62 protein-coding genes, 1 tRNA gene, 1 riboswitch and 1 other annotated feature (2 of these 65 only partly in view) are annotated in these 57,671 nt (G+C 39.2%); of the genes, 55 read left to right on the top strand and 8 right to left on the bottom strand.

Annotated features, from left to right (window positions below; all coding sequences use genetic code 11):
• The 11 genes from QM810_RS02520 to QM810_RS02470 form a co-directional block, all read left to right on the top strand.
• On the top strand, positions 1 to 386 hold the 3' end of the coding sequence (locus QM810_RS02520; protein WP_414253747.1) for a ComEC/Rec2 family competence protein. It extends 1,822 nt beyond the left edge of the window; the window shows 386 of its 2,208 coding nt (coding positions 1,823-2,208); its start codon lies off the left edge, out of view; it ends in the stop codon at positions 384 to 386.
• A gap of 123 nt (positions 387 to 509) precedes the next feature.
• On the top strand, positions 510 to 1,796 hold the full coding sequence (locus QM810_RS02515; RefSeq protein ID WP_263393479.1) for a peptidase U32 family protein: 1,287 nt from the start codon (positions 510 to 512) through the stop codon (positions 1,794 to 1,796).
• Between the two features lie 14 nt (positions 1,797 to 1,810).
• Complete coding sequence (locus QM810_RS02510; RefSeq protein WP_414253746.1) at positions 1,811 to 2,122, top strand: CHY zinc finger protein; 312 nt, start codon at positions 1,811 to 1,813, stop codon at positions 2,120 to 2,122.
• A 240-nt stretch (positions 2,123 to 2,362) separates the two neighbouring features.
• Positions 2,363 to 2,563, top strand: a complete 201-nt coding sequence (locus tag QM810_RS02505) for a F0F1 ATP synthase subunit C (protein ID WP_001054551.1) — start codon at positions 2,363 to 2,365, stop codon at positions 2,561 to 2,563.
• 32 nt (positions 2,564 to 2,595) lie between these two features.
• Entirely contained in the window at positions 2,596 to 3,312 is a 717-nt protein-coding gene (gene atpB / locus QM810_RS02500) for a F0F1 ATP synthase subunit A (RefSeq protein WP_178894902.1), read from the top strand.
• Between the two features lie 18 nt (positions 3,313 to 3,330).
• Entirely contained in the window at positions 3,331 to 3,825 is a 495-nt protein-coding gene (atpF, locus tag QM810_RS02495; RefSeq protein WP_214261795.1) for a F0F1 ATP synthase subunit B, read from the top strand.
• A complete protein-coding gene (locus QM810_RS02490) occupies positions 3,825 to 4,361 on the top strand; it encodes a F0F1 ATP synthase subunit delta (protein WP_263393481.1) in 537 nt (178 codons plus the stop codon). The genes atpF and QM810_RS02490 overlap by 1 nt, the downstream gene beginning before the upstream one ends.
• A gap of 14 nt (positions 4,362 to 4,375) precedes the next feature.
• Positions 4,376 to 5,881: a F0F1 ATP synthase subunit alpha gene (atpA, locus tag QM810_RS02485; RefSeq protein ID WP_414253745.1), complete on the top strand. Its 1,506-nt coding sequence runs from the start codon at positions 4,376 to 4,378 to the stop codon at positions 5,879 to 5,881.
• Positions 5,882 to 5,896: 15 nt separating this feature from the next.
• Positions 5,897 to 6,775 carry a F0F1 ATP synthase subunit gamma gene (locus tag QM810_RS02480; RefSeq protein WP_070677221.1) on the top strand — a complete coding sequence of 293 codons (879 nt, stop codon included), beginning with the start codon at positions 5,897 to 5,899 and terminating at the stop codon, positions 6,773 to 6,775.
• Between the two features lie 81 nt (positions 6,776 to 6,856).
• A complete protein-coding gene (atpD, locus tag QM810_RS02475) occupies positions 6,857 to 8,263 on the top strand; it encodes a F0F1 ATP synthase subunit beta (RefSeq protein WP_036757320.1) in 1,407 nt (468 codons plus the stop codon).
• 10 nt (positions 8,264 to 8,273) lie between these two features.
• Positions 8,274 to 8,693, top strand: a complete 420-nt coding sequence (locus tag QM810_RS02470) for a F0F1 ATP synthase subunit epsilon (RefSeq protein WP_006148659.1) — start codon at positions 8,274 to 8,276, stop codon at positions 8,691 to 8,693.
• Between the two features lie 52 nt (positions 8,694 to 8,745).
• Here the strand turns inward: QM810_RS02470 and QM810_RS02465 are convergent, their stop codons facing one another.
• Positions 8,746 to 9,759, bottom strand: a complete 1,014-nt coding sequence (locus tag QM810_RS02465) for a lactonase family protein (protein ID WP_414253744.1) — start codon at positions 9,757 to 9,759, stop codon at positions 8,746 to 8,748.
• A 188-nt stretch (positions 9,760 to 9,947) separates the two neighbouring features.
• Here QM810_RS02465 and QM810_RS02460 point away from each other — a divergent pair, with 188 nt between their 5' ends.
• The 4 genes from QM810_RS02460 (at position 9,948) to QM810_RS02445 (ending at position 13,723) form a co-directional block, all read left to right on the top strand.
• The gene (locus QM810_RS02460) at positions 9,948 to 11,111 is read left to right on the top strand and encodes an AI-2E family transporter (RefSeq protein WP_414253743.1); all 1,164 of its coding nucleotides are present in this window, start codon (positions 9,948 to 9,950) and stop codon (positions 11,109 to 11,111) included.
• On the top strand, positions 11,101 to 12,333 hold the full coding sequence (locus QM810_RS02455; RefSeq protein WP_414253742.1) for a tetratricopeptide repeat protein: 1,233 nt from the start codon (positions 11,101 to 11,103) through the stop codon (positions 12,331 to 12,333). Before QM810_RS02460 ends, QM810_RS02455 begins: the two co-directional genes overlap by 11 nt.
• Positions 12,334 to 12,503: 170 nt before the next feature.
• Positions 12,504 to 13,340 (top strand): DegV family protein, encoded by an 837-nt coding sequence (locus QM810_RS02450; RefSeq protein WP_414253741.1) that lies wholly within the window; start codon positions 12,504 to 12,506, stop codon positions 13,338 to 13,340.
• A gap of 107 nt (positions 13,341 to 13,447) precedes the next feature.
• Positions 13,448 to 13,723, top strand: coding sequence for an HU family DNA-binding protein (locus tag QM810_RS02445; protein ID WP_004253345.1), 276 nt, complete (start codon positions 13,448 to 13,450; stop codon positions 13,721 to 13,723).
• A 212-nt stretch (positions 13,724 to 13,935) separates the two neighbouring features.
• Here QM810_RS02445 and QM810_RS02440 read toward each other — a convergent pair whose 3' ends face one another.
• Both QM810_RS02440 and QM810_RS02435 read right to left on the bottom strand, forming a co-directional pair.
• Entirely contained in the window at positions 13,936 to 14,178 is a 243-nt protein-coding gene (locus QM810_RS02440) for a type B 50S ribosomal protein L31 (RefSeq protein ID WP_004253349.1), read from the bottom strand.
• A gap of 92 nt (positions 14,179 to 14,270) precedes the next feature.
• Complete coding sequence (locus tag QM810_RS02435) at positions 14,271 to 15,209, bottom strand: DHH family phosphoesterase (protein WP_254804111.1); 939 nt, start codon at positions 15,207 to 15,209, stop codon at positions 14,271 to 14,273.
• A 103-nt stretch (positions 15,210 to 15,312) separates the two neighbouring features.
• Here QM810_RS02435 and QM810_RS02430 point away from each other — a divergent pair, with 103 nt between their 5' ends.
• From QM810_RS02430 to QM810_RS02395, 8 genes are all read left to right on the top strand, one after another.
• The gene (locus QM810_RS02430; protein WP_004253355.1) at positions 15,313 to 15,756 is read left to right on the top strand and encodes a flavodoxin; all 444 of its coding nucleotides are present in this window, start codon (positions 15,313 to 15,315) and stop codon (positions 15,754 to 15,756) included.
• 114 nt (positions 15,757 to 15,870) lie between these two features.
• Positions 15,871 to 16,137 (top strand): chorismate mutase, encoded by a 267-nt coding sequence (locus tag QM810_RS02425; protein WP_414253740.1) that lies wholly within the window; start codon positions 15,871 to 15,873, stop codon positions 16,135 to 16,137.
• Positions 16,134 to 16,508 (top strand): fluoride efflux transporter CrcB, encoded by a 375-nt coding sequence (gene crcB, locus QM810_RS02420; RefSeq protein ID WP_414253739.1) that lies wholly within the window; start codon positions 16,134 to 16,136, stop codon positions 16,506 to 16,508. Before QM810_RS02425 ends, crcB (QM810_RS02420) begins: the two co-directional genes overlap by 4 nt.
• Positions 16,502 to 16,831: a fluoride efflux transporter CrcB gene (crcB, locus tag QM810_RS02415; RefSeq protein WP_414253738.1), complete on the top strand. Its 330-nt coding sequence runs from the start codon at positions 16,502 to 16,504 to the stop codon at positions 16,829 to 16,831. Before crcB (QM810_RS02420) ends, crcB (QM810_RS02415) begins: the two co-directional genes overlap by 7 nt.
• Before the next feature lie 118 nt (positions 16,832 to 16,949).
• Positions 16,950 to 17,297: a 50S ribosomal protein L19 gene (gene rplS / locus QM810_RS02410; protein ID WP_001068669.1), complete on the top strand. Its 348-nt coding sequence runs from the start codon at positions 16,950 to 16,952 to the stop codon at positions 17,295 to 17,297.
• Positions 17,298 to 17,341: 44 nt separating this feature from the next.
• Positions 17,342 to 17,413 (top strand) — tRNA-Arg (locus QM810_RS02405).
• A gap of 114 nt (positions 17,414 to 17,527) precedes the next feature.
• Positions 17,528 to 18,400 carry a hypothetical protein gene (locus QM810_RS02400; protein WP_414253737.1) on the top strand — a complete coding sequence of 291 codons (873 nt, stop codon included), beginning with the start codon at positions 17,528 to 17,530 and terminating at the stop codon, positions 18,398 to 18,400.
• 103 nt (positions 18,401 to 18,503) lie between these two features.
• Positions 18,504 to 18,830, top strand: coding sequence for a 50S ribosomal protein L7/L12 (locus QM810_RS02395; protein WP_414253736.1), 327 nt, complete (start codon positions 18,504 to 18,506; stop codon positions 18,828 to 18,830).
• 75 nt (positions 18,831 to 18,905) lie between these two features.
• On the opposite strand, the gene yidA is transcribed toward QM810_RS02395, so the two are convergent.
• Positions 18,906 to 19,712: a sugar-phosphatase gene (gene yidA / locus QM810_RS02390; protein ID WP_414253735.1), complete on the bottom strand. Its 807-nt coding sequence runs from the start codon at positions 19,710 to 19,712 to the stop codon at positions 18,906 to 18,908.
• 12 nt (positions 19,713 to 19,724) lie between these two features.
• Complete coding sequence (locus QM810_RS02385) at positions 19,725 to 21,029, bottom strand: HD domain-containing protein (RefSeq protein WP_414253734.1); 1,305 nt, start codon at positions 21,027 to 21,029, stop codon at positions 19,725 to 19,727.
• 72 nt (positions 21,030 to 21,101) lie between these two features.
• Between QM810_RS02385 and QM810_RS02380 the strand changes: the two genes are divergently transcribed.
• Positions 21,102 to 21,479: a DUF1934 domain-containing protein gene (locus QM810_RS02380; protein ID WP_414253733.1), complete on the top strand. Its 378-nt coding sequence runs from the start codon at positions 21,102 to 21,104 to the stop codon at positions 21,477 to 21,479.
• Positions 21,480 to 21,775: 296 nt separating this feature from the next.
• On the opposite strand, the gene QM810_RS02375 is transcribed toward QM810_RS02380, so the two are convergent.
• Both QM810_RS02375 and QM810_RS02370 read right to left on the bottom strand, forming a co-directional pair.
• On the bottom strand, positions 21,776 to 22,858 hold the full coding sequence (locus tag QM810_RS02375) for a DEAD/DEAH box helicase (RefSeq protein WP_414253732.1): 1,083 nt from the start codon (positions 22,856 to 22,858) through the stop codon (positions 21,776 to 21,778).
• Positions 22,855 to 23,832, bottom strand: a complete 978-nt coding sequence (locus QM810_RS02370; RefSeq protein WP_414253731.1) for a Gfo/Idh/MocA family protein — start codon at positions 23,830 to 23,832, stop codon at positions 22,855 to 22,857. Before QM810_RS02370 ends, QM810_RS02375 begins: the two co-directional genes overlap by 4 nt.
• 147 nt (positions 23,833 to 23,979) lie before the next feature.
• Between QM810_RS02370 and QM810_RS02365 the strand changes: the two genes are divergently transcribed.
• From QM810_RS02365 to sdbB, 10 genes are all read left to right on the top strand, one after another.
• Positions 23,980 to 24,675: a YoaK family protein gene (locus QM810_RS02365; protein WP_414253730.1), complete on the top strand. Its 696-nt coding sequence runs from the start codon at positions 23,980 to 23,982 to the stop codon at positions 24,673 to 24,675.
• 54 nt (positions 24,676 to 24,729) lie between these two features.
• Positions 24,730 to 24,816: a sequence feature (ribosomal protein L21 leader region), on the top strand.
• Positions 24,817 to 24,851: 35 nt separating this feature from the next.
• Positions 24,852 to 25,166: a 50S ribosomal protein L21 gene (gene rplU / locus QM810_RS02360; protein WP_003002830.1), complete on the top strand. Its 315-nt coding sequence runs from the start codon at positions 24,852 to 24,854 to the stop codon at positions 25,164 to 25,166.
• A 15-nt stretch (positions 25,167 to 25,181) separates the two neighbouring features.
• The gene (locus QM810_RS02355; protein ID WP_006149980.1) at positions 25,182 to 25,526 is read left to right on the top strand and encodes a ribosomal-processing cysteine protease Prp; all 345 of its coding nucleotides are present in this window, start codon (positions 25,182 to 25,184) and stop codon (positions 25,524 to 25,526) included.
• 16 nt (positions 25,527 to 25,542) lie between these two features.
• Complete coding sequence (rpmA, locus tag QM810_RS02350) at positions 25,543 to 25,836, top strand: 50S ribosomal protein L27 (protein ID WP_006149998.1); 294 nt, start codon at positions 25,543 to 25,545, stop codon at positions 25,834 to 25,836.
• Positions 25,837 to 26,049: 213 nt separating this feature from the next.
• Entirely contained in the window at positions 26,050 to 27,309 is a 1,260-nt protein-coding gene (locus QM810_RS02345) for a UDP-N-acetylglucosamine 1-carboxyvinyltransferase (RefSeq protein ID WP_178894926.1), read from the top strand.
• A gap of 16 nt (positions 27,310 to 27,325) precedes the next feature.
• The gene (locus tag QM810_RS02340; protein WP_414253729.1) at positions 27,326 to 27,877 is read left to right on the top strand and encodes a GNAT family N-acetyltransferase; all 552 of its coding nucleotides are present in this window, start codon (positions 27,326 to 27,328) and stop codon (positions 27,875 to 27,877) included.
• Positions 27,870 to 29,147, top strand: coding sequence for a CBS-HotDog domain-containing transcription factor SpxR (spxR, locus tag QM810_RS02335; RefSeq protein WP_414253728.1), 1,278 nt, complete (start codon positions 27,870 to 27,872; stop codon positions 29,145 to 29,147). The genes QM810_RS02340 and spxR overlap by 8 nt, the downstream gene beginning before the upstream one ends.
• Positions 29,148 to 29,162: 15 nt before the next feature.
• Positions 29,163 to 30,023, top strand: a complete 861-nt coding sequence (locus QM810_RS02330; RefSeq protein WP_414253727.1) for a methionyl aminopeptidase — start codon at positions 29,163 to 29,165, stop codon at positions 30,021 to 30,023.
• 127 nt (positions 30,024 to 30,150) lie between these two features.
• Entirely contained in the window at positions 30,151 to 30,858 is a 708-nt protein-coding gene (gene ccdA2 / locus QM810_RS02325; RefSeq protein ID WP_414253726.1) for a thiol-disulfide oxidoreductase-associated membrane protein CcdA2, read from the top strand.
• Between the two features lie 12 nt (positions 30,859 to 30,870).
• Entirely contained in the window at positions 30,871 to 31,434 is a 564-nt protein-coding gene (gene sdbB / locus QM810_RS02320) for a thiol-disulfide oxidoreductase-associated lipoprotein SdbB (protein WP_414253725.1), read from the top strand.
• A gap of 58 nt (positions 31,435 to 31,492) precedes the next feature.
• On the opposite strand, the gene QM810_RS02315 is transcribed toward sdbB, so the two are convergent.
• Complete coding sequence (locus QM810_RS02315) at positions 31,493 to 32,479, bottom strand: L-lactate dehydrogenase (RefSeq protein ID WP_045614994.1); 987 nt, start codon at positions 32,477 to 32,479, stop codon at positions 31,493 to 31,495.
• Positions 32,480 to 32,674: 195 nt separating this feature from the next.
• Here QM810_RS02315 and gyrA point away from each other — a divergent pair, with 195 nt between their 5' ends.
• The 21 genes from gyrA to QM810_RS02210 form a co-directional block, all read left to right on the top strand.
• Positions 32,675 to 35,143, top strand: a complete 2,469-nt coding sequence (gyrA, locus tag QM810_RS02310; protein ID WP_414253724.1) for a DNA gyrase subunit A — start codon at positions 32,675 to 32,677, stop codon at positions 35,141 to 35,143.
• Positions 35,143 to 35,892 (top strand): class A sortase, encoded by a 750-nt coding sequence (locus tag QM810_RS02305; protein ID WP_414253723.1) that lies wholly within the window; start codon positions 35,143 to 35,145, stop codon positions 35,890 to 35,892. Before gyrA ends, QM810_RS02305 begins: the two co-directional genes overlap by 1 nt.
• 287 nt (positions 35,893 to 36,179) lie before the next feature.
• Positions 36,180 to 37,256, top strand: coding sequence for an aspartate-semialdehyde dehydrogenase (locus QM810_RS02300; protein ID WP_414253722.1), 1,077 nt, complete (start codon positions 36,180 to 36,182; stop codon positions 37,254 to 37,256).
• A gap of 137 nt (positions 37,257 to 37,393) precedes the next feature.
• Positions 37,394 to 38,329 carry a 4-hydroxy-tetrahydrodipicolinate synthase gene (dapA, locus tag QM810_RS02295; protein WP_414253721.1) on the top strand — a complete coding sequence of 312 codons (936 nt, stop codon included), beginning with the start codon at positions 37,394 to 37,396 and terminating at the stop codon, positions 38,327 to 38,329.
• A gap of 106 nt (positions 38,330 to 38,435) precedes the next feature.
• The gene (dprA, locus tag QM810_RS02290) at positions 38,436 to 39,293 is read left to right on the top strand and encodes a DNA-processing protein DprA (protein ID WP_368407196.1); all 858 of its coding nucleotides are present in this window, start codon (positions 38,436 to 38,438) and stop codon (positions 39,291 to 39,293) included.
• A 119-nt stretch (positions 39,294 to 39,412) separates the two neighbouring features.
• A complete protein-coding gene (topA, locus tag QM810_RS02285) occupies positions 39,413 to 41,500 on the top strand; it encodes a type I DNA topoisomerase (protein WP_414253720.1) in 2,088 nt (695 codons plus the stop codon).
• A 108-nt stretch (positions 41,501 to 41,608) separates the two neighbouring features.
• Complete coding sequence (locus QM810_RS02280) at positions 41,609 to 41,968, top strand: YbaN family protein (protein ID WP_045614983.1); 360 nt, start codon at positions 41,609 to 41,611, stop codon at positions 41,966 to 41,968.
• 92 nt (positions 41,969 to 42,060) lie between these two features.
• Positions 42,061 to 42,693: a copper homeostasis protein CutC gene (locus QM810_RS02275; RefSeq protein ID WP_178894938.1), complete on the top strand. Its 633-nt coding sequence runs from the start codon at positions 42,061 to 42,063 to the stop codon at positions 42,691 to 42,693.
• A 43-nt stretch (positions 42,694 to 42,736) separates the two neighbouring features.
• On the top strand, positions 42,737 to 43,393 hold the full coding sequence (locus QM810_RS02270) for an MmcQ/YjbR family DNA-binding protein (RefSeq protein WP_414253719.1): 657 nt from the start codon (positions 42,737 to 42,739) through the stop codon (positions 43,391 to 43,393).
• A 314-nt stretch (positions 43,394 to 43,707) separates the two neighbouring features.
• Positions 43,708 to 45,270 carry a 2-isopropylmalate synthase gene (locus QM810_RS02265; RefSeq protein WP_414253718.1) on the top strand — a complete coding sequence of 521 codons (1,563 nt, stop codon included), beginning with the start codon at positions 43,708 to 43,710 and terminating at the stop codon, positions 45,268 to 45,270.
• 11 nt (positions 45,271 to 45,281) lie between these two features.
• A complete protein-coding gene (gene leuB / locus QM810_RS02260) occupies positions 45,282 to 46,319 on the top strand; it encodes a 3-isopropylmalate dehydrogenase (RefSeq protein WP_414253717.1) in 1,038 nt (345 codons plus the stop codon).
• The gene (locus QM810_RS02255) at positions 46,316 to 46,585 is read left to right on the top strand and encodes a DUF1294 domain-containing protein (protein ID WP_414253716.1); all 270 of its coding nucleotides are present in this window, start codon (positions 46,316 to 46,318) and stop codon (positions 46,583 to 46,585) included. The genes leuB and QM810_RS02255 overlap by 4 nt, the downstream gene beginning before the upstream one ends.
• Before the next feature lie 3 nt (positions 46,586 to 46,588).
• Positions 46,589 to 47,971 carry a 3-isopropylmalate dehydratase large subunit gene (leuC, locus tag QM810_RS02250; RefSeq protein ID WP_414253715.1) on the top strand — a complete coding sequence of 461 codons (1,383 nt, stop codon included), beginning with the start codon at positions 46,589 to 46,591 and terminating at the stop codon, positions 47,969 to 47,971.
• A 9-nt stretch (positions 47,972 to 47,980) separates the two neighbouring features.
• On the top strand, positions 47,981 to 48,574 hold the full coding sequence (gene leuD / locus QM810_RS02245; RefSeq protein WP_254725801.1) for a 3-isopropylmalate dehydratase small subunit: 594 nt from the start codon (positions 47,981 to 47,983) through the stop codon (positions 48,572 to 48,574).
• A gap of 23 nt (positions 48,575 to 48,597) precedes the next feature.
• Positions 48,598 to 49,377, top strand: coding sequence for an L-threonylcarbamoyladenylate synthase (locus QM810_RS02240; RefSeq protein ID WP_414253714.1), 780 nt, complete (start codon positions 48,598 to 48,600; stop codon positions 49,375 to 49,377).
• Positions 49,378 to 49,576: 199 nt separating this feature from the next.
• Positions 49,577 to 50,560 (top strand): GMP reductase, encoded by a 984-nt coding sequence (gene guaC, locus QM810_RS02235; RefSeq protein WP_254724131.1) that lies wholly within the window; start codon positions 49,577 to 49,579, stop codon positions 50,558 to 50,560.
• Positions 50,554 to 50,650: riboswitch (purine riboswitch) on the top strand. Its footprint overlaps the gene before it by 7 nt.
• 76 nt (positions 50,651 to 50,726) lie before the next feature.
• Positions 50,727 to 51,308, top strand: a complete 582-nt coding sequence (locus QM810_RS02230) for a xanthine phosphoribosyltransferase (RefSeq protein ID WP_414253713.1) — start codon at positions 50,727 to 50,729, stop codon at positions 51,306 to 51,308.
• On the top strand, positions 51,308 to 52,567 hold the full coding sequence (locus QM810_RS02225) for a nucleobase:cation symporter-2 family protein (RefSeq protein WP_214261842.1): 1,260 nt from the start codon (positions 51,308 to 51,310) through the stop codon (positions 52,565 to 52,567). Before QM810_RS02230 ends, QM810_RS02225 begins: the two co-directional genes overlap by 1 nt.
• Before the next feature lie 93 nt (positions 52,568 to 52,660).
• Entirely contained in the window at positions 52,661 to 54,619 is a 1,959-nt protein-coding gene (gene ligA / locus QM810_RS02220; protein WP_414253712.1) for an NAD-dependent DNA ligase LigA, read from the top strand.
• A gap of 106 nt (positions 54,620 to 54,725) precedes the next feature.
• Positions 54,726 to 57,008, top strand: a complete 2,283-nt coding sequence (pulA, locus tag QM810_RS02215) for a type I pullulanase (RefSeq protein WP_414253711.1) — start codon at positions 54,726 to 54,728, stop codon at positions 57,006 to 57,008.
• A gap of 286 nt (positions 57,009 to 57,294) precedes the next feature.
• Positions 57,295 to 57,671, top strand: the 5' portion of a protein-coding gene (locus tag QM810_RS02210) for a DMP19 family protein (RefSeq protein ID WP_414253710.1). The gene runs 664 nt beyond the window's last position; the window shows 377 of its 1,041 coding nt (coding positions 1-377); it begins with the start codon at positions 57,295 to 57,297; its stop codon lies off the right edge, out of view.

Genomic DNA, 57,671 nt, shown 5'->3' with positions numbered 1-57,671 from the left:
AGTTATTTGTTTTTGGGAGTCATTTGGAAGTAATTGCAACTCAAGACAAGGATAAAAAAGACTCAATAGTCATGTATGGAAAACTACTACATCAAACCTTTCTAATTACTGGAAATATAGAGGAGAATTCCTTAACGATCTATGATCCCAAGCTCCAAGCAGATGTAGTGCTAACTCATCAGCAAGCATCGAAGAAAAAGAGTGATGTGGAGGTCTTCAAAACTTTACAACCTAAAACGACTGTCATGTCGGTAGACAAGAAGAAAAAATTTAAAGTAATTAACCAAGAAGATAAAGAAGTTGAGAATGCAATCTACAAAACGGATAAAAAAGGAGCCATTCGTTTCAAAGGCTGGAGTTCTTGGAAACTGGAAACAGTTCGATGAATTTGAACTTTAGAAGAAAATTAAAATTGTCTAAACAATCAATCAAAACTTGATTTTAAAACTTTTTTGCTATAAAATGGTAAAGATTAGTGTCAAACTTTTATATTGCAAATAGGAGAAAACATGACAAAAACTTTGAAACGTCCTGAGGTTCTATCACCTGCAGGAACACTAGAAAAACTGAAAGTAGCTGTTCAATACGGAGCAGATGCTGTCTTTATCGGTGGTCAGGCCTATGGTCTTCGTAGCCGTGCGGGAAACTTCACTTTCGAACAGATGGAAGAAGGAGTTAAATTTGCGGCTAAATATGGAGCTAAAGTGTATGTAGCAGCCAATATGGTTATGCACGAAGGAAATGAGGAAGGCGCTGGAGAATGGTTCCGTAAACTACGTGACATCGGTATTGCAGCGGTTATCGTGTCTGATCCAGCCTTGATCATGATTGCAGCAACGGAAGCACCAGGACTTGAAATCCACCTGTCAACACAAGCTAGTGCAACCAACTATGAAACACTAGAATTTTGGAAAGAACTTGGTTTGACTCGTGTCGTTTTGGCGCGTGAGGTCTCCATGGAAGAGTTGGCAGAAATTCGCAAACGTACAGACGTGGAGATTGAGGCCTTTGTCCACGGAGCTATGTGTATCTCTTACTCTGGTCGTTGTACCCTTTCTAACCACATGAGTATGCGCGATGCCAACCGTGGTGGATGTTCACAATCTTGTCGTTGGAAATACGATCTTTACGACATGCCATTCGGTAAGGAACGTAAGAGTCTCAAGGGAGAAATTCCTGAAGAATTCTCCATGTCAGCTGTTGATATGTCGATGATTGACCATATTCCAGATATGATTGAAAATGGCGTGGACAGTCTTAAGATTGAAGGTCGTATGAAGTCCATCCACTATGTTTCAACAGTAACAAACTGCTACAAGGCTGCCGTTGATGCTTACCTTGAGAGCCCTGAAAAGTTTGAGGCTATCAAGCAAGACCTGATTGATGAAATGTGGAAGGTAGCCCAACGTGAATTGGCTACAGGATTCTACTATGGAACTCCATCTGAAAACGAACAACTGTTTGGTGCTCGTCGTAAGATTCCAGAATATAAGTTTGTAGCGGAAGTAGTAGATTATGATGATGCTACACAAACAGCAACTATTCGTCAACGGAATGTTATCAATGAAGGTGACCAAGTTGAATTCTATGGTCCAGGTTTCCGTCATTTTGAAACTTATATTGAAGACCTTCATGATGCTAAAGGAAATAAAATCGACCGTGCACCAAACCCAATGGAACTTTTGACCATCAAGGTTCCTCAACCAGTACAAGCTGGCGATATGGTACGTGCTTTGAAAGAAGGTCTGATTAATCTATACAAAGAAGATGGGACAAGCGTCACAGTTCGTGCCTAGAAAAGGATTAGATAATGATTCAAGCTCAGGGCTTACTAGTTGATGATGAAAGCAGATGTGTTCATTACCATAGTGACAAAGATATCGTAGCACTTCAGTGCTATGATTGTAAGAAATACTACGCCTGTTATCAGTGTCACAATGCTATAGAAGCACATACATTTTGTCCTTATCCTTTAAATCTGAAAGAGGATAGACCCATCTTATGTGGATCCTGCGGGAATACACTAACGTATGTCGAGTATACCGAGAAGGGAACTTGTCCATTTTGTAAAGCTGCATTTAATCCAGCTTGTCAAAATCATCACTCAATTTATTTCAGATAAAAAATGATACATCCGAGTTGTAAAACTCGGATTTTTGTTTTCAGAAAACATAGAAAGATAGTAAAAGGTTCGTGAAAGGTTCGTGAAAAGGGAATAAAATTTTCTATATAATTGTCTTGAAAATCGTAAAATTGGAAATAAATGATTCAAAACGCTTCCATTCCTAGTAAAAAGTTGACAAAAGCAAATTTTAGGACTAAACTAGGGAGGTAAATTTAATTTAAAAAAGGAGAATTCGTCATGAATTTAACATTTTTCGGACTTTGTCTTGCCTGTATGGGTGTATCTCTTGCAGAAGGATTTTTGATGAACGGTTTGTTCAAATCTGCAGCACGCCAACCAGATATCATCCCACAATTGCGTAGTTTGATGATCATGGGGATTGCCTTTATCGAAGGAACATTCTTTGTAACCTTGGCGATGTCATTTGTCATTAAATAGACAACTCTATTTAGAAATGGAGGTGTCAAACCATGGAAGAAAGTTTGAATCCAACCGTTAATATTGGACCAATATCCTTTGATTTGACCCTGCTTGCCATGTCTCTTGTAACTGTTTTGATGGTTTTTGCCTTTGTCTACTGGGCAAGTCGTGAAATGACCATCCGTCCAAAGGGCAAACAAAATGCTCTTGAGATGATTTATGACTTTGTGATTGGTTTTACCAAACCAAACATTGGAGAATCATACATTAAGGATTATTCCTTGTTTCTGTTTTCTCTATTTCTGTTTATCTTGGTTGCCAACAATATTGGCTTAATGGCAAAAGTACAAACAACAAACGGTTATAACTTGTGGACTTCCCCAACAGCTAACCTTGGATACGATTTATCCCTCTCATTATTGATCACTTTGATCGCCCATGTAGAAGGAGTTCGTCGTAGAGGCGTTAAAGAATATTTGAGAGCATTTGTTACACCTGGCTTTATGACTCCGATGAACATTTTAGAAGAGTTCACCAATTTTGCTTCCTTGGCGATTCGGATCTACGGAAATATTTTTGCCGGTGAGGTCTTAGCTGGATTGCTATTGACCTTGTCACAAAATGCTTTGTATTGGTATCCTTTTGCCTTTATCGCAAACATGTTATGGACAGCCTTTTCAATTTTCATTTCATGTATTCAGGCTTATGTATTTACCATGTTGTCATCAATGTACATTGGTAAAAAAATAAATGAAGGGGAAGAGTAAGTAGAGGAGGATTAGAAGATGGATTTAACTATTAGTACCATTATCGGTGACTTTATTCTTATCGCTGGTTCCTTCCTTTTATTGATCTTTTTAGTGAAGAAATATGCTTGGGGAAATATTTCCAGCATCTTAGATGAACGTGCTGAAAAAATTTCTTCAGATATTGATGGTGCCGAAGAAGCCCGTAAAAAGGCTGAGGAACTAGCTAGCAAACGTGAAGCTGAGTTAGCAGGTAGCCGTACCGAAGCTAAAACGATTATCGAGAATGCAAAGGGAACTGCTGAGAAAAGTAGAGCCGATATTTTAGCCGAAGCTAAACTTGAAGCAGGGCGCTTAAAAGAAAAAGCCAACCAAGAAATTGCTCAAAATAAAGCTGAAGCTTTACAAAGTGTTAAGGGAGATGTAGCTGACTTAACAATCAGTCTAGCTGAGAAAATTCTCTCTAAAAACCTTGACAGTCAGGCCCATAAAGAACTCATTGATCAGTATATCGATCAGCTAGGAGAAGCTTAATGGACAAAAAGACTTTAAAGGTAATTGAAAAATACAGCATGCCTTTTGTCCAATTGGTGATTGAAAAAGGAGAAGAAGACTCTATTTTTTCAGACTTGACTCAAATCAAGCAAGTTGCTGAAGAAACTGGCTTACCTACTTTTTTAGCGCAAGTGGAAGTAGATGAGTTGGATAAAGAAAAAACAGTTCGTTTTTTCCAAGGTTCTGTGTCACCTTTAATGCAAAACTTTATCGAGGTTATACTTTACAATCATCGATCCAATCTTTTTTATGATGTGATTGTAGATTGCTTGAATCGTCTTGAAAAAGAAACCAATCGTTTTGAAGTGACTATTTTGTCTGCACATCCTTTGACTGACGAACAGAAAGAACGCCTCCTTCCTCTAATCGAGAAGAAGATGTCTTTAAAGGTTCGCAGTATTAAGGAAAAAATCGACGATAGTTTAATCGGTGGTTTTGTTATTATTGCCAATCACAAGACAATTGATGTGAGTATTAAACAACAACTTAAAGTTGTTAAGGAAAATTTGAAATAGAAAGTGGTGTTCTTTTGGCAATTAACGCACAAGAAATCAGCGCTTTAATTAAGCAACAAATTGAAAATTTCAAACCTAATTTTGATGTGAGTGAAACTGGTGTTGTAACCTACATCGGTGACGGGATTGCGCGTGCTCATGGCCTTGAAAATGCCATGAGTGGTGAGCTGTTGATTTTTGAAAATGGCTCTTATGGTATGGCGCAAAACTTAGAGTCAACGGATGTTGGTATCATCATTCTTGGTGACTTTACAGATATTCGTGAAGGCGACACCATTCGTCGCACGGGTAAAATCATGGAAGTACCAGTAGGTGAAAGTCTCATTGGTCGTGTTGTGGATCCACTCGGTCGTCCAGTTGACGGTCTTGGAGAAATCCACACTGATAAAACTCGTCCAGTAGAAGCACCAGCTCCTGGTGTTATGCAACGTAAGTCTGTCTCAGAACCATTGCAAACAGGTTTGAAAGCTATTGACGCCCTTGTTCCAATCGGTCGTGGTCAACGTGAGTTGATTATCGGTGACCGTCAAACAGGGAAAACAACGATCGCAATTGACACTATCTTGAACCAAAAAGGTCAAGATATGATTTGTATCTATGTTGCGATTGGACAAAAAGAATCAACAGTTCGTACACAAGTAGAAACACTTCGTCAGTATGGTGCCTTGGATTACACAATCGTTGTGACAGCTTCAGCTTCACAGCCTTCACCATTGCTCTACCTCGCACCATATGCTGGGGTTGCTATGGCAGAGGAGTTCATGTACCAAGGTAAGCATGTGTTGATTGTTTATGATGACCTTTCAAAACAAGCGGTAGCTTATCGTGAACTTTCTCTCTTGCTTCGCCGTCCACCAGGTCGTGAGGCCTTTCCAGGGGATGTCTTCTACCTTCACAGTCGTCTACTTGAGCGTTCTGCTAAAGTTTCAGATGAGCTTGGCGGTGGATCTATCACGGCTCTTCCATTTATCGAGACACAAGCAGGAGATATCTCAGCTTATATCGCCACAAACGTAATCTCTATTACGGATGGACAAATCTTCCTAAGTGATAGTCTCTTTAATGCGGGTATTCGTCCAGCTATTGATGCGGGTTCTTCTGTATCTCGTGTTGGTGGTTCTGCTCAGATTAAAGCCATGAAGAAGGTTGCTGGTACTCTTCGTATTGACCTTGCTTCATACCGTGAGTTGGAAGCCTTCACTAAGTTTGGTTCAGACTTGGATGCTGCTACTCAGGCTAAATTGAACCGTGGTCGTCGTACTGTAGAAGTATTGAAACAACCTGTTCATAAACCACTACCTGTTGAGAAACAAGTAACCATCCTGTATGCCTTGACTCATGGATTCTTGGATACTGTATCAGTAGATGATATTGTTCGTTTTGAGGAAGAATTCCATGCCTTCTTTGATGCGCAACATCCAGAGATTTTGGAAACTATTCGTGAAACAAAAGACTTGCCAGATGAAGCAGTCTTGGATGCTGCGATTACCGAGTTTCTCAACCAATCCAGCTTCCAATAAGAATAGAGGTGTCAGATGGCAGTATCTCTAAATGATATTAAAACAAAAATCGCCTCAACGAAAAATACTAGTCAAATTACTAACGCCATGCAGATGGTTTCTGCAGCTAAGTTAGGTCGTTCTGAAGAAGCTGCACGCAACTTCCAGATTTATGCTCAAAAAGTCCGTAAACTCCTTACAGATATCCTTCATGGAGATGGTGCTGGCGGATCAACGAATCCAATGTTGATTAGTCGCCCTGTCAAAAAAACAGGCTATATCGTCATTACATCTGACCGTGGTCTCGTTGGAGGATATAACTCTTCAATCTTGAAGGCAGTTATGGAACTGCAGCAAGAATACCATCCTTCAGGTGATGATTTTGAAGTCATCTGTATCGGTGGTATGGGAGCAGACTTCTTTAAAGCTCGTGGTATTCAGCCAATTTATGAATTGCGTGGTCTAGCCAGTCAACCAAGCTTCGATGAAGTTCATAAGATTATTTCAAAAACCATTGAAATGTATCAAAATGAACTTTTCGATGAGCTCTATGTTTGCTACAACCACCACGTGAATACACTGACAAGTCAAATGCGTGTGGAGCAGATGCTTCCAATTGTCGACTTGGACCCAAATGAAGCAGATGATAACTATAGCTTGACATTTGAGCTTGAAACAAGTCGAGAAGAAATCTTGGAACAACTATTGCCACAGTTTGCAGAAAGTATGATTTACGGTGCTATAATTGATGCTAAGACAGCTGAAAATGCGGCAGGGATGACGGCTATGCAAACAGCTACAGATAATGCTAAAAAAGTTATCAATGATTTGACTATCCAGTATAACCGTGCCAGACAGGCGGCGATTACACAAGAAATTACAGAAATCGTAGCAGGAGCTAGTGCTTTGGAATAAAGCAATATTGCTCAGAGAAATGAACTTAGGACCTAGTAATACTAGGAACCGATAGTATCTTATACAGAATAGGAGAAGTAGATGAGTTCAGGTAAAATTGCTCAGGTTATCGGTCCCGTTGTAGACGTCATGTTTGCAGCAGGTGAGAAACTACCAGAGATTAATAATGCACTTGTCGTCTACAAAAATGACGAAAGAAAAACAAAAATCGTCCTTGAAGTAGCCTTGGAGTTGGGAGATGGTATGATTCGTACCATCGCTATGGAATCAACTGATGGCTTGACCCGTGGTTTGGAAGTATTGGACACAGGCCGTCCAATCTCAGTACCAGTTGGGAAAGAAACTCTAGGACGTGTCTTCAACGTTTTGGGAGATACCATTGACTTGGAAGCTCCTTTTGGTGAAGATGCAGAGCGTCAGCCAATTCATAAAAAAGCACCAACTTTTGATGAATTGTCTACCTCTTCAGAAATTCTAGAAACAGGGATCAAGGTTATCGACCTTCTCGCCCCTTACCTTAAAGGTGGTAAGGTCGGACTCTTCGGTGGTGCCGGAGTTGGTAAGACCGTATTGATCCAAGAATTGATTCACAACATCGCCCAAGAACACGGTGGGATCTCAGTATTTACTGGTGTTGGGGAACGTACTCGTGAAGGTAACGACCTCTACTGGGAAATGAAAGAATCAGGCGTTATCGAAAAAACAGCCATGGTATTTGGTCAGATGAATGAGCCACCAGGAGCACGTATGCGTGTTGCCCTTACTGGTTTGACAATCGCTGAATACTTCCGTGATGTAGAAGGTCAAGACGTTCTTCTCTTCATTGACAACATTTTCCGTTTCACGCAAGCTGGTTCAGAAGTATCTGCCCTTTTGGGTCGTATGCCTTCAGCCGTTGGTTACCAACCAACCCTCGCAACAGAAATGGGTCAATTGCAAGAACGCATCACTTCAACTAAGAAGGGGTCTGTAACCTCTATCCAGGCTATCTATGTGCCAGCGGATGACTATACTGACCCAGCGCCAGCAACAGCTTTTGCTCACTTGGACTCAACAACTAACTTGGAACGTAAATTGGTTCAATTGGGGATTTACCCAGCCGTTGACCCACTTGCTTCAAGCTCACGTGCCTTGGCACCTGAAATTGTTGGAGAAGAGCACTATGCAGTAGCTGCTGAAGTGAAACGTGTGCTTCAACGTTACCATGAGTTGCAAGATATTATTGCAATCCTTGGTATGGATGAACTTTCTGACGAAGAAAAGACTTTGGTTGCTCGTGCACGTCGTATTCAGTTCTTCTTGTCACAAAACTTCAACGTTGCGGAACAATTTACAGGTCAACCAGGTTCTTATGTTCCAGTAGCTGAAACTGTTCGTGGCTTCAAGGAAATTCTTGACGGTAAATACGATCACCTTCCAGAAGATGCCTTCCGTGGAGTAGGTTCAATCGAAGACGTTATTGCTAAGGCTGAAAAAATGGGATTTTAAGAGGTGATCTATGGCACATTTAACTGTCCAGATCGTGACACCAGATGGCCTCGTCTATGATCACCATGCCAGCTTTGTATCGGTACGAACTCTGGATGGTGAGATGGGGATCTTGCCACGACATGAAAATATGATTGCGGTTCTAGCAGTTGATGAAGTAAAGGTTAAACGCATCGATGATGATACTCATGTGAACTGGATTGCAGTAAACGGAGGAATCATTGAGATTGCTAATAATGTCATTACCATTATTGCTGACTCAGCTGAACGTGCGCGCGATATTGATGTTAGTCGTGCAGAACGTGCTAAACTTCGTGCAGAACGTGAAATCGAAGAAGCACAAGACAAACACTTAATCGACCAAGAGCGCCGTGCTAAAATTGCATTGCAACGTGCTATTAACCGTATCAATGTCGGAAATAAATTATAAAATAAAAAATGAACTTGATTTAACAAGTTCATTTTTTATTATTTCTTAGTTCTTATTTAGTGAAACTTATGCAGACTGCTTCAGGAACATGAAATTCATTAGAGAGTTCTGCCAGTCTACCAGTTTCAGGATTGCGCTTAAAGACTGTCGCGTTATCAGAATCCTGGTGAACAGCGATAAGGAATTCTTGGTCAGGCGACAAATCAAAATCACGTGGATTTTTCCCATTGGTTGGAACAATCTCTAATAATTCCAAGCTTCCATCTGCTAAAATGCTATAAACAGCGATAGAATCATGGCCTCGATTAGAAGCGTAGATGAATTTGCCATCTTTAGAAAGACGAATAGCCGCAGTACCATTAAAGCCACTATAGTCATCTGGTAAGGTTGAAATGACCTGCATTTGTTCAAATTCTCCAACGCCATCGTAAATCAAAACTTCAATCGTACTGTTGAGTTCACAGATGAGATAAGCAATCTTGTAGTGGTGATGGAAAACTAGGTGACGAGCACCAGCGCCAGGATTACAATTATAAGTTGCTAGTTTAGTCAACTTTCCTTCTAGATTGACATCATAGGTAGTGACTTCGTCAGTACCTAAGTCACAGGTTACCAAATATTGGTCTGGTGTTAAATCGGTGTAGTGTACGTGGGGAGAAGCTTGGTTTTCATGTGGACCATGCCCAGTGTGTTGAATTTTGTCTGCCAATTCAAGACGGCCATCTTCTTTACGTTTATAGACTAGAACTTGACCTTTATGATAGTTAGCGCCATAGACAAGACTCCGTGTCTCATCGACTGCAACATAGCAGTGAGGAGCACCTTCTTCAACGACGTGATTCAGGAGGACACCATCAGTTTTGTATGCTGCGATTCCACCTTTGTCATCATGGCTTCCGACAGTATAGAGATGCTGATGCTGATCAAAGGCTAGGTAGGTTGGACTTGGCTCGGTTGCAAATAGTTCAAGATTTGAGAGTTTGCCAGTCTCAGTATCAAAATCAGCCTTGTAAATCCCTTGAGAAATACGTCGTGTATAGGTTCCAAAATATACTATTTCTTTCATATTCATACCTCTAGAAAAAGATAATTCAATTATAACATAAAAAGGGCTGCTAGATGAAAAATCTATGTCAGAAAAAATAGCTCTTCCCTTGTCAAGAATACAAATTTATCCCTTGCTAAAAGACTATAAAAAAACCTTATTTTTCTTAAAACATGGTATAATGTTAGGACAAAGGAAAGGAAGAAAAAATGGAACAAAAAGAGAAACACTTTACCTTATCTTGGTTTTTTAAATGGTTTTTAGATAATAAGGCTGTTACTGTATTTTTGGTGGCCTTGTTACTAGGTCTGAATATTTTTATTCTCAGTAAAATCAGCTTTTTATTTTTCCCAGTTATAGACTTTTTATCAGTAGTGATGTTGCCGGTTATCTTATCGGGTCTACTTTTTTACCTCTTGAATCCACTAGTAGATCTGATGGAGAAGTACAGGATTAACCGTGTCTTAGCCATTAGTATTATCTTCGTCATTATTGCAATACTCTTGATTATTGGACTAGCCGTTGCAATTCCAAACCTTCAACGTCAAGTAGTAATTTTTGCGCAAAATGTCCCAAGTTATCTCGAGGATGCTGATAGAGTCATTAATGACCTTGTAACCAAGCGTTTGCCAGATGACTTTAGACCCCAACTGGAGCAAGTTTTAGCTAATTTTTCAACACAAGCAACTGCTTGGGCAAGTAATATTTCTTCTAAAGCTGTTAACTGGGTAAGTGCTCTTATCAGTGGAACGTCACAGGTCATTGTCGCTCTGATCATCATGCCATTTATGCTCTTTTATCTCCTTCGAGATGGAAAAGGACTTAGAGACTATATTACTCAATTCTTACCAAATAAATTGAGAGAACCAGTAGGTAAGGTTCTATCAGATGTGAACCAACAACTTGCTAACTACGTTAGAGGACAAATTACGGTCGCTGTAATCGTAGCTATCATGTTTATTATCTTCTTTAAGATAATTGGGCTTCGATATGCAGTAGCGCTTGGTGTTACTGCAGGTATTCTCAATTTAGTTCCTTATCTAGGTAGTTTTCTTGCAATGATTCCAGCCCTTGTTTTGGGTTTGATTGCTGGTCCTGTTATGCTCTTAAAAGTTATTATCGTTTTCATTGTAGAGCAAACTATTGAAGGACGTTTTGTTTCTCCACTGATTTTGGGTAGTCAATTAAATATTCACCCAATTACCATTCTTTTTGTACTATTAACTTCAGGATCCATGTTTGGTATTTGGGGTGTATTGCTAGGGATTCCAATCTACGCTTCCGCAAAAGTAGTCATCTCAGAAATTTTTGATTGGTACAAAGAAATTAGTGGACTTTATGAACCGGTAGAGGAGACTGATAGTGAACAATAGTCAACAAATGCTCGAAGCTTTAGAACAACAAGATTTATCAAAAGCAGAATCTTTTTTCCAAAAAGCCCTAGAAGAAGATTCAGATGAAGTTCTTCTTGAACTTGCTGCATATCTCGAAGGAATTGGTTTCTTCCCACAAGCTGCACAAATCTATGAGAAACTAGCACCGAAATTTCCAGAAGTCTACATCAATCTAGCTGCAATAGCTGGTGAGGATGGATTGATTGAGGAAGCTTTTGATTATTTAGAGAAGATTGGTCCAGAAAGTGAATGGTACGTATCAGCTCTTGCCTTAAAAGCAGATTTATATCAGATGGAAGGATTGACAGATGTTGCGCGTGAGAAGCTTCTAGAAGCTCGTAGCTACTCTGATGACCCTCTCCTGATATTTGGACTAGCTGAACTAGATAGTGAGCTAGGAAACGATTTAGAAGCCATTAAGGGCTATGCTCAACTAGATAATCGTGCTATCTATGATCAAACAGGCATTTCGACCTATCAGAGAATTGGTCTTGCTTATGCACGTTTAGGTAAGTTTGAATCTGCAATAGAATTTTTAGAAAAAGCCTTAGAATTAGAATATGATGACCAAACAGCTTTTGAGCTTGCAAGTCTCTATTTTGATCAAGAAGACTACCAGAAAGCCGTACTATACTTTAAACAACTAGACACTATTTCTCCAGATTTTGAGGGTTATGAATATGGTTATAGTCAGGCACTTCATAAGGAGCATCAGACGGAAGAGGCTCTTAAAATAGCTCAACAAGGCTTGTCAAAAAATCCTTTTGAAACTCGGCTCTTACTCCTTGCATCTCAGCTATCTTATGAGTTGCATCAACCTGAGCAAGCAGAAGCTTATCTGATTCAAGCACAAGAAAATGCTGATGACCAGGAAGAAATTTTGCTACGCTTAGCTACCATCTACCAAGAACAAGAAAGATACGAAGATATTCTAGATTTAGCAGTCTATGAACCTGAAAACCTCTTGACTAAATGGATGATTGCTCGAAGCTATCAAGAGACTGAAGAATTAGATGCAGCATATGATCTCTATAAGGAACTTGCTACTGAACTCAAGGATAATCCAGAGTTTTTGGAACAGTTTATTTATTTGTTAAGAGAGTTAGGTAAGCTAGAAGAAGCAAAAGAATACATTCAATCCTATCTACAATTAGTACCCGATGATTTACAAATGCAAGATTTGTATGATTATTTATCTTAAATACAAAAGATAATCACCAAGCATAGGTGATTTTCTTTTTTTATTAAAAAGAAGTATAAATTGCTTTAAATTTAGGTGGATTGAGTATGAACTTTTAGTATTTTTTTGATATAATTGTTATAGTTATAAGTTGAATAATCAACAATAGTAAAAATAGAAAGATTGGCAAAATGACAAAAGTAAAAATTGTAACGGATTCCTCGGTTACTATTGAACCGGAAGTGGTTAAAGAATTTGATATTACTGTTGTTCCACTATCTGTAATGATTGATAGTGTCCTTTATTCAGATGCAGATCTTGAAGAAGGAGAATTTCTTCGCTTGATGCAAGCTAGTAAAAATCTTCCTAAGACTAGTCAACCACCAGTGGGACTCTTTGCAGAAATTTTTGATGATTTGGGTAAGGATGGTAGTCAGATTCTAGCTATTCACATGTCCCATGCTTTATCAGGCACTGTTGAAGCGGCTCGTCAGGGAGCAAGTTTGTCAACTGCAGATGTCACTGTTTTGGATAGTTCATTCACAGATCAGGCCTTGAAGTTCCAAGTTGTGGAAGCTGCTAAACTAGCTCAAGAAGGAAAAGACCTTGAAGCCATTCTAGCCCATGTAGAGGACGTAAAAAATCATACTGAACTCTACATCGGTGTTTCAACTTTAGAAAATCTTGTAAAAGGTGGTCGCATTGGCCGTGTTACCGGTTTGCTGAGCTCTTTACTGAATATTCGAGTAGTTATGCAAATGAAAGACCATGAGCTTCAACCGATTGTCAAAGGACGTGGTTCAAAAACCTTTAAGAAATGGTTGGATGAGTTAGTAGCCACTCTTTCAAATCGTTCAGTAGCTGAGATTGGTATTTCTTATGCAGGTACAAATGAATTTGCAAACGAGATGAAAGCTGTTCTACAACCTTACGTTGAAAAACCAATTTCAGTCCTAGAAACAGGCTCAATCATCCAAACTCACACCGGAGAAAATGCCTGGGCGATCTTAATTCGCTATAATTCCTAAAAAAATTGAGAAAAATCAATAAAAACGTGTTTTTGACTTGACCTAAAAGGAATTTTAGGTTATGATTATAAGTGTTAATTAGAAATAATTTTGGAGGATTCATTAACATGGCAAACAAACAAGATTTGATCGCTAAAGTAGCAGAAGCTACAGAATTGACTAAGAAAGATTCAGCAGCAGCAGTTGACGCTGTATTCGCAGCTGTAACTGAATTCCTTTCAGCTGGTGAAAAAGTTCAATTGATCGGTTTTGGTAACTTCGAAGTTCGTAAACGTGCAGCTCGTAAAGGTCGCAACCCACAAACTGGTAAAGAAATCAAAATCAAAGCTTCTAAAGTTCCAGCATTCAAAGCTGGTAAAGCTCTTAAAGAAGCCGTTAAATAATGATTTTATAAAAAACCTATTAATCAAGCGTCAAGCTTGGTTAGTAGGTTTTTTTGTTTTATAGAGGACTTGTTACGAAAGTAGAAGTAGAAATAAGAATTAGGACCATTATAAGCTTTAAAAAAATTAAAGCTTGAAAAAATAAAAGAAACAAAAAAACAACTCCGAATCGAAGTTGTTTTCGTTTAACCGTATACAAGTGATGCGGTTGATTATTTGAGACCGTATTTTTTGTTGAAACGATCCACGCGTCCATCTGCTTGAGTGAACTTTTGACGTCCAGTGTAGAATGGGTGTGAGTCTGATGAAATTTCCACACGGATCAATGGGTAAGTTTCGCCTTCGAACTCAACTGTTTCGCTAGAGCGTTTTGTTGAACCGCTAAGGAATTTGTAACCAGTAGTTGTGTCCATGAAGACAACTGGGCGATATTCTGGATGGATATCTTTTTTCATTTTGCAATATTTCCTTTCTGCCATGGTCTCTTTGCGAGCCATAGATTGTTACCATACTAGTCTATCAGATTATGAAAAGTTTGGCAAGCTTTTTATCTATTTTTCAGCAAGTTTTTTAATTTTTGGTAGATGAGCTCATTCTCTTCTAAACTATACGAATTTGCTCCACTAGCAAGAGGATGGCCACCGCCATCATGTTCTTTTGCAACTTCATTGATTGGGACAAATTTACTGCGAAGACGTACGCGGTAGTGACCATCTGCTTGCTCCACAAAGATTCCCCAAAGGCTAACAGTATCAATACGGCCCGGAGCTCCAACGATGGCTGCTGTTTCCGCATCAGTAACGTCGTATTTCTTCAAGATTTCTTGGGTGAGAATAACACGTGCAGCACCATTTTCATCAACTTCTAAGTGGTCATAAACATAACCCTGGAGTTTGGCAATCTTAAAGCTCATAGTATCCATTTTACGAGTTAATTCAGCGTAGTCAAAGTTATGTTCTCTGAGTTGACTTGCGATAAGAAGCGTACGTGCAGAAGTAGAAGGGTAGAGAAAACGGCCGGTATCACCAATAATTCCAGCGCTGAGCATTTTAGCAGCGTAGTCGGATAATTCTAAGTTAGTTGCTTCAGCAAAGAGAGCAATCATCTCACTCGCACTACTAGAGTTTGTATCTACCCAAACAAGATCGCCGTAGACTTCGTCATTTGGATGGTGGTCAATTTTGATAATAGTCTCAGCCTTAAGATATCGTTTATCATCAATACGTGCTGTGTTTGCTGTATCACAGATAATGGCTAGTGCACCTTGATAGTCTGTGTCCTCTACCTGATCCATTTTAGCAAGCCAAGTTAAGGTTGGTTCATTAAAACCAACTACTTTTATCGTTTTTTCTGGAAAATGATGCTCAAGCAAGGCTTTTAAACCTACCTGACTCCCCAGAGCGTCAGGATCTGGTTTCATATGACGGTGGATGATAATAGTATTGTATGCTTTAATTTTTTCTAAAATTTGGTGACAAATTTCCATAATGAACCTCAATTCTTTCTCATTTCATTTTAGCACAAGAGTTTTTATTTTTAAAATGAAAAAGATGTGATATAATGGAGAAAGATTAATTGAGGAGGACCTTATGGCATTAGCAAAAATTGTATTTGCCAGTATGACCGGTAATACTGAAGAAATCGCTGATATTGTAGCAGATAAATTAAGAGAATGTGGTTTAGAAGTGGATGTTGATGAGTGTACAACCGTTGACGCTTCTGACTTTTTAGAAGCAGACATCGCCATTGTCGCAACCTATACCTACGGAGATGGAGAATTACCAGATGAGATGATGGACTTCTACGAAGATCTAGCAGACCTCAACTTGAGCGGTAAAATCTATGGTGTAGTCGGATCAGGTGATACTTTCTACGATGAATTCTGTAAAGCTGTTGATGACTTCGACCGAGTATTTATCGCTACTGGAGCTGAAAAGGGTTCAGAGTGCGTTAAAGTTGACCTTTCTGCCGAGGAAGAAGATATTGAACGCTTGGAGCAATTCGCGGAAGAATTAGCTGCTAAAGTAGGATAAGCATGAAGTGCACTGATGAAAATTGTCAGTGCAGTTTTTATTAAACAGGATTAGGACTTTACTAGCCTATTTAGTGCTTTTTTGGTACAATAGTTCAATTAAAAAGGAGACTCTATGGATTTAGATACTATTCGACAAGAAATCGATAAAATCGATGACCAAATCGTTCAACTTTTAGAAGAGAGAATGCATTTAGTTGAAGGAGTAGTTGCCTATAAAAAAGCTTCAGGAAAACCTATTCTAGATACTAAAAGAGAAGAAGTTATCTTTGAAAAAGTCAAAAGTCGTGTAGGCAATAAAAAATACGAAGATACAATTGTTGAGACTTTTTCAGATATTCTCAAACGTTCGCGTGATTATCAGGATAAAACGATCAAATGAAAAAAGAACAATTCTATTCACTAGGAATCTTTCTAGCTGCCATGTTAGGAGGATTAGTTCGTTATCAGATATCTAGATGGTTGCCGGCAAGCCCAGATTTTCCTTGGGGGACGCTTCTTGTCAATTATCTAGGGATTTTCTGCTTAGTCTATCTTGTGAAAGGATATCTGGTTTCTAAAGGAACTAGTAAGGGCGTCATTCTAGCGCTTGGAACGGGATTTTGTGGTGGCTTAACGACATTTTCTAGTCTCCTATTAGATGCAGTGAAATTGTTGGACACAGGGCGATATCTTAGCTTAGTCATCTATTTACTTTTGAGTATTGGTGGTGGACTTCTATTTGCTTATTGTCTAGGGAGGAAGAAATGGTAGTAATCTATCTAGCACTTGCTTGTGGACTGGGTGCCCTTGTCCGTTATTTCTTTTCACGTTATAATCAATGTTCAGTACTACCTCTAGGAACTCTCATAGCCAATATTTTGGGCTGTTTTCTGATTGGCTTATTTTACAATCATGTAGAGTCGAAAGAAATTTACTCTGTACTTGCAACTGGTTTTTGTGGCGGTTTGACAACCTTTTCAACCTTGAATGATGAACTCCAAAGACTACTTAGTAACAAGAAGGCATTTTACAGCTATCTATTATTAACCTACTTGCTTGGTTTTTTGGCGATTTTTTTGGGAATTTTGCTTTAAATTTCTTTACATTTTCTAGGAAATTTGGTAAACTGTATCTTGTGTGTAATGGACGCACAAAAATACAGTTTATCCGCTGAGGAAGTTTCCTCAAGATTGACAAAGATAGGAGAATAAAATGAATCCATTAATCCAAAGCTTGACTGAAGGTCAACTTCGTACAGATATCCCTTCATTCCGTCCTGGTGACACTGTTCGTGTACACGCGAAAGTTGTCGAAGGAAACCGTGAACGTATCCAGATTTTTGAAGGTGTTGTTATTGCACGTAAAGGTGCTGGCATCTCAGAAAACTACACAGTTCGTAAAATCTCTAACGGTGTAGGTGTTGAACGTATCTTCCCAATCCACACTCCACGTGTTGAAAAGATCGAAGTTGTGCGTTACGGTAAAGTACGTCGTGCGAAATTGTACTACTTGCGTGCTCTTCAAGGTAAGGCAGCTCGTATCAAAGAAATCCGTCGTTAATTCGATGATAAAAAACTCTGCTCATACGGCAGGGTTTTTCTCTAGCTCCCTTAGTTCAATGGATATAACAACTCCCTCCTAAGGAGTAGTTGCAGGTTCGATTCCTGCAGGGGGCGAAACTAGCCACAAAAACACTGGATAACCAGTGTTTTTTCTTTGACCAAATTTTGAACCACTCATAAGATATCTATGGTGTGTTATAATGGACATAGAATGTTTAGGAGAAAGAGATGAAAAAAGGCTTATTAATCGGCTGTTTATCCATAGTTATACTATTTGCAATGTTCATAGTACTGAGTCCAATTATTGCTATGATGGATATGTGGGGTCTATTTGACCATGCAAGTCGGAATGAACTTGAGCAAGCAGTGCACCGCTCTTATGAGAACTATGGTCTTACAGGTCAGTTTGAGTTAGAAAAATATGAAAAAAACTATACAAGCGTTGGAGGATTTGTTATTCATGGAACATACACTGAAAATATAGATGGTAAAACCTATCAGACTAAGACTCGTTTTGAATACTATACTCGTCCTTCTGAAAAAGAAACGTATAGAAAGACTGATGCGGAAGTAGATTATAAACAAAATAAAAAAATTTATCAAGTTTTTCCAGAATTAGCTTATTTAGGGATTGAGATTAGTCCAGGCACCAGCGAATTTTTAAAAAAATTGGATACTTCAATAACAGATCCTAAAATGACTGCTTTGAAGTACGAAGGGATTGATTTTCAATTTAATAGTAAATCTGGTAATATCCACCTTTATGATGAAATCTTAGAGGAAAATAAAAAAAATGGACAAGCATTACAAGGGATGTATCCCATGGATGCTCAATATCTTTTCCAAAAAGATATTTTTATACCAGAATTTCAATTTCGTTATTACACTCCAGAAGACAAGAAAGATCAGTTATATAATGCCTATCTTGAAGACCTTGAATCGCAAATGAAAGAATTTTTTAACAATCAACCCTTACCAAGTGGTCTTTATGCTGTAAAAATTGATAGATATAAGGGGGATAAACTTGTTAATAATAGTGGTGGATATCATGTGAGAATAGCAAACCGTCAAGTTGTGGCATTTATCAAAGATTTACAGTAGGAGTTACTATGCTAATGCTGTTTATAAAGTCTTATAACACAATGATATGAGATTGAAGGTAGAATATTCAGAGTGCTAAAGTGTGAGTAAAGGAGTAAGGAGGATGTTAGCCATTTATATTGATTCTATAGGGGATAAGTCAGCGACCTATAAGTTGTTAAGAAACTTTTTATCCTTGCCTCTTTCCTTAATTCAATCAAGAATAAAAAATCATGATTCAGTTATGGATGTGGATATTCTAGATTTGGACGAATTAAAAAAAGTAAGGGTCCTTATTCATGACTTGAGTGGCATTGGAACCATGGTTACTATGAAAGATTCGACAGGTGTTATCACCTTAAAAATATTAAATAATATTATTACTACCTATGAAGAGATTGCGGCTGAAAGAGAAGAATTAGACGCACTTATGTTTGATGAGGAAGAGTAATCTGTAATTTAAAACACCCCAGGAGTTAGAGTTGTATCTCTAACTTCTGAGGTGCTTTTTTATATTCTAATAAATTTACAAGACCCAAGTACGAATAGCATGGGCAACGCCTGATTCATCATTTGTTTTGGTGATGTATTTAGCGATTTTTTTGAGTTCGGGGTTTCCGTTTTCCATAACAACTGGATTTCCAACGACTTCGAGCATGGCACGGTCATTTTCTTCATCTCCGATAGCCATAGTCTCATCTTTTGTTAATCCTAGTTTTTTAGCTAGATGTGTAATAGCTGAGCCCTTATCTACACCTTTTTTGAGGAGTTCGAGGTAGAATGGTGCAGACTTATTGATAGAGTATCGTTCATAAAATTCCGCTGGTATTTTTTCAATAGTAGCATCGAGAATTTCAGGTTCATCGATGAACATACATTTGACGATTTCCTTATTAGCCATTTCTTCAGGTGTACGATAGAAGATGGGCATGCTGACAAGGGTAGATTCATGTACGGTATATTTACCGATATTGCGATTGGCTGTATAGATACCATCCTTGGTAATGGCATGCATGTGAACGCCTAGTTTACGACTGAGAAATTCCATATCTAGATAGTCTTCGTAGGACAAGGATTCACTGATAATCTCATGTCCTGTAGCAGTTTCCTGAACAAGAGCACCGTTGAAGGTTACAACATAATCCCCCTCATCTCTTAATTTTAGTTCGTCAAGGAGTTTAGCAACACCAGCAATAGGACGACCTGTTGCAATCACAACCTTAACTCCAGCTTGTTTGGCATCTTGGATAGCTGCAAAGACTTCTTGCGTAATTTCTTTCTTGCTATTGACTAGGGTACCATCGATATCGACGGCGATTAGTTTAATACTCATAAATTTCCTCTGTTATTTCTTGTCTGGAGTAAAATGATCATTCTCAATCAAATGTGAAAATTGTTGAATGGTAGAAGCAAAAATATTGTTTGGATTCAGCATTTCTTTAGGGAAGTAGAAACGGTTGTCACCATGACGACTTCCTGCAAGAGATTGGACGATAGGTGAAAGACTAGAAAGTTCAGCTAACTCACCATTTTTCTGAACAATCTCAATTTGCGTTCTAGGATTTTCAGATTCTGGTCGATATATATCGTAAGGAAGGTCGAAATTCTTATGAATAGCAGTGTAGTAGTTGGGGTCAAAACCAATTTCCTCTACTAAACCTCGCATGATTTCAAGTTGATTCTGGTCTTCCTGAGAAAAAGTAATAGATTTAAAGACCTTCCGATTGATGAAACGTTGGGAAAGGTCAGCCAATATCTTGTCTGTACTTGTCATCCAGAGTTGGAAGTAAGTATTCATCACACCATCATCTAGGGCAAGATAGTCAGCTAAGCTTACATTCTTCTCAAAAAATGGAAGGAGATGAGGCGAAGTCAGAGCGAAAAATTCTTTATTTTCTGGATAGAGCTCTTTGGCACGTTTCAAAAGATTTTGCAGAAGAACCTCCATAGCTCGTGTGGCTGGGTGGAAATAAACCTGCATATACATCTGGTAACGGCTGAGGACATAATCCTCGATAGCGTGCATTCCATTACGTTGAAAGGCGATACCATTTTCAACAGGACGAATGACACGAAGGATCCGTGTCAAATCAAACTGACCATAAAATGCACCGGTGAAGTAGGAGTCACGAAGGAGATAGTCCATGCGGTCCGCATCGATCTGACTTGAAATCAGTTGAACAACCTGTTTGTTTGGATAAGTGTGGTCGATAACGCTAGCAACCTTTTTAGGAAAGTCAGGAGCAACCTGCAAAAGAACCTGGTGAATCTCTGTCTCAGGGCTTTGGATTATTTCCTGAGTAATTGCCTCATGGTCAGTATCAAAGAGATTTTCGAAAGTATGAGAGTAGGCACCATGTCCAAGGTCGTGGAGAAGTGCTGCAGTCATGGTCAAGAGAGATTCATTGGAATCCCATTCTTTCGGGTATTTTTCTTCGAAAATTTCAGTGATTTGACGGGCAATTTCGTAGACGCCTAAACAATGAGAAAAACGACTATGCTCTCCCCCATGGAAGGTATAGCTAGATGTCCCTAACTGTTTGATACGACGAAGTCGTTGAAATTCTTTGGTATTGATCAAGTCGTAAATGACTTGATTGTTGACGTGGATATAGTTGTGAACAGGGTCACGAAATACTTTTTCATTCATAAGACCATTATAGCAAATTCCGTGGCTTTTTGGTAAAATAGTAGGGATAAGTGAGAAGAAAGAGGAACTCTTGTGAAGATTAGAATGAGAAATACTATCCAGTTCGATGAACAATTGGAAGTAATCGACCAACTTTATGATGTAGAACTACGTGAGAAGGGGGATTTTTCTTATCTCCTTTTCTACAATGAAGATCAAGAAAAAGTTGTGATCAAGTTTCAGGAAGAAGAGCTCGTCATGACGCGCTTCTCGAATCCCAAGACTATCATGCGTTTTCTAAAGGAATCTGATAGTTTGGCCTATATTCCAACACCAATGGGAATGCAGGAGTTTATCATTCAAACTAGCCACTATGAAGTTGGTGAAGAGAAGATTGAACTAGCCTATCAACTTCAAAACAAAGAAGGAGTTCCATTTGCGGACTACCGTTTAGAAATTACATGGGGATAAGAAAAAGGTTGGCAAAAGCCAACCTTAAATAATATTTAGAAATCTCCTTTTTTATTCTATAGGCTTTGTCTTGAAATTATTATGGAAATTACTCTTATATTTAGTGAGCGAAGCGAGTAATTTCACAGACTTTTCGCAGTGATAAAAACGCCAGAAAAGTTATTAAGGCGTTCGGAAACTTTGAGACATTAGGCTCAAAGTTTAGGTATGGAATTTCGAAGAAAATCGCTACCGTCCGCTATCACATAAGAAAAGTCAAAAAGATTTATCATAAATAAGGTTGGCGAAAGCCAACCTTATTTGATATAGAGTTCTTGATTTTTTAGGACGATTTCACGTACACTTGCAAATTTCTTCAGTTTTTTGAGGTCTTCTGGATGGGTTACAAGGGTGATGACATAGCCATCTTTACCCATACGGCCGGTACGTCCAGCTCGGTGAGTATAGGTTTCAATATCTCTTGGGACATCAAAGTTAACTACGCATTCAAGGCTATCAATGTCGATACCACGAGCTAGAAGGTCTGTCGCAAGAAGGAGTGTCAGTTGATTATCTTTGAACTTTTCTAAGATAACTTTTCTAAATTTAACGTTGACATCGCTCGCAAGTGAAACTGCTAAAACATCGCGATATTGCAATTTTTCTTCAGCGCTTCCAAGGTCTGACAAGCTATTAAAGAAGACAAGACCACGGAAATCTTCAACCTGTGCCAGTTTTCGAAGCATATCTACTCTGTGACGTTGGTCTACTTGCATGTAGAAGTGTTGGATGTTGTCTAACTTTTGGTCTGATAGATCAATGATGCGCGTGTTAGCTGCAATCTTATCTTGGTCAAACTTGGTAGTGGCACTCATGTAAATAAGTTGATGGTCACGAGGAGCGTAGTGGGTAATTTTCTCAACAAAATGAATCTGAGAATCATCTAGAAGCTGGTCGAATTCATCCAGAATGATGGTTTCTACATTCATCATCTTGATTTTTTTCAATTTGATGAGTTCAAAAATACGCCCAGGTGTTCCAATCAAGATTTCCGGTCCCTTTTTCAGACGCTCAATTTGGCGTTTCTGGCTCGAACCGGATAGAACTAGCTGAGCTGTTAATCCGATAGCCTCACCCCAGGTTTTAGTGACGTCAAAAATTTGTCCAGCAAGCTCGGTATTAGGTGCTAAAATCAATAATTGTTGGGCTTTTTTCTTTTGCAGTTTGAGAAGACTAGGTAGGAGATAGGCTAAAGTCTTCCCTGTACCAGTGGGACTGACTCCAAGTAGATTTTCCCCTTCTGTTATAGGTTCAAAAAGTTGAGTTTGAATGGGGGTTAATTCTTGGAACCCCAGTTGGTCAAGGAGTTCTTGCCATTCGGTAGGTAGTTTGGTTTTCATTTTTCTGCCTCAAATCTAATGCCAGCATCCTGGCGCATAGTGTAAAGTAGGTTGTGGACGTGTGTCGCATCATCAATCCAAGATTGGTAAAGTGCCTGGTCTGGTTGTTTAATCATGTTTGCGAAAGCAGCAACTTCCTCAGTCATGGTGTGAGGAGCCTGCTGGATAGGAAGTTGAACTTTATTTCCTTGATGGTCTGTAAAAATAGCTGATTGGACATGCTCGATTGTATTGAGCGTCAAGGTGCCGTCAGTCGTATAAATCTCGCAAGGAAGGTTAGAAGTGATATTCTTTCCTGCTTTGATATGTACTTGATAGTCAGGATAGGAGAGGATACCGTCTCCGTTTAGATCAATACTGTTGTCTAGTTGCTGAGCTTGATAAGTTGCACGATTTGGCTTTCCAAATAAACGAATGGCAGCATAGAGTGGGTAAATTCCTAAATCCATGAGAGCGCCGCCAGCAAAACGGTCTGAGAAAACGTTAGGAGTATTGCCAGCAAGGAGTTCAGGCATCTTAGATGAATATTTAGCGTAGTTAAAGTCTGCTCCTAAAACATGTTTGTCTGCAAGAAAGTCTTTGACAAGTTCAAAAGCACTCTCATGATAGTTACGTGCAGCTTCAAAGATAAAACATTGATGCTCCTTGGCTGTTTGAACTAAATCCTGCCATTCCTGTGGTTTGGTAACAGCTGGTTTTTCAAGGATGACATGTTTCCCAGCAACTAAGGAAATTTTAGCCTGACTAAAATGTAAGGAATTTGGACTAGCGATATAGACGACATCAAAGGGGTGTTTGAAAAAATCTTCTAACTGGTCAAATAATGTTACATCTTGATAGTGAGAAGCAAATTTTTCTGCAGTTTCAATTTTTCTTGAATAGACTGCAACCAGTTGAAATTTTCCACAAGTATGGGCTGCATCGACAAAATGATGGCTGATTGCGCCAGTTCCGATTATACCTAGTTTTAGCATGGAAACTCCTTTATCTGTCAGTAATGATTGATTTCATTATATCATAGAAAGAGTCAACTAGCTTAAGAGAGATAATTCTTTTGCTTTGAACCTTCGAAATTTCTAGAAAAAATGGTATAATAGTAACAGTATATTTAGGAGTTTAGTATGAGATTACTACCAATGAGAAAAATTTCTCGTCATTCAAAAAGATTGGCGCTTTTTTTGACTTTTTGTGCAGGTTATGTAGAAGCCTATACCTTTATTGTAAGAGGGAATACCTTGGTCGCTGGGCAAACAGGGAATTTGATCTTTTTATCAGTCGGAATCGTTCAGAGAAATCTAGCTGATGCTGAACTAAAGATACTGACACTTTTATCCTTCATGTTAGGCGTTTTTATGCTGACGATTTACAAGGAAAAACTTCGTATTGTTAAAAAACCAATTCTATCACTTGTTCCATTAGCTATTTTATCAGTGATCATCGGTTTTATTCCATTGAGTGTTGATAACATTTTTATTGTTCCTCCTCTGGCTTTTTGCATGGGTCTCGTTACAACAGCTTTTGGTGAGGTTTCAGGTATTGCCTATAACAATGCCTTTATGACGGGAAACATCAAACGTACTATGTTAGCGTTTGGTGAATATGTCCGAACCAAGCATACAGCGTTTCTAATGGAGGGATTGATTTTTGTGAGTTTACTTATTAGTTTCATTCTAGGAGTAGTATTTTCAGCTTACTTAACCATCGTTTTCAACGAAAAAACGATTTTAGGTGTCCCTATCATGATGAGTATTTTTTATCTACGTATAGCTTTATCTGCTTGGCGAAAAAAGTCTACTAAAACACGGAATTTCGAGTGAAAATACTTGTCAAAAAATTAGAAACATGTTATACTTTTAGAGTTGACTATGCACATGCCTGTGCAACCGCACGAACATCGTTGCTTAATTTTCAAGTATAAGTGGTTCGTCCCACGATGCTAGGCGAGTCTTCACAAAAATACGGGGAAACCCATAAAAATCATAGGAGGTGCATGATGAGCACATACGCAATTATCAAAACTGGCGGAAAACAAGTTAAAGTTGAAGTTGGTCAAGCTATCTACGTTGAAAAATTGAACGTTGAAGCTGGTCAAGAAGTTACTTTTAACGAAGTTGTTCTTGTTGGTGGTGAAAACACTGTTGTTGGAACTCCACTTGTTTCTGGAGCTACTGTTGTTGGAACTGTTGAAAAACAAGGAAAACAAAAGAAAGTTGTTACTTACAAGTACAAACCTAAAAAAGGTAGCCATCGTAAACAAGGTCACCGTCAACCATATACAAAAGTTGTCATCAACGCAATCAACGCTTAATTTTAAGGAGAACACATGATACAAGCAGTCTTTGAGAGAGCCGAAGATGGCGAGCTGAGGAGTGCGGAGATTACTGGACACGCCGAGAGTGGCGAATACGGCCTAGATGTCGTGTGTGCATCGGTTTCTACGCTTGCCATAAACTTTATCAATTCCATTGAGAAATTTGCAGGCTACGAACCAATCTTAGAATTAAACGAAGATGAAGGTGGTTATCTGATGGTTGAAATTCCAACTGATCTTCCTTCACACCAGAGAGAAATGACGCAGTTATTCTTCGAATCATTTTTCTTAGGTATGGCAAACTTATCGGAGAACTCTTCTGAGTTCGTCCAAACCAGAGTTATCACAGAAAACTAACACGGAGGAAAACATTATGTTAAAAATGACTCTTAGCAACTTGCAACTTTTCGCCCACAAAAAAGGTGGAGGTTCTACATCAAACGGACGCGATTCACAAGCTAAACGTCTTGGAGCTAAAGCAGCTGACGGACAAACTGTAACAGGTGGATCAATCCTTTACCGTCAACGTGGTACACACATCTATCCAGGTGTAAACGTTGGTCGTGGTGGAGACGATACTTTGTTCGCTAAAGTTGAAGGCGTAGTACGCTTTGAACGTAAAGGTCGCGATAAAAAACAAGTTTCTGTTTACCCAATCGCTAAATAAGCGTTAAAAAAGGCTTTCCGAGTTTTCGGGAAGCTTTTTTTATAAATAAAAAGCAGTGATAGACGAACTGATAAAATTTAACCTAAAACTAGTAGAAATTACTTGAGAGATTAGCAATATATTTCATTTATACTGATAGATAATAAGAAAGAAATATGGTATAATATAGGGTAAGACCTTATGAATAAATAGTGAAAGAGTATATAGTAACTAATGAAAAAAATTGTCATTAACGGTGGACGCCCATTAAAGGGTGAGATTACCATTAGCGGAGCAAAAAATAGTGTAGTAGCTCTGATTCCAGCTATTATTTTGTCAGATGATGTAGTTATTTTGGATTGTGTTCCAGATATCTCTGATGTCGCTAGTTTGGTTGATATTATGGAAATTATGGGTGCTAGTGTTAAGCGCTATGATGACGTTTTAGAAATTGATCCTCGTGGTGTTCAGAATAAACCAATGCCATATGGTAAGATCAATAGTCTTCGAGCATCCTATTATTTCTACGGTAGTCTTCTTGGTCGTTTCGGTGAAGCAACAGTTGGTTTACCTGGTGGATGTGACTTGGGTCCTCGTCCGATTGATTTGCACTTAAAAGCCTTTGAAGCTATGGGAGCAAAGACAACATACGAGGGAGATAATATGAATCTCTCAACTAATGGTTCAAAGTTACAAGGCGCAAGTATTTATATGGATACTGTCAGTGTCGGAGCAACTATTAATACGATGCTTGCAGCAGTAAAAGCTAAAGGACGTACAGTCATTGAAAATGCTGCTAGGGAGCCTGAAATTATTGATGTAGCTACTTTGTTAAATAATATGGGAGCTCATATTCGTGGTGCAGGTACGGATATGATTACTATTGATGGTGTTGAGTCCCTACATGGCACGCGCCATCAAGTTATTCCAGACCGTATCGAAGCTGGTACTTATATTTCTTTGGCGGCTGCGGTAGGTAAAGGGATTCGTATCAATAATGTACTTTACGAGCATCTTGAAGGCTTTATTGCTAAGCTTGAAGAGATGGGAGTTCACATGACGGTTTCTGAAGATAGTATATTTGTGGAAGAGCAAAAAAATCTAAAAGCTGTTAATATCAAGACTGCTCCATATCCAGGATTTGCTACAGACCTTCAACAACCGATTACCCCTCTTTTGTTGAAAGCTGAAGGACGAGGAACACTGATTGATACCATTTATGAAAAACGTGTCAACCACGTCTTCGAATTAGCTAAAATGAATGCAGATATTAGTACCACGAATGATCACATTATCTATAAAGGTGGGAATCCTCTACATGGTGCAAGCGTAAGAGCTACAGACTTACGTGCAGGTGCAGCTTTGGTTATTGCTGGTCTAATGGCTGAAGGTAGAACAGAGATTACCAGTGTTGAGTTTATTTTACGAGGATACTCAAATATCATTGAGAAATTACGTAAGCTTGGAGCAGATATTGAGCTGATCGAAGATTAGCAATTTGAGGATAAGAATGAATATCTGGACAAAATTAGCAATGTATTCTTTCTATGAGACGGAACGTTTGTATTTCCGTCCATTCTTTTTTACAGATGTAGATGACTTTCATCAGTTAGCATCAGATCCTGAAAATCTTCAATTTATTTTTCCTACGCAAGCTAGTATTGAAGAAAGTCAATATGCTCTTGCTAACTACTTTATGAAATCACCTTTGGGAATTTGGGCGATTTGTGATAAGAAAGCACAGAAGATGATTGGAGCCATCAAGTTTGAAAAGCTGGATGAAATCCGTAAAGAAGCAGAAATTGGCTATTTTTTAAGAAAAGACTATTGGTCTCAGGGATATATGACGGAAGCTGTTAGCAAATTGCGGGATTTATCCATGACAGAATTTGACTTAAAGCAACTATTTATTGTAACGCATCTGGAAAATAGCGCCAGTCAAAAAGTTGCGCAAAAATCAGGCTTTGTTCTATCTCGTCGTTTTAAAGGTAGTGACCGCTATACTCGTAAGATGCGGGATTATCTAGAATTTCGCTATACAAAAGGAGAGCTAAATGAGTAAACACCAAGAGATTTTAGCTTATTTAGAAGAATTACCAGTCGGAAAACGGGTTAGCGTTCGGAGTATTTCCAATCGCTTGGGAGTTAGTGATGGTACGGCTTATCGTGCTATCAAAGAGGCTGAAAATAGAGGTTTAGTTGAAACACGTCCTAGAAGTGGGACTGTTCGAGTAAAGTCAAAAAAAGTTGCTATTGAAAGATTGACCTTTGCAGAAATCGCAGAGGTCACTGGTTCGGAAGTTTTAGCTGGTCAAGCTGGTTTAGATAGAGAATTCAGTAAATTCTCCATTGGAGCCATGACAGAAAAGAATATTCTTTCTTATCTTCATGATGGCGGTCTACTTATTGTCGGTGACAGAACACGGATTCAATTATTGGCACTTGAAAATGAAAATGCAGTCCTGGTAACCGGTGGATTTGAAGTTCATAAAGATGTTTTGAATGCTGCTGATAAGAAAAATATTCCAGTATTACGTAGTAAACATGATACATTTACCATTGCAACCATGATTAACCGAGCTTTGTCAAATGTTCAAATCAAAACCGATATTTTAACAGTTGAAAAGATTTATCGTACTAGTCATGAATATGGTTTTTTACAGGAAACAGATACTGTAAAGGATTATTTAGACTTGGTTCGAAAAAATAGATATAGTCGTTTCCCTGTTATCAATCAGCATAAGGTTGTTGTGGGCGTTGTAACCATGCGAGATGCTGGAGATAAATCACCAGGTACAACCATTGATAAGGTTATGACAAGAACAGTCTATATGACAGGCTTAGCAACAAATATTGCTAACGTGAGCCAGAGAATGATTGCAGAAGATTTTGAAATGGTACCCGTTGTGAGGAGCAATCAAACCTTGCTAGGTGTCATTACTAGACGGGATGTCATGGAAAAAATGAGTCGTTCTCAGGTTTCAGCACTCCCAACATTTTCAGAGCAGATTGGCCAGAAATTATCTTATCATCATGATGAGGTTGTCATTACAGTTGAACCGTTTATGCTTGAGAAAAATGGTGTCCTTGCAAATGGTGTCCTTGCAGAAATCTTAACCCATATGACTCAGGACTTGGTCGTTAATAGTGGGCGTAACCTGATCATTGAACAGATGTTGATTTACTTCTTACAGGCTGTTCAGATTGATGATGTTCTACGAATTCAAGCTAGAATTATTCACCATACGAGACGGTCGGCTATTATTGATTATGACATTTATCTCAATCATCAAATTGTATCAAAAGCAAATGTTACTGTAAAAATTAATTAGAATCTAGGAGAAAACATGATTACATTAAAATCAGCAAGAGAAATTGAAGCAATGGATAAGGCTGGAGATTTCCTTGCGAGTATTCATATTGGCTTGCGTGATATCATCAAGCCAGGTGTAGATATGTGGGAAGTAGAAGAGTATGTTCGCCGACGTTGTAAAGAGGAAAATTACCTTCCTCTACAAATCGGTGTGGATGGAGCCATCATGGATTATCCATATTCAACCTGCTGCTCACTCAATGACGAGGTAGCTCATGCTTTTCCACGCCACTATATTTTGAAGGAAGGCGATTTGCTCAAGGTTGATATGGTCCTTGGTGGGCCAATCGCTAAGTCTGACCTCAATGTTTCTAAACTCAATTTTAACAAGGTTGAGCAGATGAAAAAATATACTCAAAACTTTACGGGTGGATTAGCTGATTCTTGTTGGGCATATGCAGTTGGTAAACCATCAGAAGAAGTTAAAAACTTGATGGACGTGACTAAGGAAGCTATGTATAAGGGTATCGAGCAGGCAGTTGTAGGAAATCGTATCGGTGATATCGGTGCAGCGATTCAGGAATATGCCGAAAGTCGTGGATACGGTGTTGTTCGTGATCTTGTAGGCCACGGTGTTGGCCCAACCATGCACGAAGAGCCAATGGTTCCAAACTACGGTGTCGCAGGTCGTGGTCTTCGCCTTCGTGAAGGAATGGTCTTGACTATTGAACCTATGATTAATACAGGTGATTGGGAAATCGATACAGACATGAAAACAGGCTGGGCCCACAAAACTATCGACGGTGGTCTATCATGTCAGTATGAACACCAGTTTGTTATTACCAAGGATGGACCTGTAATCTTGACAAGTCAAGGTGAAGAAGGAACTTATTAAACAAAAAAGGGAGCTGAGCTCCTTTTTTAATTCGTTAAAGTTGAAATTAAATTTGCGTAGCAGATATCTTACAAACGTTTTCTTTTATAGTAAAATAAAAGATGACTATATGAAAGAAGGTTCTTAATTGGAAAGTATTATATTTTTTATCTCTGTGTTTTTAGCTGGGGTTTTATCATTCTTTTCTCCTTGTATCTTTCCCCTGCTACCAGTATATGCAGGTGTTCTATTAGATGATCAAGAGGAGTCAAAGACATTTCGTTTTTTAGGCAAAGAGGTTGCCTGGTCAGGATTAATTCGGACACTCTGTTTTATTGCAGGTATCTCTTTGATTTTCTTTATTCTAGGGTTTGGAGCAGGATTTCTAGGTAACTTACTTTATGCTGATTGGTTCCGTTATGTCATGGGAGTCATTATTATCATATTGGGGTTGCATCAGATGGAAATCCTTCATATACGTAAATTAGAGTTCCAAAAAACAGTAACATTTAATCAAAAACAGTCTAGTAAATATCTGTCGGCCTTTTTACTTGGTATCAGCTTTAGCTTTGGTTGGACTCCATGTATTGGTCCAGTTTTAAGTTCTGTTTTAGCACTGGCTGCCTCGGGAGGAAATGGAGCTCTTCAGGGGGCTTTATTGACCTTTATCTATACTCTCGGAATGGCGCTCCCATTTTTAGTATTGGCCTTGGCATCAGGTCTGATCATGCCTTATTTTAGTAGAATTAAATCTCATCTGCTCTTACTGAAAAGAATTGGTGGTTTACTGATTATTCTCATGGGAATTTTATTGATGTTGGGACAGTTAAATGTCTTATCTGGAATATTAGGATAAAAGGAGTTATTTATGAAAAAAATAATCTATTTTGGACTTAGTTTCTTATCTATCTTTCTTTTGATTGCTTGTGGTAAGCAAGGGAAGGAATCAAGTCAGCAAACTCAAACGAGTCAAACACAACGGCAAGCAACTGTTAAACAGGTGGCTGTAGGAGCCGAAGCACCGGATTTTACGCTACAATCTATGGATGGAAAAGAAGTCAAATTATCTGATTATAAAGGTAAAAAAGTTTATCTTAAATTTTGGGCTTCTTGGTGCGGACCTTGTAAAAAGAGTATGCCTGAACTAATGGAACTAGCTGCAAAAGAAGATCGTGATTTCGAAATATTATCTGTGATTGCACCAGGTCTTCAAGGCGAAAAAACCATAGACCAATTTCCAAAATGGTTTGAGGAGCAGGGCTATAAGGATATACCTGTCTTATATGACACTAAGGGAACAACCTTCCAAGCCTATCAGATTCGAAGCATCCCAACTGAATACCTAATTGATTCAAATGGTAAAATTGCTAAGATTCAATTAGGGGCAATTAGTAACGCAGATGCTGAAGCAGCTTTTGCTCAGATGGATTAACGAAATAAAAAATGTCTAGACTTAACTGTCTAGACATTTTTTTAAAAATCTAATTTAATTAGTTTTTAGAAGCAGCTTGGAATTCAGGGTTTTTCCATGCTTCGTCAATAATTTCTTGCAATTCACGAGCAGAAGCTTGCATTTTTTGTGTTTCAGCGTCGTTCAATGGGATGTTAACGGGGCGAACGATACCGTGTGCACCAACGATAGCTGGTTGACCGATAAAGACGTTTTCAACTCCGTATTGTCCTTCTTGGAAGACTGAAAGTGGAAGTACGGCATTTTCATCATCAAGGATAGCTTTTGTGATACGAGCAAGAGCAACTGCGATACCGTAGTATGTAGCACCTTTTTTATTGATGATTGAGTAAGCAGCGTCACGAACTGAGATGAAGAGTTCAACAAGGTCAGCTTCATTTAAGTCGCGGTTAGCTTGCAACCATTGCTCCAATTTAACACCGGCAACGTTAGCGTGTGACCAAACGGCAAATTCTGAGTCACCGTGCTCACCCATGATGTAGGCGTGAACTGAACGAGCATCAACGCCGATAGTTTCAGCAAGTGCTTGACGGAAACGAGCTGAGTCAAGTGAAGTACCTGAACCGATAACACGTTCTTTAGGGAATCCTGAGAATTTCCAAGTTGAGTAAGTCAAAATGTCAACTGGGTTAGCAGCAACAAGGAAGATACCGTCAAAACCAGACGCAACAACTTGTTCAACGATTGATTTGTTGATAGCAAGGTTTTTACCAACAAGGTCAAGACGAGTTTCACCTGGTTTTTGTGGAGCACCAGCAGTGATAACTACAAGGTCCGCATCCGCACAGTCTTCATACTTAGCAGCATAAATTTTCTTAGGCGAAGTAAAAGCAAGCGCGTGGCTAAGGTCTTCAGCATCACCAACTGCTTTTTCAAACAATTGAGGAATTTCAATGATACCAAGTTCTTGAGCAATACCTTGGTTAACAAGAGCGAAAGCGTAAGAAGAACCTACGGCACCGTCACCAACGAGGATAACTTTTTTGTGTTGTTTAGTAACTGTCATTTATCTAAACATCTCCTTTGTTTTATTCAGGGGGATTCCCCATTTGATTTCATTCTATCACTTTTGCTAAGCTTTGTCACGGATATACCTTCGGGATAAATATGTAAACGTTTTACACGTGTTGTTAGACTGTAAAATAGTCCAAACTATGGTATAATATATCTAGTTACTAATAGTGAAATGAGGCATTTTTTAATGCAAGATAAAAATCTAGTGAATGTCAATCTGACAAAGGAGATGAAGACTAGCTTTATCGACTACGCCATGAGTGTAATCGTATCGCGTGCTCTTCCTGATGTTCGGGATGGACTGAAGCCAGTTCATCGTCGTATTTTATACGGGATGAATGAATTAGGAGTTACTCCAGATAAACCTCATAAGAAATCTGCTCGTATTACCGGGGATGTCATGGGTAAATACCACCCACACGGGGATTCATCTATCTATGAAGCTATGGTTCGTATGGCTCAATGGTGGAGCTACCGCTACATGCTTGTAGATGGGCACGGTAACTTTGGTTCTATGGACGGTGATGGCGCTGCCGCGCAACGTTATACTGAAGCACGTATGAGTAAGATTGCTCTTGAAATGCTTCGCGATATCAATAAAAATACCGTTGACTTTGTTGATAACTATGATGCCAATGAACGAGAACCTGTTGTTTTACCAGCTCGTTTTCCAAATCTTTTGGTCAATGGTGCCACAGGTATTGCCGTTGGTATGGCGACCAATATTCCACCTCATAATTTGGGTGAAACCATTGATGCTGTTAAACTCGTCATGGATAATCCTGAAGTTACAACTAAAGATTTGATGGAAGTTTTGCCTGGTCCAGACTTCCCAACTGGTGCCCTAGTTATGGGGAAATCAGGTATTCATAAGGCTTACGAGACTGGTAAAGGATCTATTGTTCTACGTTCTCGTACGGAAATTGAAGAAACTAAAACAGGTCGCGAACGTATCGTTGTTACTGAATTCCCATATATGGTCAACAAAACCAAAGTACATGAACATATTGTGCGTCTGGTTCAAGAGAAACGTATCGATGGAATTACTGCTGTTCGTGATGAATCTAACCGTGAAGGTGTTCGCTTTGTTATTGAAGTTAGACGCGACGCATCAGCTAATGTTATTTTGAACAACTTATTCAAGATGACTCAGATGCAGACTAGCTTTGGTTTTAACATGCTTGCTATCCAAAATGGTGTTCCAAAGATTTTATCGCTTCGCCAAATCTTGGATGCATACATTGAGCACCAAAAAGAAGTTGTGACTCGTCGTACTCAATTTGATAAAGAGAAAGCCGAAGCACGCGCACATATCTTGGAAGGTTTGCTGATTGCACTAGACCACATCGACGAAGTTATTCGTATTATCCGTGCCAGTGAAACTGATGAAGAGGCTCAAGCAGAATTGATGAGCAAGTTCAAGCTTTCTGAACGTCAAAGTCAAGCAATCCTAGACATGCGTCTCCGTCGTTTGACAGGTTTGGAACGTGATAAGATTCAGTCAGAGTATGACGAATTGATTGCTTTGATTGCTGATTTAACTGATATTCTTGCAAAACCAGAACGCGTAGCACAAATCATCAAAGAAGAATTGGATGAAGTCAAACGGAAGTTTGGAGATAAACGCCGTACTGAGTTGATGGTTGGTGAAGTCTTGACACTTGAAGATGAAGACTTGATTGAAGAGTCTGATGTTCTCATCACTTTATCAAATAAAGGCTACATTAAACGTTTGGACCAAGACGAGTTTACTGCCCAAAAACGTGGTGGACGTGGCGTACAGGGAACAGGAGTCAAGGATGATGACTTTGTCCGTGAGTTGGTTTCTACCAGCACCCATGATCACTTGCTCTTCTTTACCAACAAAGGTCGTGTCTATCGTTTGAAAGGTTATGAAATCCCAGAATATGGTCGTACAGCCAAGGGATTACCTGTAGTGAACCTCTTGAAACTGGATGAGGGAGAAAGTATCCAAACCATTATTAACGTCGAATCAGAACGAAGTGATGATGCATACATCTTCTTTACGACTCGAGCAGGTATTGTTAAGAGAACTAGCGTAAAAGAATTTGCTAACATTCGTCAAAATGGTCTAAAAGCCTTGAATTTGAAAGATGAGGACGAATTGATTAATGTTCTTCTGACTCAAGAAGATACTGATATCATCATTGGTACTAAATTGGGATATGCAGTTCGTTTTAATCAATCATCCGTTCGTAGCATGAGTCGTAGTGCTACAGGTGTTAAAGGAGTAAATCTTCGTGAAGGTGATGCTGTAGTTGGTGCTAGAGTGATTACCGATCAAGATGAAGTTCTTATCATTACTGAAAAAGGATACGGTAAGCGTACAGTTGCCACTGAATATCCAACTAAAGGTCGTGCTGGTAAAGGTATGAAGACTGCTAATATTACAGATAAGAATGGTCATCTTGCTGGTCTTTTAACAGTAAAAGGCGACGAAGATTTGATGGTTATCACAGATACCGGTGTCATGATTCGTACAAATGTTGCCAATATTTCTCAGACTGGACGTTCAACTATGGGAGTTAAGGTTATGCGTCTAGATGAGAACGCTAAGATTGTAACCTTTACAACAGTTGCGGCAGCTGAGAAAGAAGAAGTTGGGGCAGAAAACGAAACAGAAAGTGAAGAATAATGTCTCAAAAAAGAACTAAGAGTAAAAAAAATAAACGTAAGAATCTGCTGATTAATATTTTAGCTGGCTTTCTAATCCTTTTGTCTCTAGCATTGATTTTTAACTCGAAGATACGTGATGTAATTATGATTTGGAATACCAATAAATATCAAGTAAGCCAGATTTCAAAAGAGGAAATTGAGGGAAATAAAACTGCTACTGGAAATTTTGATTTTGACTCTGTAAAATCCTTATCTTCAGAGGCAGTACTTTCTGCTCAATGGAGTTCCCAGCAACTTCCAGTAATTGGTGGTATTTCTATCCCAGAACTTGAAATGAACTTGCCTATTTTTAAGGGGCTGGATAATGTTAACCTTTTCTATGGCGCTGGAACGATGAAAGCTAATCAGGTTATGGGACAGGGAAATTATTCGTTAGCAAGTCACCGTATTTTCACTGGTAAAGATGCAGATCAGAAGCTATTTTCACCCTTAGCACGAGCTACTAATGGAATGTTCATTTATCTAACTGATAAAGAAAAGGTTTATAAATATGAAATAGTAGAAGTTAATAGGGTTACTCCAGATCGCATCGATGTTATTGAAGACCGAGATGGAGTTGACGAGTTGACTTTAGTAACATGTGAAGATGCTAATGCTACAGAACGGATTATTGTTAAAGCAAATTTGAAAGAAGTTAAAAACTATTTAGAAGCTTCCCCAGAAATATTGCAATCATTTAATAAACCATATAAACAATTTTATGAATAGTAGAAGAGGTTGGGACAAAAGAGCCCGACCTCATTTTTTATTAGCAATCAAACTTTGACGCGGTAGCTGATTGAACTTTTTGTTCGTCTTTTAGACTCCAAAAAGCTCCTAATCATCCTCGCGGGGCTGGGACTACGAAATCGAGACTTTGTCTATCGATTTCTGTCCCACCGCCTTTTCTTGTCAATTTCAGAAAATAGATTAGGTAAAGACTTTTCAATTTCTCCAAAAAGTAGTATAATGTTTCTATTATAGAAATTTTTAGAAAATTCAAAAAGAGGTTTGTTATGGGATACACAGTTGCTGTTGTTGGTGCTACAGGTGCCGTTGGTGCTCAAATGATCAAAATGTTGGAAGAATCAACTCTTCCAATCGATAGGATTCGTTACCTTGCATCTGCACGTTCTGCAGGAAAGGTCTTGCAATTCAAGGGCCAAGATGTGACTATTGAAGAAACAACAGAAGAAGCTTTTGAAGGAGTTGATATTGCTCTCTTCTCAGCTGGAGGTTCAACTTCTGCAAAATACGCACCTTATGCTGTTAAAGCAGGGGCAGTAGTTGTAGATAACACTTCTTACTTCCGTCAAAATCCTGATGTACCATTGGTAGTACCTGAGGTCAATGCCCATGCTCTTGATGCTCATAACGGGATCATCGCCTGTCCTAATTGTTCAACTATTCAAATGATGGTTGCTCTAGAGCCGGTTCGTCAAAAATGGGGCTTGGACCGTATCATCGTATCAACTTATCAAGCAGTTTCAGGTGCTGGTATGGGAGCTATTCTTGAAACTCAACGTGAGCTTCGTGAAGTCTTAAATGACGGTGTGAATCCACGTGATTTGCATGCGGAAATCTTGCCATCAGGTGGAGACAAGAAACATTATCCAATTGCTTTTAATGCTCTTCCTCAAATCGACGTCTTCACTGATAATGACTACACTTATGAAGAAATGAAGATGACAAACGAAACTAAGAAAATCATGGAAGACGATAGCATTGCCGTTTCAGCAACTTGCGTGCGTATTCCTGTCTTGTCAGCTCACTCTGAGTCTGTTTACATTGAAACAAAAGAAGTGGCTCCAATCGATGAAGTCAAGGCTGCGATTGCTGCCTTTCCAGGTGCAGTTCTTGAAGACGATGTGGCTCACCAAATCTATCCTCAAGCAGTCAATGCTGTCGGTTCACGTGATACATTTGTCGGACGTATCCGTAAAGACTTGGATGCTGAAAAAGGGATCCATATGTGGGTTGTTTCCGATAACCTTCTCAAGGGTGCTGCTTGGAACTCGGTTCAAATTGCAGAAACCCTTCATGAACGTGGTCTAGTTCGCCCAACAGCTGAGTTGAAGTTTGAATTGAAATAGGGAGCAAAACAGAAATCAGTAACTCGAAGAGTTGTTTTCTTCCTCGCTAGCTAGCGAATCTACTTATTTTACGAACAGAACGGGAGGCAAAGGCAAGTATGCCCCAGCCTCTTTCTTATATAGAGAAAGGTTTTCCTATGTCTTATCAAGATTTAAAAGATTGTAAAATTATCACTGCTTTTATTACTCCTTTTCATGAAGATGGTTCAATAAATTTCGACGCTATTCCAAAGTTGATTGAACACTTATTGGCACATCATACAGATGGAATTCTCTTAGCAGGTACGACTGCTGAGAGTCCAACCCTAACCCACGATGAAGAGTTGCAGTTGTTCGCGGCTGTACAAAAGGTTGTTAACGGCCGTGTTCCTTTAATTGCGGGTGTTGGTACTAACGATACTCGCGACTCGATCGAGTTCGTTAAAGAAGTAGCGGAGTTTGGTGGTTTTGCAGCCGGTCTAGCGATTGTACCTTACTACAATAAACCATCTCAAGAAGGTATGTACCAACACTTTAAAGCCATTGCAGACGCATCAGATTTGCCAATTATTATCTATAACATCCCAGGTCGTGTAGTTGTCGAAATGACTCCAGATACTTTACTTCGTTTGGCTGACCATCCAAATATTATCGGTGTCAAAGAATGTACTAGTCTTGCCAATATGGCCTACTTGATTGAGCATAAGCCTGAAGACTTTTTGGTATACACTGGTGAAGATGGAGATGCTTTCCATGCTATGAATCTTGGTGCTGACGGTGTAATTTCTGTTGCTTCTCATACGAATGGTGATGAAATGCATGAAATGTTCACTGCGATTGAAGAGAGTGATATGAAGAAAGCGGCATCTATTCAACGTAAATTTATTCCCAAGGTTAATGCTCTCTTCTCATACCCAAGTCCTGCACCTGTTAAGGCAGTACTCAACTATATGGGATTTGAAGCTGGTCCAACTCGCCTCCCATTGGTTCCTGCGCCTGAAGAGGATGCTAAACGCATTATCAAGGTTGTTATTGACGGAGACTACGAAGCAACTAAAGCGACTGTCACTGGAGTTCTTCGACCTGATTACTAATATAACTAAGATAAATAGAAACTTCCTAACAAGTAAAATTGTTGGGAGTTTTTTTCTTTTTCTACGAATAGTTAAATAGAGAGAGAAAAAGGAGTCGATCATGAAAATTAAGATTGATAATTTTGAAATTTATAAGCTAAAGCAAGCAGGATTAAGTAATCAGCAGGTTCTGAAAGTACTTCAATACGGAGAAATTTATGATCAGGAATTGAGTTTAGAGACAATCGCTGAAGCCTCGGAGTGTCGTAACCCAGTAGTTTTTATGGAGCGGTATCATAAGCTGACTTTTGAAAGTATGGAACGTTTAAAGAAAGATTTTGAAAAGTTCCCATCATTTTCGATTTTGGATGATGTTTATCCAATTGCACTCAGTGAAATTTACGATGCACCTGTATTGCTTTTTTATAAAGGAGATTTAAATCTCTTAAAATTACCAAAGATAGCAGTTGTAGGTAGTCGCTCTTGTAGTCAAACCGGAACCAAATCAGTCCGGAAAGTCATCGAAGAACTGGAGAATGAATTAGTTGTGGTGAGCGGACTTGCTAGAGGAATTGACACAGCAGCCCATATGTCAGTTCTTCAAACTGGTGGCAAAACGATTGCAGTGATCGGAACTGGTTTAGACGTCCATTATCCCCGCTCCAATAAACGTCTTCAAGAATATATTGGAGACAATCATTTAATACTAAGTGAGTACGGACCAGGGGAAGAACCCTTGAAATTTCACTTTCCTGCCAGAAATCGCATTATTGCAGGATTGTGTCGAGGAGTTATCGTTGCAGAAGCTAAAATGAGATCTGGTAGCTTAATCACTTGTGAGCGTGCGATGGAGGAAGGTAGAGATGTCTTTGCGATTCCAGGTTCCATTTTAGATGGACGCTCAGACGGCTGTCATCATTTGATCCAAGAAGGAGCAAAACTAGCAACATGTGGGCAGGATATTCTCGCTGAGTTTGAGTTTTAGAAATAGAATCATTTCATTTAGCAAACTTTTCTTCTATTATATGGGTGTTAAGTCTTGACAGGTTTTTAAAAATGGTTTACACTTTATAAAGTTTAATTACTTTGAGAAGGTGTGATACTGTGGTAACGGCAACCAAAAAGAAAAAATCAACAAGTAAAAAAAATCTTGTAATCGTAGAGTCGCCTGCAAAGGCTAAAACGATTGAAAAATATCTAGGACGTAATTATAAGGTTTTAGCCAGTGTCGGACATATCCGTGATTTGAAAAAGTCCAGTATGTCAGTTGACGTTGAAAATAATTACGAGCCGCAATATATCAATATTCGAGGTAAAGGTCCTCTTATCAATGATTTGAAAAAAGAAGCAAAGAAAGCCAATAAAGTCTTTCTTGCAAGTGACCCGGACCGTGAAGGAGAAGCTATTTCTTGGCATTTAGCGCATATTTTAAATCTTGACGAGAATGATACTAACCGTGTTGTTTTCAACGAGATTACCAAGGATGCGGTAAAAAATGCCTTTAAAGAACCTCGTAAAATCAATATGGATTTGGTCGATGCCCAACAGGCCCGTCGTGTTTTGGACCGTTTAGTAGGGTATTCAATTTCACCAATTCTTTGGAAAAAAGTTAAAAAAGGCTTATCGGCAGGACGTGTTCAGTCTGTTGCGCTTAAATTAATCATTGATCGTGAAAATGAAATCAATGCCTTCCAACCTGAAGAATATTGGACGATTGATGGTGTCTTTAAAAAAGGTACCAAGCAATTCCAAGCTTCTTTTTATGGAATGAATGGCAAGAAGATGAAGTTGACTACCAATGAAGAAGTCAAAGAAGTTTTATCTCACCTTAGCAGTAAAGACTTTACTGTTGATCAAGTAGATAAAAAGGAAAGAAAGCGCAATGCTCCTCTTCCATATACAACGTCTTCTATGCAGATGGATGCTGCTAACAAGATAAATTTCCGTACTCGCAAGACTATGATGGTTGCTCAGCAACTCTATGAAGGAATCAATATTGGTACAGGTGTCCAAGGTTTGATTACCTATATGCGTACGGATTCTACTCGTATCAGTCCAGTTGCTCAGAATGAAGCTGCTAGCTACATCAATGAACGTTTTGGTAGTAAGTATTCTAAACATGGTAGCAAGGTGAAAAATGCCTCTGGCGCTCAAGACGCCCACGAAGCTATTCGTCCTTCAAGTGTCTTTAATACTCCTGAAAAAATTGCTAAGTATTTGGATAAAGACCAGCTTAAACTTTATACCCTTATCTGGAACCGTTTTGTAGCGAGTCAAATGACGGGTGCTATCTTTGATACCATGGCTGTTAAACTTTCGCAAAATGGTGTTCAATTTGCAGCAAATGGTAGTCAGGTTAAGTTTGATGGTTATTTAGCCATTTACAACGATTCTGATAAGAATAAGATGCTACCAGATATGGAAGTAGGAGATGTGGTCAAACAGGTCAATAGCAAACCTGAACAACATTTCACACAACCGCCTGCACGATATTCAGAAGCAACACTGATTAAAACCTTGGAAGAAAACGGAGTTGGACGTCCATCTACCTATGCTCCAACCATTGAAACAATCCAAAAACGTTACTATGTAAGACTTGCATCTAAACGCTTTGAACCAACTGATCTAGGTCAAGTTGTTAACAAGCTGATTGTTGAATACTTCCCAGACATTGTAAATGTGAAATTTACCGCTGAAATGGAAGGTAAACTGGACGATGTTGAGGTCGGAAAAGAAGAGTGGCAACGGGTTATTGATGAATTTTACAAACCATTCTCTAAAGAGGTTGCAAAAGCTGAAGCAGAGATGGAAAAAATTCAAATAAAGGATGAGCCAGCTGGATTTGACTGTGAAGTTTGTGGCAGTCCTATGGTGATTAAGATTGGACGCTTCGGTAAGTTTTACGCATGTAGCAATTTCCCTGATTGCCGACACACACAAGCCATTGTAAAAGAAGTTGGTGTTACATGTCCAAATTGTCATCAAGGGCAAATCATCGAACGCAAAACCAAACGTAATCGTATTTTCTATGGATGCAATCGTTATCCAGAATGTGAATTTACCTCTTGGGATAAACCTGTTGGACGTGATTGTCCTAAATGTGGTCACTTCCTCATGGAGAAAAAAATCCGTGGTGGTGGGAAACAAATTGTATGTAGCAATGGTGACTACGAAGAAGAAAAGATTAAATAAAAATAATTAGGGCTGAAATGATAATTTCAGCTCTTTTTAATTTAAACTTGACAGATTTTATCTTTTTATGCTTAACTAGAAGAAGATTATTCTTACTTAGGAGTAGATATGCGCATTATTTATCTTAGCATTGGCTTTATTTCATTAGCATTGGCTATCGTTGGAGTTGCCTTGCCACTATTACCGACAACACCCTTTCTCTTGTTGTCAATAGCTTGTTTTTCAAAATCTTCTAAACGTTTTGAAGATTGGCTCTATCATACCAAGCTTTATCAAACCTATGTTGCGGACTTTAGAGAAACCAAGTCCATTGCGCGTGAACGCAAGAAAAAAATCATTGTTTCGATTTATATCTTAATGGGAATTTCGATTTATTTCGCTCCGCTTCTGCCAGTAAAAATTGCTTTAGGATGTTTAACAATATTTATAACCTATTATCTCTTTAAGGTGATTCCAGATAAGGAATAGCTAAAAAAGTAATGATTTTCCTTGATAAAAAGTAGGGGTTACTTAAAACAATATGATATAATAATATCAAATAAATCGTCAAGGAGAATCAAATGATTTACGAATTTTGTGCTGAAAATGTAACCTTGCTTGAAAAAGCTATGCAGGCAGGAGCTCGCCGTATCGAGCTCTGTGACAATCTAGCAGTTGGTGGAACAACTCCAAGCTACGGAGTGACCAAGGCAGCTGTGGAACTGGCTGCCGACTACGATACGACCATTATGACTATGATTCGACCACGTGGTGGTGATTTTGTCTACAATGACCTCGAGATTGCTATTATGCTCGAGGATATTCGTCTAACTGCTCAGGCAGGAAGCCAAGGCGTTGTCTTTGGTGCATTGACTGCTGATAAGAAGTTGGACAAGGCCAATCTTGAAAAATTGATTGCTGCATCTAAAGGTATGGAAATTGTTTTCCATATGGCTTTTGATGAATTGAGCGACCAAGATCAGTTGGAAGCCATTGATTGGCTAAGCCAAGCTGGAGTGACACGCATCCTGACTCGTGCTGGTGTATCTGGCGACTCGTTAGAGAAACGCTTTGCTCACTATCACAAAATTTTAGAACACGCTGCAGGAAAGATTGAAATTTTACCTGGTGGAGGGATTGACATGGACAACCGTCAAATCTTTATTGACCAACTGGGCGTGACACAATTACATGGAACTAAGGTTGTCTTTTAAAAAATAGAAAGGAACTGCTAGCTTTTGGTAGCAGTTTTCGCTTATGTTTGAAATTTTTAAAGCCTATCGATTTAATAGTAAAAAGTCTAAAGAGTATGGATTTATAGAAAATCAAGGTGTATGGACTTATAGTTCGACTATCTTGCAGGGAGATTTTCTCATGATGGTTGCAGTTGAGGATGGGGACTTAAGTTTTCAAGTTTATGACCAAGAAACTGGTGATCTATATCCTCAAGTTCACATGAAAAGTATGAGAGGTACTTTTGTCGGAAGTGTTCGAGAGGCTTGTTTAGAAGTTCTTTATGACATTCGAAAGACCTGTTTTGAGGTGCAGGATTATATCTGTCCACAAACAAAGAGAATCATGACACTTGTTCAAGAAAAGTATGAAAACCAATTAGAATACTTATGGGAAAAATCACCTGATACGGCAGTTTTACGTCATGAAGATAATCAGAAGTGGTATGCGGTTCTAATGAAGATTTCCTGGGAGAAACTAGATAAGGCACAAGGAGGGCAAGTAGAAGTCGTTAATCTTAAGCATGACCAAGTAGCTGACTTATTACTACAAAAAGGCATTTACCCTGCCTTTCATATGAATAAACGCTATTGGATAAGTCTGCCACTTGATGATACTTTATCGGATGAACAGGTTCTTGAACTATTTGAAAGAAGCTGGTTTTTAACCTCTAAGAAATGAAGGAACAAATTTGAGTTTTCAAATACTTTCAATTCGCAAAATATTCTCTATTGAAGAAATTTTCAGAAAATATTGGATTTTTTCTTGACAAGCAGTTTTCCCTATGCTAGAATACTAAACAAGACATCAAACAAAGGAGAAAGTCAAACATGAAAACAGCTAAGTTTAATCAATTTGCTTTGTTGTTGAGGTACTCGGGCTAGTGCAGAAGCATTAGTCCTGTTTGGCTTACCAAGCGGGAGTAAATCAACATCTCGCTTGGTATTCCGAGCGAGATGTTTTTTCTATATCGAAAATGTGAAGGGAGAATTCTCATGCGTGTAGTTGAGTTTTTAGATACCAGTCTCCGAGATGGTGAGCAGACACCAGGTGTCAATTTTTCAATAAAGGAAAAGGTTGCTATAGCAAAACAGCTGGAGAAATGGGGCATTTCAGCAATCGAAGCTGGTTTTCCAGCAGCTAGTCCAGATTCATTCACAGCTGTTCAAGAGATTGCCAAAGCCATGAAAACAACAGCAGTGACAGGCTTAGCTCGTTCTGTTAAATCTGATATTGACGCTTGTTATGAGGCACTGAAGGATGCCAAGTATCCACAAATCCATGTCTTTATTGCAACGAGTCCTATTCATCGTGAATTTAAGTTGAATAAGAGTAAAGAGGAGATATTGGAAGCTATTAAAGAGCATGTTTCCTATGCAAGGAGTAAGTTTGAAGTAGTAGAATTCTCTCCAGAGGATGCGACAAGAACTGAGCTTGATTTTCTCCTACAAGTCGCTCAGACAGCAGTTGATGCAGGTGCGACCTATATCAATATTCCTGATACTGTTGGTTTTACTACACCTGAGGAATATGGAAGTATCTTTAAATATCTGATTGACAATGTAAAAACGGACCGTAAGATAATCTATTCCCCTCATTGTCACGATGACCTTGGGATGGCGGTTGCAAATAGCCTTGCTGCTGTTAAGAATGGTGCAGGACGTGTTGAAGGAACCATTAACGGCATTGGAGAACGAGCTGGGAATGCTGCTTTAGAAGAAATAGCGGTGGCCCTCAATATTCGCCAAGATTATTATCAAGCAGAGACAAGTATTGTTCTAAACGAAACGATTAATACGTCCGAAATGGTCTCTCGCTTCTCAGGAATTCCAGTTCCAAAAAATAAGGCAGTTGTAGGAGGAAATGCCTTCTCTCACGAATCAGGTATTCACCAAGATGGTGTTCTTAAAAACCCTCTTACCTATGAAATTATCACACCTGAACTGGTGGGTGTCAAGAGCAACAGTCTTCCGCTTGGGAAATTGTCTGGTCGCCATGCTTTTGTTGAGAAACTAAGAGATTTGGCCCTAGATTTTACAGACGAGGACATCAAACCACTTTTTGCTAAGTTCAAGGCCTTAGCAGATAAGAAGCAAGAAATCACAGATGCTGATATTCGAGCTCTGGTAGCTGGCACCATGGTTGAAAATCCAGAGGGCTTCCACTTTGATGATCTACAACTCCAAACTCATGCGGAAAATGATATTGAAGCGACTGTTAGCTTGGCTAATTTGGATGGTGAAAAGGTTGAATTTAATGCAACAGGACAAGGTTCGGTTGAGGCCATCTTTAACGCTATCGACAAATTCTTTAATCAATCTGTTCGCTTGGTATCCTACGCCATTGATGCAGTAACAGACGGGATTGATGCTCAGGCACGTGTCTTAGTTACTGTTGAAAACAGAGATACTGAAACAATCTTTAACGCAGCAGGTCTTGATTTTGATGTGCTAAAAGCATCAGCTATTGCCTATATCAATGCCAATACCTTTGTTCAAAAAGAGAATACTGGCGAGATCGGTCCAAATGTTTCCTACCGCGATATGCCTAGTCTTTAAAGGAGAATACCATGACAAAGAAAATAGTTGCCCTAGCAGGGGATGGGATTGGACCAGAAATCATGGAAGCTGGTTTAGAAGTTCTTGCATCGATAGCTGAAAAAACAGGATTTGACTTTGAGATAGACAGACGCCCTTTTGGAGGTGCTGGTATTGATGCTACAGGATATCCCTTACCAGATGAAACACTCAAGGCATGTAGAGAAGCAGACGCTATTCTCCTAGCAGCTATCGGTAGTCCCCAGTATGATAATGCCGCAGTTCGACCTGAACAAGGCTTGCTGGCTCTTCGTAAGGAACTCAATCTCTATGCTAATATTCGTCCGGTTAAAATCTTTGATAGTCTCAAGCATTTATCACCTCTTAAGCCCGAACGAATTGCTGGTGTTGACTTTGTTGTAGTGCGTGAGTTGACAGGTGGGATTTACTTTGGTGAACATATCCTTGAAGAGAAATCGGCACGTGATATCAACGATTATAGCTATGAGGAAGTAGAACGGATTATACGTAAGGCTTTTGAAATTGCAAAAGGTCGAAATAAAATTGTTACTAGTATTGATAAGCAAAATGTGTTAGCAACTTCAAAACTCTGGAGGAAAGTGGCTGATGAAGTCGCAAAAGATTTTCCGGATGTAACCTTGGAGCATCAGCTGGTTGACTCAGCTGCCATGCTCATGATTACAAATCCAGCCAAGTTTGATGTTATCGTGACAGAGAATCTTTTCGGAGATATCTTATCTGATGAATCAAGCGTTCTATCTGGTACACTTGGAGTTATGCCATCGGCTAGTCACTCTGAAAATGGACCGAGCCTTTATGAACCGATTCATGGTTCAGCACCTGATATAGCAGGTCAAGGCATTGCCAATCCCATTTCCATGATTTTATCAGTTGCGATGATGTTGCGTGATAGTTTTGGACGTTATGAGGATGCGGAGCGTATCGAGCGTGCTGTTGAGTCAAGTCTAGCTGCAGGAATTTTAACGAGAGATTTAGGAGGACAGGCTTCGACTAGAGAAATGACAGAAGCCATCATTGCAAGACTATGAAACTAAACGAAGGAATTACTTTTGCTCTCTTAATTTGGAACCTTTTGATTTTTGTCATCTATGGCATTGACAAATCCAAAGCTAAAAGAGGTGCTTGGCGAATCCCAGAAAAATATTTATTATCATTTGCATTCTTTTGTGGCGGTTTTGGTGCCTGGTTGGCAGGAATTACTTTTCACCACAAGACCAGAAAATGGTACTTTAAAACAGTTTGGTTCCTAGGGATAGTGACTACACTAGTAACTTTGTATTTGATATGGAGGTAATGAATGGTAGGAAAATCGATTTTTGATAAATTATGGGACCTCCATGTGATTACAGGAGAAGAAGGACAGCCTCAACTCATGTATGTAGATCAGCACTATATTCACGAGGTGACCAGTCCTCAAGCTTTTCAAGGATTGCGAGATGCAGGACGTAGATTGAGACGACCCGATTTAACATTTGGGACATTTGACCACAATGTTCCAACTGTCAATATATATGATATTCGAGATGTAATCTCCAAAGCACAGATTGATAAGTTAGCTGAAAATGTTGAGGAGTTCGGGATTGAACATGCTGCCCACGGTTCTGAAAAACAAGGCATCGTTCACATGGTTGGTCCAGAAACAGGACGAACACAACCAGGAAAATTTATCGTCTGTGGAGATAGCCATACGGCGACCCATGGAGCCTTCGGTGCCATTGCCTTTGGAATTGGGACCAGTGAGGTCGAGCATGTATTTGCCACTCAAACTATTTGGCAGGTTAAGCCCAAGAAAATGTTGGTGGAATTCACAGGAGTTCCTCAAAAAGGGGTTTATGCCAAGGATTTCATTTTAGCTTTGATTGTCAAGTACGGCGTTGCTTGTGGTGTTGGCTACGTGGTGGAGTATCGAGGTCAGGCCATTGATGCTCTTAGCATGGAAGAGCGAATGACCATCTGCAATATGTCTATCGAGTTTGGTTCCAAGATGGGAATCATGAACCCAGATCAGACAACTTATGACTATCTAAAGGGACGTGAGTGTGTTCCAAAGGATTTTGATGCAGCAGTAGCCGATTGGAAAAGGCTGGTTAGTGATGACGATGCCGTTTATGCCAAGGTGATTCGTATGGATGTTTCTGAATTAGCACCTATGGTGACTTGGGGAACTAATCCTGCCATGGGAGTTGACTTCGATACTAGCTTCCCAGAAATAAAAGATATGAATGATGAACGTGCTTATCATTACATGGATTTACAGCCAGGTCAGAAACCAGCAGATATCGAACTTGGCTATGTTTTTATAGGTTCTTGTACTAATGCTCGGCTTAGCGATTTGCAACTGGCTGCTCGATTTGTCGAAGAGAAGAAAATTGCTCCCAACCTGACAGCAATCGTAGTACCAGGATCTCGACCAGTCAAGCGAGCTGCTGAAAAGTTGGGCTTGGATAAGGTTTTCCAAGATGCTGGCTTTGAGTGGAGAGACCCAGGTTGCTCTATGTGTCTAGGGATGAATCCTGACAAGGTACCTGATGGTGTCCACTGTGCCTCAACAAGTAACCGCAACTTTGAAGACAGACAAGGATTTGGTGCTAAGACCCATCTTTGCAGTCCAGCTATGGCAGCAGCTGCGGCTATTGCTGGACGTTTCGTAGACGTTCGGCAAATGCCAGAGGCCCAGTAAGGAGAGGATATGGAAAAATTTACAGTTTATACAGGAACAACGGTTCCTCTTATGAACGATAATATCGATACCGACCAAATCCTTCCTAAGCAGTTTCTCAAGTTAATTGATAAGAAAGGTTTTGGGAAATACCTTATGTATGCTTGGCGTTATGTGGATGATCAGTATACTGAGGATCCAGACTTTGTCTTTAATCGGTCAGAGTACCGTAAGGCTAGTATTCTCATCACAGGGGATAACTTTGGAGCTGGTTCTTCGAGGGAACACGCTGCTTGGGCACTAGCAGATTACGGCTTTAAGGTCGTGATTGCGGGCTCTTTTGGAGATATTCATTACAATAATGAACTCAATAATGGCATGTTGCCTATTGTTCAGCCTAGGGAGGTTAGAGAAAAGCTAGCCCAACTTAAACCGACCGACCAGGTAACTGTGGACTTGGAACAACAAACAATCATAACACCAGTTGGAGAATTCACTTTCGAAATTGATAGTGAGTGGAAACACAAGCTCTTAAATGGTTTAGATGATATCGGTATTACCTTGCAGTATGAAGACTTGATTGCTGCTTATGAAAAACAACGACCAGCCTACTGGCAAGAATAAAAAATAGAAAAGGAAATAGAACTATGACAAAACACATTCAATGGAACGGAACACTTTCACAAGAAGGCTATGAGATTTTAAAAGGTGAGGGCGGATGTATCGTTTGCCCTACAAAAGTTGGTTACATTATCATGACTAGCGACAAGGCAGGACTTGAGCGCAAGTTTGAAGCCAAAGAACGTAATCGTAATAAACCAGGAGTAGTTCTCTGTGGTAGCATGGATGAGCTTCGTGCTTTAGCACAACTCAACACAGAAATTGAAGCCTTCTATCAAAAACATTGGGATGAAGACATTCTTCTTGGTTGTATCCTTCCATGGAAACCAGAAGCCTTTGAGAAATTGAAAGCATACGGTGATGGACGTGAAGAACTTATGACTGACGTGCGTGGTACTAGCTGTTTTGTTATCAAATTTGGGAAAGCTGGTGAACAATTGGCAGCTAAACTTTGGGAAGAAGGCAAAATGGTATATGCTTCATCTGCAAACCCTTCTGGAAAAGGAAACCGAGGTAAGGTTGAAGGAATCGGTGAACGTATCGAAGGAGCAGTGGATCTTGTCATCGAAGCAGACGACTATGTTGCATCTATCCAACCAGACAAAACAGTTGAAACACGATACGAACAAGGTGTGATGGTGTCTATGGTTGATAAGGATGGCAAACTCATACCAGAACAAGGTGGAGCACGTTCAATCTCACCAGCTCCAGTTGTGATCCGTAAAGGACTGGATATTGATAAAATCATGATGCATCTATCAGATACCTTTAACTCATGGGATTATCGTCAAGGTGAGTATTATTAAGATAAAACAGATAATAGAGAGTTCATAAACTCTCTATTTTTTATGAAATCATTAGTAAAATCCGAACATAATAATTTTAATGTTTCAAAATGTTTGACAAAAACTTTACCTTAGTTTATAATCGTTAAAGGAAACGTCGGAAAAGGCGTAGTGATGCGAAAGCATAGGTAGGTCATTATAAAAGAAACGAGACATCGAAATGTTAAACGAATTTCCGATTTTTGACTATGAAGATATTCAGCTAATTCCTAATAAGTGTGTTCTTCAAAGTCGAGCAGAAGCTGACACACAAGTAACATTAGGGAAGCACACCTTTAAATTACCAGTTGTTCCTTCTAATATGCAAACTATCTTGGATGAAGATGTTGCAGAACAACTTGCAAAAGGTGGTTATTTCTATATCATGCATCGCTTCGATGAAGCTGGGCGCATTCCTTTTGTGAAACGCATGCATGAAAAAGGGTTGATTGCTTCTATCTCTGTTGGTGTTAAAGATTACGAATATGATTTTGTTAGCCAATTAAAGGAAGATGCTCCAGAGTATATCACTATTGATATCGCTCATGGACATGCCGACAGTGTGATTTCAATGATTCAGCATATCAAAAAAGAATTGCCAGATACGTTTGTCATCGCTGGTAACGTTGGTACTCCCGAGGCAGTTCGTGAACTTGAAAATGCTGGAGCAGACGCTACTAAGGTCGGAATTGGTCCAGGTAAAGTATGTATCACTAAGGTCAAAACCGGTTTTGGTACTGGTGGTTGGCAGTTAGCTGCCCTTCGCTGGTGTGCGAAAGCTGCTCGTAAACCGATTATTGCCGATGGTGGTATCCGTACACACGGAGATATTGCCAAGTCAATCCGCTTCGGTGCAAGTATGGTTATGATTGGTTCTTTATTTGCAGGCCATATCGAAAGCCCTGGTAAAACTGTCGAAGTCGATGGTAAACAATTTAAAGAATACTATGGTTCTGCTTCAGAATACCAAAAAGGTGCCTATAAGAATGTTGAAGGTAAGAAAATTCTTCTTCCTGCCAAAGGACATTTACAAGATACCCTAACTGAGATGGAACAAGATTTGCAAAGTTCGATTTCTTATGCTGGAGGTCGAAAGGTAGCTGATCTTAGACATGTAGATTATGTGATTGTGAAGAACTCTATCTGGAATGGAGATGCTCACTAAAAAATATCATTACTTATTTATGCCATGAATAGGCGTGGCGTTTCTACAAGGTACCGTAAATACCTAACAATGAGTAAGTCGAAGAGAGATAAAAAGAAGCAGGCTATCTGTTTCAATCTTTCCAAGGGACTTACGTTGTAAGTCCCTTTTTATTTCGGAGGTTAATGTGAAATTACTAGAGGAACGTATTTTAAAAGATGGGAATATTCTAGGTGAGAATATTCTTAAGGTGGATTCCTTCTTGACTCACCAAGTTGATTATAAGTTAATGCGTGAGATTGCTCGTACTTTTGCAGAGCATTTTAAAAATGCTGGTATTACCAAAGTCGTAACCATTGAGGCATCTGGAATTGCCCCAGCCCTTTATGTGGCTGAACAGTTAGATGTACCCATGATTTTTGCTAAGAAGGCAAAAAATATTACTATGAATGAAGGAATTTTGACTGCTGAAGTTTATTCTTTTACTAAACAAGTAACTAGTACCGTATCTATTGCAGGTAAGTTCTTATCTCCTCAAGATAAAGTATTAATTATTGATGATTTCTTGGCTAATGGTCAAGCAGCTAATGGTTTGATTCAGATTATTGAACAGGCTGGTGCTACAGTTGAGGCCGTCGGAATTGTGATTGAAAAATCCTTCCAAGATGGTCGTGAGCTGTTAGAAAAATCAGGTCATCAGGTAGTATCACTTGCTCGTTTAGAGCGTTTTGAAAATGGAAGAGTTATCTTCAAGGAGGCAGACATCTAATGAAACAACAGGAAAAACACTCACAGGCAGCCGTTCTTGGTTTGCAACACTTACTTGCTATGTACTCAGGTTCAATCCTAGTACCCATCATGATTGCAAGTGCTTTGGGGTATTCAGCTCAACAGTTGACCTACCTTATCTCAACAGATATCTTTATGTGCGGGGTTGCAACTCTTTTACAATTGCAACTCAATAAACACTTCGGTGTTGGATTGCCAATCGTTCTTGGGGTTGCCTTCCAGTCTGTTGCTCCTCTTATCATGATTGGTCAGAGTCATGGTAGCGGTGCTATGTTTGGAGCTTTGATTGCTTCAGGGATTTATGTTATCCTGATTTCAGGTATCTTCTCTAAGGTTGCCAATCTTTTCCCTGCAATCGTAACTGGTTCTGTTATCACAACTATCGGATTGACCTTGATTCCAGTTGCTATTGGAAATATGGGAAATAACGTAGAAAAACCAACTGGACAAAGTCTAGCCTTGGCAATGATTACTGTTCTCATCATTCTTTTGGTCAATATCTTTACAAAAGGATTTATCAAATCTATTTCGATTTTGATTGGTTTGATTGCCGGTACGATTATTGCAGCGACTATGGGCTTGGTTGATTTTTCTCCAGTAGCAGAAGCTCCACTGGTTCATATCCCAACTCCATTTTACTTCGGTGCTCCACAATTTGAGATTTCATCTATTGTCATGATGTGTATCATTGCTACTGTATCCATGGTAGAATCAACAGGTGTATATCTTGCCCTTTCTGATATTACTAAAGATCCAATTGATAGCACTCGTCTCCGTAATGGTTATCGTGCTGAAGGTCTCGCTGTTTTACTTGGTGGACTTTTCAATACCTTCCCTTATACAGGATTTTCACAAAACGTAGGTTTGGTGAAACTTTCAGGTATTCGTACTCGTTTGCCAATCTACTACGCAGCTGGTTTCCTTATCTTACTCGGTCTTTTGCCTAAGTTTGGTGCCTTGGCTCAGATTATTCCTAGCCCTGTTCTTGGTGGAGCAATGCTCGTCATGTTCGGTTTTGTGTCTCTCCAAGGGATGCAAATCTTGGCTCGTGTAGACTTTGAGCACAATGAACACAACTTCCTCATTGCAGCAGTGTCTATTTCTGCTGGTGTGGGATTAAACGGAAGCAATCTCTTCAATACTTTACCGACTGAATTACAAATGTTCTTCTCAAATGGTATTGTCATTGCGAGTGCTGTAGCCATCATCTTGAATGCTATTTTGAATCGTAAAAAATAAAAATAAATGAGAAGTGATAGAAATATCCTTCTCATTTTCTTTTTTAGAGCTTGAATATTGTTTCTATAGTCCTTTTTATGGTAAAATGGTTTTATGAATGAAAGAATGAAAGAGCTCGTTGAGTTGCTCAATCGCTATGCGACAGAGTATTATACAAGTGACAATCCATCTGTATCTGATAGTGAGTATGACCGTCTTTATCGTGAATTGGTAGAGTTAGAAAAAGCTCATCCGGACCAAGTCTTGCCAGAAAGTCCGACACATCGTGTAGGTGGAAAGATTCTTGATGGATTTGAAAAATATAGTCATCAGTATCCTCTCTATAGTTTGCAGGATGCTTTTTCACGTGAAGAATTGGATGCCTTTGATGCACGTGTCCGTAAGGAATTGAATAATGTCACTTATATTTGTGAGTTGAAGATTGATGGTTTATCGATTTCTTTGACTTATGAGCAGGGAATTTTTGTTGCTGGTGCGACTCGTGGTGATGGTTCAATTGGTGAAAACATCACGGAAAATCTTAAACGAGTGAAAGACATTCCTTTATCTTTACCAGAAAAATTAGATATCACTGTTCGTGGTGAATGTTATATGCCGAGAGCTTCTTTCAATCAAGTCAATCTTGCTCGTCAAGAAAACGGCGAGTCTGAATTCGCCAATCCACGAAATGCTGCTGCAGGTACTCTTCGCCAGTTAGATACAGCAGTAGTAGCTAAGCGTAATCTTGCAACCTTCCTCTATCAAGAAGCAAGCCCTTCAACTCGGGATAGCCAAGAGAAGGTTTTGGAACATTTAGAACAATTGGGTTTTGTTGTTAATCCAAGACGCCTATTAGCACACAGCATGGATGAAGTTTGGAAGTTTATCCAAGAAGTAGGTCAAGAAAGAGACCAATTGCCTTATGATATCGACGGTGTCGTAATTAAGGTCAACGACCTAGCTGGTCAAGAGCAACTTGGATTTACAGTTAAAGCGCCTAAGTGGGCAGTCGCTTATAAGTTCCCTGCAGAAGAAAAAGAAGCAAAACTGCTTTCTGTTGACTGGACAGTAGGACGAACTGGTGTCGTAACTCCGACTGCCAATCTTACTCCGGTGCAATTGGCAGGTACAACAGTTAGTCGTGCAACGCTTCATAATGTTGACTATATCGCTGAAAAGGATATCCGCAAGGATGATACAGTCATTGTTTACAAAGCGGGTGATATCATACCAGCCGTTCTACGAGTGGTGGAGTCTAAACGTGTGTCGGAGGAAAAACTAGATATCCCAACAAACTGTCCAAGTTGTGAGAGCAAGCTGTTACACTTTGAAGATGAGGTGGCTCTTCGTTGTATAAACCCACGTTGTCCAGCTCAAATCAAGGAAGGTCTAATTCACTTCGCATCTCGTGACGCCATGAATATCTCTGGCCTTGGCCCATCAATCGTGGAGAAATTATTTGCTGCTAATTTGGTTAAGGATGTTGCAGATATTTATAGCTTGACTGTGGAAGATTTTCTCTTATTAGATGGTATCAAGGAGAAATCAGCTCAAAAACTTTATCAGGCTATTCAAACTTCTAAAGAAAATTCTGCTGAAAGACTTTTGTTTGGTTTGGGGATTCGTCATGTAGGAAGTAAGGCAAGTCAGTTGCTTTTACAAAACTTCCACTCAATCGAATCGCTAGCACAAGCCAGTCCTGAAGAAGTTGCAGGCATTGAAAGTTTGGGAAGTGTCATTGCTCAAAGTCTCCAATCTTATTTTGAGACTGAGGGCGCTAAAATCCTTTTAAGAGAATTGAAAGAATTAAATGTTAATCTAGATTATAAAGGACAGGTCGTTGTAGCAGATGCTGCCTTATCAGGTCTAACAGTCGTATTGACAGGAAAACTTGAACGTCTTACTCGCTCGGAAGCTAAAAGTAAACTCGAAAATCTTGGAGCCAAGGTAACGGGTAGTGTATCGAAGAAGACGGACCTTGTGGTAGCAGGAGCAGATGCAGGTAGCAAACTCCAAAAAGCACAAGAACTTGGAATTGAGATTCGAGATGAAGCTTGGTTGGAGAGTTTATAATCATTACACACTAAAGAATGACTATCTTAGATTTCTTGCTCCAATTCGAAAATTTAAACAAGAAATTATTTTTTTAAAATTTAACAATTAGAAATTAGGGAGAACTATGTACAATTATCCTGTACTTATTCATTATCATCGTAAGGATGAGGCTTATAAAGATTGTAGTTTTAGTAAAAAGCCTCTTGATACAGTTGAGTTAGTAAAAGAAGAAGAGTATTTTGGAGAAAAATTTTCTTTAACTCAATCTAGCGAAAAAGCTATCGAAACGATGACTTTTGTAATTACAAAAGACGGTGTTTCAAAAGAGTATCCAATTCGTTTCAATTATTATCCACTTCTAACGGAAGTTTGGATTTTAGATGGAGATGACACTGTTTATTATTCTGAAAATCCAGCTATTGCAAGTCCACACTATAAAGATCAAAATCCATTTGCTTTTGATAAAGCGATTAACAGTGCCAGTTTTGATCACCATTGGGGTTACCAAGGAGAGTTGGGATACCAGGTTTCCGAAGAAGAAACAAGCTTTAAACTTTGGTCGCCAACAGCAACAACTGTACAAGTTGTAGTCTATGAATCAGCTAGCAATGACGCTCCTATCCTAAAAACGTATGAGATGAAGCGTGGAAATAGTTATTCTTATAGTCACAAATATAATACAATAGGAGTTTGGGATTTGACAGTTCCTGAAAGTCTTGCAGGTCGTGCCTATCAATATCTGATTGATTTTCCACATCATCAATCATTGACACGTGATCCATATACCATCGCGACAAGTCCAGATGGCAAACGTTCAGCGATTCTTTCAAAAAAAGAACGTCAAGTTGAAGGTTTTGAAGTTAAGAATGGAACGGAAGCAACTTGGCGATTAGAAAATCCTTGTCAAGCGGTTATTTACGAAATGCATATTCGTGACTTGACCAAGTCTGAAACTTCTGGTGTTTCTCCAGAATTAAGAGGAACATTCTTGGGTGCTGCCCAAACTGGAACAGTCAATCACTTCGGTCAGTCTACTGCATTTGACTACATCAAAGAACTTGGTGTGAACTATGTTCAACTGCAACCAATTGCTGATCGTCACAAAGAGTATGATGCAGATGGAAATGTGACCTACAACTGGGGTTACGATCCACAAAACTACAATGCACCAGAAACCAGCATGTCTACGAATCCAAATGATCCAGGTCAAGTCATCCGCGATTTGAAGACGATGATTCAAGCTTATCATGATGCTGGAATTGGCGTTATTATGGATGTGGTGTACAACCATACGTTTTCAACTGTTGATGCCCCATTCCAAACAACGGTTCCAGACTATTATTACCGAATGAACCGCGATGGAAGTTATCAAAATGGAACAGGTGTAGGAAACGAGACTGCCAGTGAACACGAAATGTTTCGTAAGTACATGATTGATTCATTACTCTATTGGGTGAATGAGTTTAATATCGATGGTTTCCGCTTTGACTTGATGGGAATCCATGACATTAAAACCATGCAGATGATCCGTTGGGCTATGGATGAAGTCGATCCTAAAATCATACTTTATGGAGAAGGTTGGGATATGGGTACTGGTCTAGCACCTTACGATAAGGCTAAGAAAGACAATGCCTATCAGTTGCCTAATATTGGATTTTTCAATGATGATCAACGTAATGCTGTTAAGGGTGCTGAAGTTTATGGTGATATCAAATCAGGCTTCGTAAGTGGTGCTGCCACTGAACCAATTGTTGCCAAAGCTATCCTTGGTAGTCGTGAACTAGGCTCTTATCTAAGCCCTAACCAGGTTGTCAACTATGTAGAAGCCCATGATAACTATAACTTGCATGATTTATTAGCGACACTTCATCCAACAGAAGACCAAGCAAGTATCATGAAAAAGGTAGAAACAGCAACTGCAATGAATCTTCTAATGCAAGGTATCTCCTTTATGGAACTTGGTCAAGAGTTTGGACGTACCAAACTGGTTCCTACAGGTGAAAACGGTGAGTTGACTCATGATGATCGCGAACGTGCCATGAACAGTTACAATGCTCCAGACGCCGTTAACCAGGTAGACTGGGACTTAATCAATGAGCGTCAAGAAAGCATAGAATTTATTCGTCAGATTATAGGTCTTAAAACAAAGAGTAGTGCCTTTTCATACCCTACATACGAGGAAGTATACCGTCACGTCTTTGTTCACACAGCTATTGAAAATAGTGGCTGGATTGTCTATGAAATTCAGGAAGATGACGAGCATTACTTAGTGGTCTTTAATGCTAAAGGAGAATCCCACTATTATGAAAATGCGGGAAACCTTGAAATGCGAATCACTAATAGTCGTTCAAACCAAGAAAACACTCTTGATAATGTGAGTGTAGCAGTCATGAATGTTTTATCCTAAGTCTTAGATTGAAGACGGAGTCAATGAAATGTAGGGCAAAGCTATTTTGTAGAGTCCAATGAATGAACAAAAATGTTTCAAAGTCTCATTTCTACTAAAAATACGAGGTCGGGATTTTTGATTCCGGCCTATACTTCTAGAAAGTCTTCTTTGAAGTCGAAAATAAAACAAAAATTTTCAGAAAAAGTAGTTCATTTTCAAGTACTGGACAGATAGAAAAAGCAGAAGTTTCATTATTAATTGAATTAAAATTAGAAAAGTTCATTACTTTTAGTGGGAGATACTTATGGATATCAATACAATTACTCTGGAAACATTCATCACGTTAAATGAAGAGGAGAAACTTCAGTGTCTTAAAGACATTAAGCATACCTACCAATTCGAAAAGATAAAGGAAATCATCTCAGAGCTTGGTTTAGAAAATTTAAGTGGTCAAGTACTTAGTGAACTAGCCAAAGTTTGTAATAATTGGAGTCAATTTGAAGAGGCAAAAACAGTTTTAGAGATAGTCTCTGAAGAAGATAGGGATGCTATTTGGTATTATAGAAATGGTTTTACCCATTGGCGTTTATCTAGTGACCCGAAGAATGACTTTAAAACTGAAGCTAATCAGGCTCTAGCTTTATTAGAAAATGCTATCAAAAATGCTGATTCCTCAACAAA

Origin of the sequence: Streptococcus infantis (genome assembly GCF_047464155.1) — a bacterium.
GTDB classification, from domain to species: domain Bacteria; phylum Bacillota; class Bacilli; order Lactobacillales; family Streptococcaceae; genus Streptococcus; species Streptococcus infantis_U.
Note: the sequence above shows the minus strand (reverse complement) of the source record. Positions and strands in the feature narration are given on the sequence as shown.

Coding starts and splice junctions, on each gene's coding strand:
- QM810_RS02515 (WP_263393479.1), top strand. CDS start 510: ATGACAAAAACTTTGAAACGTCCTGAGGTTCTATCACCTGCAGGAACA.
- QM810_RS02510 (WP_414253746.1), top strand. CDS start 1,811: ATGATTCAAGCTCAGGGCTTACTAGTTGATGATGAAAGCAGATGTGTT.
- QM810_RS02505 (WP_001054551.1), top strand. CDS start 2,363: ATGAATTTAACATTTTTCGGACTTTGTCTTGCCTGTATGGGTGTATCT.
- atpB (WP_178894902.1), top strand. CDS start 2,596: ATGGAAGAAAGTTTGAATCCAACCGTTAATATTGGACCAATATCCTTT.
- atpF (WP_214261795.1), top strand. CDS start 3,331: ATGGATTTAACTATTAGTACCATTATCGGTGACTTTATTCTTATCGCT.
- QM810_RS02490 (WP_263393481.1), top strand. CDS start 3,825: ATGGACAAAAAGACTTTAAAGGTAATTGAAAAATACAGCATGCCTTTT.
- QM810_RS02480 (WP_070677221.1), top strand. CDS start 5,897: ATGGCAGTATCTCTAAATGATATTAAAACAAAAATCGCCTCAACGAAA.
- atpD (WP_036757320.1), top strand. CDS start 6,857: ATGAGTTCAGGTAAAATTGCTCAGGTTATCGGTCCCGTTGTAGACGTC.
- QM810_RS02470 (WP_006148659.1), top strand. CDS start 8,274: ATGGCACATTTAACTGTCCAGATCGTGACACCAGATGGCCTCGTCTAT.
- QM810_RS02465 (WP_414253744.1), bottom strand. CDS start 9,759: ATGAAAGAAATAGTATATTTTGGAACCTATACACGACGTATTTCTCAA.
- QM810_RS02460 (WP_414253743.1), top strand. CDS start 9,948: ATGGAACAAAAAGAGAAACACTTTACCTTATCTTGGTTTTTTAAATGG.
- QM810_RS02450 (WP_414253741.1), top strand. CDS start 12,504: ATGACAAAAGTAAAAATTGTAACGGATTCCTCGGTTACTATTGAACCG.
- QM810_RS02445 (WP_004253345.1), top strand. CDS start 13,448: ATGGCAAACAAACAAGATTTGATCGCTAAAGTAGCAGAAGCTACAGAA.
- QM810_RS02440 (WP_004253349.1), bottom strand. CDS start 14,178: ATGAAAAAAGATATCCATCCAGAATATCGCCCAGTTGTCTTCATGGAC.
- QM810_RS02435 (WP_254804111.1), bottom strand. CDS start 15,209: ATGGAAATTTGTCACCAAATTTTAGAAAAAATTAAAGCATACAATACT.
- QM810_RS02430 (WP_004253355.1), top strand. CDS start 15,313: ATGGCATTAGCAAAAATTGTATTTGCCAGTATGACCGGTAATACTGAA.
- QM810_RS02425 (WP_414253740.1), top strand. CDS start 15,871: ATGGATTTAGATACTATTCGACAAGAAATCGATAAAATCGATGACCAA.
- crcB (WP_414253739.1), top strand. CDS start 16,134: ATGAAAAAAGAACAATTCTATTCACTAGGAATCTTTCTAGCTGCCATG.
- crcB (WP_414253738.1), top strand. CDS start 16,502: ATGGTAGTAATCTATCTAGCACTTGCTTGTGGACTGGGTGCCCTTGTC.
- rplS (WP_001068669.1), top strand. CDS start 16,950: ATGAATCCATTAATCCAAAGCTTGACTGAAGGTCAACTTCGTACAGAT.
- QM810_RS02400 (WP_414253737.1), top strand. CDS start 17,528: ATGAAAAAAGGCTTATTAATCGGCTGTTTATCCATAGTTATACTATTT.
- QM810_RS02395 (WP_414253736.1), top strand. CDS start 18,504: ATGTTAGCCATTTATATTGATTCTATAGGGGATAAGTCAGCGACCTAT.
- yidA (WP_414253735.1), bottom strand. CDS start 19,712: ATGAGTATTAAACTAATCGCCGTCGATATCGATGGTACCCTAGTCAAT.
- QM810_RS02385 (WP_414253734.1), bottom strand. CDS start 21,029: ATGAATGAAAAAGTATTTCGTGACCCTGTTCACAACTATATCCACGTC.
- QM810_RS02375 (WP_414253732.1), bottom strand. CDS start 22,858: ATGAAAACCAAACTACCTACCGAATGGCAAGAACTCCTTGACCAACTG.
- QM810_RS02370 (WP_414253731.1), bottom strand. CDS start 23,832: ATGCTAAAACTAGGTATAATCGGAACTGGCGCAATCAGCCATCATTTT.
- QM810_RS02365 (WP_414253730.1), top strand. CDS start 23,980: ATGAGATTACTACCAATGAGAAAAATTTCTCGTCATTCAAAAAGATTG.
- rplU (WP_003002830.1), top strand. CDS start 24,852: ATGAGCACATACGCAATTATCAAAACTGGCGGAAAACAAGTTAAAGTT.
- QM810_RS02355 (WP_006149980.1), top strand. CDS start 25,182: ATGATACAAGCAGTCTTTGAGAGAGCCGAAGATGGCGAGCTGAGGAGT.
- rpmA (WP_006149998.1), top strand. CDS start 25,543: ATGTTAAAAATGACTCTTAGCAACTTGCAACTTTTCGCCCACAAAAAA.
- QM810_RS02345 (WP_178894926.1), top strand. CDS start 26,050: ATGAAAAAAATTGTCATTAACGGTGGACGCCCATTAAAGGGTGAGATT.
- QM810_RS02340 (WP_414253729.1), top strand. CDS start 27,326: ATGAATATCTGGACAAAATTAGCAATGTATTCTTTCTATGAGACGGAA.
- spxR (WP_414253728.1), top strand. CDS start 27,870: ATGAGTAAACACCAAGAGATTTTAGCTTATTTAGAAGAATTACCAGTC.
- QM810_RS02330 (WP_414253727.1), top strand. CDS start 29,163: ATGATTACATTAAAATCAGCAAGAGAAATTGAAGCAATGGATAAGGCT.
- sdbB (WP_414253725.1), top strand. CDS start 30,871: ATGAAAAAAATAATCTATTTTGGACTTAGTTTCTTATCTATCTTTCTT.
- QM810_RS02315 (WP_045614994.1), bottom strand. CDS start 32,479: ATGACAGTTACTAAACAACACAAAAAAGTTATCCTCGTTGGTGACGGT.
- gyrA (WP_414253724.1), top strand. CDS start 32,675: ATGCAAGATAAAAATCTAGTGAATGTCAATCTGACAAAGGAGATGAAG.
- QM810_RS02305 (WP_414253723.1), top strand. CDS start 35,143: ATGTCTCAAAAAAGAACTAAGAGTAAAAAAAATAAACGTAAGAATCTG.
- QM810_RS02300 (WP_414253722.1), top strand. CDS start 36,180: ATGGGATACACAGTTGCTGTTGTTGGTGCTACAGGTGCCGTTGGTGCT.
- dapA (WP_414253721.1), top strand. CDS start 37,394: ATGTCTTATCAAGATTTAAAAGATTGTAAAATTATCACTGCTTTTATT.
- QM810_RS02280 (WP_045614983.1), top strand. CDS start 41,609: ATGCGCATTATTTATCTTAGCATTGGCTTTATTTCATTAGCATTGGCT.
- QM810_RS02275 (WP_178894938.1), top strand. CDS start 42,061: ATGATTTACGAATTTTGTGCTGAAAATGTAACCTTGCTTGAAAAAGCT.
- QM810_RS02270 (WP_414253719.1), top strand. CDS start 42,737: ATGTTTGAAATTTTTAAAGCCTATCGATTTAATAGTAAAAAGTCTAAA.
- QM810_RS02265 (WP_414253718.1), top strand. CDS start 43,708: ATGCGTGTAGTTGAGTTTTTAGATACCAGTCTCCGAGATGGTGAGCAG.
- leuB (WP_414253717.1), top strand. CDS start 45,282: ATGACAAAGAAAATAGTTGCCCTAGCAGGGGATGGGATTGGACCAGAA.
- QM810_RS02255 (WP_414253716.1), top strand. CDS start 46,316: ATGAAACTAAACGAAGGAATTACTTTTGCTCTCTTAATTTGGAACCTT.
- leuC (WP_414253715.1), top strand. CDS start 46,589: ATGGTAGGAAAATCGATTTTTGATAAATTATGGGACCTCCATGTGATT.
- leuD (WP_254725801.1), top strand. CDS start 47,981: ATGGAAAAATTTACAGTTTATACAGGAACAACGGTTCCTCTTATGAAC.
- QM810_RS02240 (WP_414253714.1), top strand. CDS start 48,598: ATGACAAAACACATTCAATGGAACGGAACACTTTCACAAGAAGGCTAT.
- guaC (WP_254724131.1), top strand. CDS start 49,577: ATGTTAAACGAATTTCCGATTTTTGACTATGAAGATATTCAGCTAATT.
- QM810_RS02225 (WP_214261842.1), top strand. CDS start 51,308: ATGAAACAACAGGAAAAACACTCACAGGCAGCCGTTCTTGGTTTGCAA.
- ligA (WP_414253712.1), top strand. CDS start 52,661: ATGAATGAAAGAATGAAAGAGCTCGTTGAGTTGCTCAATCGCTATGCG.
- pulA (WP_414253711.1), top strand. CDS start 54,726: ATGTACAATTATCCTGTACTTATTCATTATCATCGTAAGGATGAGGCT.